The organism is Streptomyces sp. NPDC055103, from assembly GCF_053607625.1.
This window is the reverse complement of the sequence record NZ_JBSGTX010000056.1, coordinates 16,338-60,855: the sequence shown is the minus strand read 5'-3', so window position 1 is coordinate 60,855 and position 44,518 is coordinate 16,338. Positions and strand designations below refer to the sequence as shown.

The 44,518-nt window shown below is 73.2% G+C and carries 41 protein-coding genes; 25 read left to right on the top strand and 16 right to left on the bottom strand.

Annotated elements, in window-relative coordinates; all coding sequences use genetic code 11:
• Nucleotides 1-30 precede the first annotated feature (30 nt).
• Entirely contained in the window at nucleotides 31-1,011 is a 981-nt protein-coding gene (locus ACWFR1_RS29425; RefSeq protein WP_453556443.1) for a helix-turn-helix transcriptional regulator, read from the top strand.
• A gap of 98 nt (nucleotides 1,012-1,109) precedes the next feature.
• Here ACWFR1_RS29425 and ACWFR1_RS29420 read toward each other — a convergent pair whose 3' ends face one another.
• Entirely contained in the window at nucleotides 1,110-2,039 is a 930-nt protein-coding gene (locus ACWFR1_RS29420) for an SDR family oxidoreductase (RefSeq protein ID WP_453556426.1), read from the bottom strand.
• A 110-nt stretch (nucleotides 2,040-2,149) separates the two neighbouring features.
• Here ACWFR1_RS29420 and ACWFR1_RS29415 point away from each other — a divergent pair, with 110 nt between their 5' ends.
• Nucleotides 2,150-2,671: a DUF4240 domain-containing protein gene (locus tag ACWFR1_RS29415; protein ID WP_453556440.1), complete on the top strand. Its 522-nt coding sequence runs from the start codon at nucleotides 2,150-2,152 to the stop codon at nucleotides 2,669-2,671.
• Nucleotides 2,672-2,817: 146 nt separating this feature from the next.
• On the opposite strand, the gene ACWFR1_RS29410 is transcribed toward ACWFR1_RS29415, so the two are convergent.
• The gene (locus tag ACWFR1_RS29410) at nucleotides 2,818-3,612 is read right to left on the bottom strand and encodes an SDR family NAD(P)-dependent oxidoreductase (RefSeq protein WP_453556424.1); all 795 of its coding nucleotides are present in this window, start codon (nucleotides 3,610-3,612) and stop codon (nucleotides 2,818-2,820) included.
• Nucleotides 3,613-3,731: 119 nt separating this feature from the next.
• Here ACWFR1_RS29410 and ACWFR1_RS29405 point away from each other — a divergent pair, with 119 nt between their 5' ends.
• Complete coding sequence (locus ACWFR1_RS29405; protein WP_453556422.1) at nucleotides 3,732-4,370, top strand: TetR/AcrR family transcriptional regulator; 639 nt, start codon at nucleotides 3,732-3,734, stop codon at nucleotides 4,368-4,370.
• A gap of 6 nt (nucleotides 4,371-4,376) precedes the next feature.
• On the opposite strand, the gene ACWFR1_RS29400 is transcribed toward ACWFR1_RS29405, so the two are convergent.
• Entirely contained in the window at nucleotides 4,377-4,943 is a 567-nt protein-coding gene (locus ACWFR1_RS29400; RefSeq protein ID WP_453556419.1) for a GNAT family N-acetyltransferase, read from the bottom strand.
• Nucleotides 4,944-4,989: 46 nt separating this feature from the next.
• Here ACWFR1_RS29400 and ACWFR1_RS29395 point away from each other — a divergent pair, with 46 nt between their 5' ends.
• The 3 genes from ACWFR1_RS29395 (at nucleotide 4,990) to ACWFR1_RS29385 (ending at nucleotide 8,172) form a co-directional block, all read left to right on the top strand.
• Nucleotides 4,990-5,895: a TIGR01777 family oxidoreductase gene (locus ACWFR1_RS29395; RefSeq protein WP_453556416.1), complete on the top strand. Its 906-nt coding sequence runs from the start codon at nucleotides 4,990-4,992 to the stop codon at nucleotides 5,893-5,895.
• A 91-nt stretch (nucleotides 5,896-5,986) separates the two neighbouring features.
• A complete protein-coding gene (locus ACWFR1_RS29390; RefSeq protein WP_453556414.1) occupies nucleotides 5,987-6,589 on the top strand; it encodes a DUF6461 domain-containing protein in 603 nt (200 codons plus the stop codon).
• 221 nt (nucleotides 6,590-6,810) lie between these two features.
• Nucleotides 6,811-8,172 carry an FAD-dependent oxidoreductase gene (locus tag ACWFR1_RS29385; RefSeq protein WP_453556411.1) on the top strand — a complete coding sequence of 454 codons (1,362 nt, stop codon included), beginning with the start codon at nucleotides 6,811-6,813 and terminating at the stop codon, nucleotides 8,170-8,172.
• Between the two features lie 72 nt (nucleotides 8,173-8,244).
• Here ACWFR1_RS29385 and ACWFR1_RS29380 read toward each other — a convergent pair whose 3' ends face one another.
• A complete protein-coding gene (locus tag ACWFR1_RS29380; protein ID WP_453556408.1) occupies nucleotides 8,245-9,792 on the bottom strand; it encodes a regulator in 1,548 nt (515 codons plus the stop codon).
• Between the two features lie 335 nt (nucleotides 9,793-10,127).
• On the opposite strand from ACWFR1_RS29380, the gene lipB reads away from it, so the two are divergent.
• The 4 genes from lipB (at nucleotide 10,128) to ACWFR1_RS29360 (ending at nucleotide 13,213) form a co-directional block, all read left to right on the top strand.
• The gene (lipB, locus tag ACWFR1_RS29375) at nucleotides 10,128-10,943 is read left to right on the top strand and encodes a lipoyl(octanoyl) transferase LipB (RefSeq protein WP_453556405.1); all 816 of its coding nucleotides are present in this window, start codon (nucleotides 10,128-10,130) and stop codon (nucleotides 10,941-10,943) included.
• Nucleotides 10,944-11,058: 115 nt separating this feature from the next.
• Nucleotides 11,059-12,027, top strand: coding sequence for a lipoyl synthase (gene lipA / locus ACWFR1_RS29370; protein WP_406057782.1), 969 nt, complete (start codon nucleotides 11,059-11,061; stop codon nucleotides 12,025-12,027).
• Nucleotides 12,028-12,282: 255 nt separating this feature from the next.
• Nucleotides 12,283-12,498, top strand: coding sequence for an SCO2195 family GlnR-regulated protein (locus tag ACWFR1_RS29365; protein WP_453556402.1), 216 nt, complete (start codon nucleotides 12,283-12,285; stop codon nucleotides 12,496-12,498).
• Between the two features lie 10 nt (nucleotides 12,499-12,508).
• Nucleotides 12,509-13,213, top strand: coding sequence for a DUF4191 domain-containing protein (locus tag ACWFR1_RS29360; RefSeq protein ID WP_453556399.1), 705 nt, complete (start codon nucleotides 12,509-12,511; stop codon nucleotides 13,211-13,213).
• A 70-nt stretch (nucleotides 13,214-13,283) separates the two neighbouring features.
• On the opposite strand, the gene ACWFR1_RS29355 is transcribed toward ACWFR1_RS29360, so the two are convergent.
• Nucleotides 13,284-13,751: an RDD family protein gene (locus ACWFR1_RS29355; RefSeq protein ID WP_453556396.1), complete on the bottom strand. Its 468-nt coding sequence runs from the start codon at nucleotides 13,749-13,751 to the stop codon at nucleotides 13,284-13,286.
• A gap of 221 nt (nucleotides 13,752-13,972) precedes the next feature.
• Here ACWFR1_RS29355 and glnA point away from each other — a divergent pair, with 221 nt between their 5' ends.
• A complete protein-coding gene (gene glnA / locus ACWFR1_RS29350; protein WP_150270986.1) occupies nucleotides 13,973-15,397 on the top strand; it encodes a type I glutamate--ammonia ligase in 1,425 nt (474 codons plus the stop codon).
• An 85-nt stretch (nucleotides 15,398-15,482) separates the two neighbouring features.
• On the opposite strand, the gene ACWFR1_RS29345 is transcribed toward glnA, so the two are convergent.
• Nucleotides 15,483-15,758, bottom strand: a complete 276-nt coding sequence (locus tag ACWFR1_RS29345) for a hypothetical protein (protein WP_453556392.1) — start codon at nucleotides 15,756-15,758, stop codon at nucleotides 15,483-15,485.
• Nucleotides 15,759-15,907: 149 nt separating this feature from the next.
• Here ACWFR1_RS29345 and ACWFR1_RS29340 point away from each other — a divergent pair, with 149 nt between their 5' ends.
• Complete coding sequence (locus ACWFR1_RS29340; RefSeq protein ID WP_453556390.1) at nucleotides 15,908-16,267, top strand: arsenate reductase family protein; 360 nt, start codon at nucleotides 15,908-15,910, stop codon at nucleotides 16,265-16,267.
• Here ACWFR1_RS29340 and ACWFR1_RS29335 read toward each other — a convergent pair whose 3' ends face one another.
• A complete protein-coding gene (locus tag ACWFR1_RS29335; protein ID WP_453556387.1) occupies nucleotides 16,268-17,128 on the bottom strand; it encodes an alpha/beta fold hydrolase in 861 nt (286 codons plus the stop codon).
• A gap of 76 nt (nucleotides 17,129-17,204) precedes the next feature.
• Here ACWFR1_RS29335 and ACWFR1_RS29330 point away from each other — a divergent pair, with 76 nt between their 5' ends.
• On the top strand, nucleotides 17,205-17,648 hold the full coding sequence (locus ACWFR1_RS29330) for a MarR family transcriptional regulator (protein ID WP_453556437.1): 444 nt from the start codon (nucleotides 17,205-17,207) through the stop codon (nucleotides 17,646-17,648).
• Nucleotides 17,645-19,096 carry a MocR-like pyridoxine biosynthesis transcription factor PdxR gene (pdxR, locus tag ACWFR1_RS29325; protein WP_453556384.1) on the top strand — a complete coding sequence of 484 codons (1,452 nt, stop codon included), beginning with the start codon at nucleotides 17,645-17,647 and terminating at the stop codon, nucleotides 19,094-19,096. The genes ACWFR1_RS29330 and pdxR overlap by 4 nt, the downstream gene beginning before the upstream one ends.
• Here the strand turns inward: pdxR and ACWFR1_RS29320 are convergent.
• A complete protein-coding gene (locus ACWFR1_RS29320; protein ID WP_453556382.1) occupies nucleotides 19,072-19,992 on the bottom strand; it encodes a Gfo/Idh/MocA family protein in 921 nt (306 codons plus the stop codon). The genes pdxR and ACWFR1_RS29320 overlap by 25 nt on opposite strands.
• 73 nt (nucleotides 19,993-20,065) lie before the next feature.
• The gene (locus tag ACWFR1_RS29315) at nucleotides 20,066-20,311 is read right to left on the bottom strand and encodes a hypothetical protein (protein ID WP_453556379.1); all 246 of its coding nucleotides are present in this window, start codon (nucleotides 20,309-20,311) and stop codon (nucleotides 20,066-20,068) included.
• A gap of 225 nt (nucleotides 20,312-20,536) precedes the next feature.
• Between ACWFR1_RS29315 and ACWFR1_RS29310 the strand changes: the two genes are divergently transcribed.
• The 4 genes from ACWFR1_RS29310 to ACWFR1_RS29295 all read left to right on the top strand — a co-directional run bounded on the left by ACWFR1_RS29310 (nucleotide 20,537) and on the right by ACWFR1_RS29295 (nucleotide 25,255).
• A complete protein-coding gene (locus tag ACWFR1_RS29310; protein WP_453556376.1) occupies nucleotides 20,537-21,958 on the top strand; it encodes a hypothetical protein in 1,422 nt (473 codons plus the stop codon).
• The gene (locus tag ACWFR1_RS29305; protein WP_453556373.1) at nucleotides 21,955-23,127 is read left to right on the top strand and encodes an ARPP-2 domain-containing protein; all 1,173 of its coding nucleotides are present in this window, start codon (nucleotides 21,955-21,957) and stop codon (nucleotides 23,125-23,127) included. The genes ACWFR1_RS29310 and ACWFR1_RS29305 overlap by 4 nt, the downstream gene beginning before the upstream one ends.
• 137 nt (nucleotides 23,128-23,264) lie before the next feature.
• Complete coding sequence (gene glnII, locus ACWFR1_RS29300; RefSeq protein ID WP_453556370.1) at nucleotides 23,265-24,296, top strand: glutamine synthetase; 1,032 nt, start codon at nucleotides 23,265-23,267, stop codon at nucleotides 24,294-24,296.
• 380 nt (nucleotides 24,297-24,676) lie between these two features.
• Complete coding sequence (locus tag ACWFR1_RS29295; protein ID WP_453556367.1) at nucleotides 24,677-25,255, top strand: winged helix-turn-helix domain-containing protein; 579 nt, start codon at nucleotides 24,677-24,679, stop codon at nucleotides 25,253-25,255.
• Between the two features lie 12 nt (nucleotides 25,256-25,267).
• Here ACWFR1_RS29295 and ACWFR1_RS29290 read toward each other — a convergent pair whose 3' ends face one another.
• Together ACWFR1_RS29290 and ACWFR1_RS29285 are read right to left on the bottom strand one after the other, a co-directional pair.
• The gene (locus ACWFR1_RS29290) at nucleotides 25,268-26,719 is read right to left on the bottom strand and encodes a PepSY-associated TM helix domain-containing protein (RefSeq protein WP_453556365.1); all 1,452 of its coding nucleotides are present in this window, start codon (nucleotides 26,717-26,719) and stop codon (nucleotides 25,268-25,270) included.
• Between the two features lie 50 nt (nucleotides 26,720-26,769).
• Nucleotides 26,770-27,399: a hypothetical protein gene (locus ACWFR1_RS29285; protein WP_453556363.1), complete on the bottom strand. Its 630-nt coding sequence runs from the start codon at nucleotides 27,397-27,399 to the stop codon at nucleotides 26,770-26,772.
• A 250-nt stretch (nucleotides 27,400-27,649) separates the two neighbouring features.
• On the opposite strand from ACWFR1_RS29285, the gene ACWFR1_RS29280 reads away from it, so the two are divergent.
• From ACWFR1_RS29280 to ACWFR1_RS29260, 5 genes are all read left to right on the top strand, one after another.
• Nucleotides 27,650-28,654 (top strand): NAD-dependent epimerase/dehydratase family protein, encoded by a 1,005-nt coding sequence (locus ACWFR1_RS29280; protein WP_453556360.1) that lies wholly within the window; start codon nucleotides 27,650-27,652, stop codon nucleotides 28,652-28,654.
• Between the two features lie 107 nt (nucleotides 28,655-28,761).
• Entirely contained in the window at nucleotides 28,762-29,562 is an 801-nt protein-coding gene (locus ACWFR1_RS29275) for a tyrosine-protein phosphatase (protein ID WP_453556357.1), read from the top strand.
• Nucleotides 29,563-29,614: 52 nt separating this feature from the next.
• The gene (locus ACWFR1_RS29270) at nucleotides 29,615-31,963 is read left to right on the top strand and encodes a hypothetical protein (RefSeq protein ID WP_453556354.1); all 2,349 of its coding nucleotides are present in this window, start codon (nucleotides 29,615-29,617) and stop codon (nucleotides 31,961-31,963) included.
• 113 nt (nucleotides 31,964-32,076) lie between these two features.
• Nucleotides 32,077-32,961 (top strand): metal-dependent hydrolase, encoded by an 885-nt coding sequence (locus tag ACWFR1_RS29265; protein WP_453556351.1) that lies wholly within the window; start codon nucleotides 32,077-32,079, stop codon nucleotides 32,959-32,961.
• On the top strand, nucleotides 32,961-34,013 hold the full coding sequence (locus ACWFR1_RS29260; RefSeq protein ID WP_453556348.1) for a PDR/VanB family oxidoreductase: 1,053 nt from the start codon (nucleotides 32,961-32,963) through the stop codon (nucleotides 34,011-34,013). Before ACWFR1_RS29265 ends, ACWFR1_RS29260 begins: the two co-directional genes overlap by 1 nt.
• A 20-nt stretch (nucleotides 34,014-34,033) precedes the next feature.
• Here ACWFR1_RS29260 and ACWFR1_RS29255 read toward each other — a convergent pair whose 3' ends face one another.
• Nucleotides 34,034-34,465 (bottom strand): hypothetical protein, encoded by a 432-nt coding sequence (locus tag ACWFR1_RS29255; RefSeq protein ID WP_453556346.1) that lies wholly within the window; start codon nucleotides 34,463-34,465, stop codon nucleotides 34,034-34,036.
• A 37-nt stretch (nucleotides 34,466-34,502) separates the two neighbouring features.
• Between ACWFR1_RS29255 and ACWFR1_RS29250 the strand changes: the two genes are divergently transcribed.
• A complete protein-coding gene (locus ACWFR1_RS29250) occupies nucleotides 34,503-35,237 on the top strand; it encodes a TetR/AcrR family transcriptional regulator (RefSeq protein ID WP_453556344.1) in 735 nt (244 codons plus the stop codon).
• On the opposite strand, the gene ACWFR1_RS29245 is transcribed toward ACWFR1_RS29250, so the two are convergent.
• A complete protein-coding gene (locus ACWFR1_RS29245) occupies nucleotides 35,222-35,554 on the bottom strand; it encodes a 5-carboxymethyl-2-hydroxymuconate Delta-isomerase (protein ID WP_453556341.1) in 333 nt (110 codons plus the stop codon). The two genes, ACWFR1_RS29250 and ACWFR1_RS29245, sit on opposite strands and share 16 nt — an antisense overlap.
• Nucleotides 35,555-35,622: 68 nt before the next feature.
• Here ACWFR1_RS29245 and ACWFR1_RS29240 point away from each other — a divergent pair, with 68 nt between their 5' ends.
• Nucleotides 35,623-36,156 carry a GNAT family N-acetyltransferase gene (locus tag ACWFR1_RS29240; RefSeq protein ID WP_453556338.1) on the top strand — a complete coding sequence of 178 codons (534 nt, stop codon included), beginning with the start codon at nucleotides 35,623-35,625 and terminating at the stop codon, nucleotides 36,154-36,156.
• On the opposite strand, the gene pulA is transcribed toward ACWFR1_RS29240, so the two are convergent.
• From pulA to ACWFR1_RS29225, 3 genes are all read right to left on the bottom strand, one after another.
• Nucleotides 36,143-41,443 carry a pullulanase-type alpha-1,6-glucosidase gene (pulA, locus tag ACWFR1_RS29235; RefSeq protein WP_453556335.1) on the bottom strand — a complete coding sequence of 1,767 codons (5,301 nt, stop codon included), beginning with the start codon at nucleotides 41,441-41,443 and terminating at the stop codon, nucleotides 36,143-36,145. The genes ACWFR1_RS29240 and pulA overlap by 14 nt on opposite strands.
• A gap of 70 nt (nucleotides 41,444-41,513) precedes the next feature.
• On the bottom strand, nucleotides 41,514-43,232 hold the full coding sequence (locus ACWFR1_RS29230) for a carbohydrate-binding module family 20 domain-containing protein (protein WP_453556333.1): 1,719 nt from the start codon (nucleotides 43,230-43,232) through the stop codon (nucleotides 41,514-41,516).
• Between the two features lie 135 nt (nucleotides 43,233-43,367).
• Nucleotides 43,368-44,498, bottom strand: a complete 1,131-nt coding sequence (locus tag ACWFR1_RS29225) for a LacI family DNA-binding transcriptional regulator (protein WP_453556434.1) — start codon at nucleotides 44,496-44,498, stop codon at nucleotides 43,368-43,370.
• Nucleotides 44,499-44,518 lie beyond the last annotated feature (20 nt).

Here is a 44,518-nt window from a genome sequence, read left to right as displayed (position 1 = left end):
TTTTTTACCCGCGCGGGGCGGCCCCCCCCCCTGTTCCCACCCCGCGCCCCCCCCCGCCTCATCAAGTTGGTCCTGCTGCTCCAGTCCCGTCCGTCGATGACGGCGGCCGAGCTGGCCGCCGAGCTGGAGGTGTCGGAGCGGACCATCACCCGGGACGCGCTCGCCCTCTCCGAGGCGGGGGTCCCGGTGTACGCGGACCGGGGGCGGGCCGGCGGTTACCGGCTGGTCGGCGGCTACCGGACGCGGCTCACGGGGCTCGCGCGCGGCGAGGCGGAGGCGCTGTTCCTCTCCGGGCTGCCGGGCGCGCTGCGGGATCTGGGGCTCGCGGACGCGGCCTCGGCGGCCCGGCTGAAGGTGTCGGCGGCGCTGCTGCCCTCTCTGCGGGACGCCCCCGACGCGGTGGGCCGCCGCTTCCACCTGGACGCGCCCGGCTGGTACCAGGAGCCGGAGACCCCCGAGCTGCTCGCCCCGATCGCGGAGGCGGTCTGGGACGACCGCCGGCTCTCCGCCCGCTATCGGCGCGGGGACGGCGAGGAGGTGGAGCGGGAGCTGTGTCCGTACGGCCTCGTCCTGAAGGCCGGTGTCTGGTACGTGTGCGCGCGGGCGGACGCCTCCTTCCGTACGTACCGCGTGGACCGGTTCACGGCGGTGGCCGTGGGCGAGGAGCGGTTCGTCCGGGACGAGGACTTCGAGCTCGCGGCCTTCTGGGAGGAACGGGCGGCGGAGTTCGCCCGCTCCCTGCTGCGCGCGGAGGTCGTCCTGCGGCTCTCGGAGGCCGGCGCGCGGCGGCTGCCGTACGTCACGGACCGCGCGGCCGCCGAGGCGGCCCTCACGGCGGGCACGCGGGGTGCGGAGACCGGCCCGCTGACGGTGACGCTCCGGGTGGAGAGCGAGGAGGTCGCCTTCTCCCAGCTGCTCGGCCTGGGCGCGGAGGCGGAGGTCCTGGCCCCGGCCTCCCTCCGCACCCGCTTCGAGGAGGCGTCCCGCGCGCTCGCCGGGCTCTACCGGTAGGTCGATACCGGTAGGTCGATACCGGTAGTCGTCGATACCGGTAGTCGTCGTTACCGGTAGTCGTCGTTACCGGTAGTCGTCGTTACCGGTAGTCGTCGTTACCGGTAGTCGTTCACGTCCGGGTCGCCCGTCTCGTCCGCGAGCATGAAGCCCCAGGCGTCCGGCCGTGAGCCGTCCGCGTCCGTGAAGCCGTACTCCCTCGCCAACTGGCCGCTGGACAGCGACCGCCCGTTCCAGCGGCGCCGGTCGGGGTCGGCGGCGAGGGCGGCGACGGCCCTTCCCACGTACGCCGGGGACTCGGCGACGGCGAAGCCGGGGATCTTCTCGACGGCGTCGCGCCAGTTCTCCTCGGTGACGCCGAAGGCGGCGAGCATCTGCTCGGACCTGAGCCAGCCGGGGGTGAGGGCGACCGCCGTGCCGCCGTACTCCTCCAGCTCCCTGCCGAGGCCGAAGGCCATCCGGAGCGGGGCGTTCTTGGCGAGGTCGTAGAAGAGGTTCTCGCGGAACCGGGTGCCGTTGTACTCGGTGGTGCCGTCGGTGACCTCGACGACGAGCCCGCCGGGGTTCCGGATGAGCAGCGGCAGGGCCGTGTGCGAGGTGACGAGGTGCGTCCGCACCCCGAGTTCGAGCATCCTGAGGCCGCCGTCGAGGTCGTTCTCCCAGGTCTTCTTCCCGAAGACGAGGAGGTGCTCGCCGCCCCACACGTCGTTGACGAGGACGTCGAGCCGCCCCCGCTCCCGGTCGATCCGGTCGATCAGGGCCCGGACCTGGTCCTGCTCCAGATGGTCGGTCGGGACGGCGACCCCCTCGCCGCCGGCGGCCGTCACCAGTTCGGCGGTCTCCTCGATGGTCTCGGTGGCCCGGCCGACCTCGCTGACCTTCTCGCGGGTGGTACGCCCGGTGACGTACACCGTGGCTCCGGCGGCCCCCAGCTGGACGGCGATGCCCCGTCCGGCGCCCCGGGTGGCTCCCGCGACCAGGCAGACGCGTCCGTGCAGCGGCTTCTTCTCGTGTGTCTCCGTCGTCATGAGCACCAGACTGACAGGGAAGTACGACATCTTCTGTCTGGATTCATTTCCGGAATTCTTCGGGCATTCCGGGTGCGTCACGGTCGCCGAGACAGGATGCTGGTCCCGTGATGGACGAGACGGAGTTCTGGGAGATCATCGACAACACCCGCGAGGCCGCCGAGGGCGACCCCGAGGAACAGGCCGATCTGCTCGTGGAACGGCTGATCCGGCTCGATCCCGACTCCGTGCTCGACTACGCCCGCCATTTCGAGGCCCGCTACAACCGCGCGTACCTCTGGGACCTGTGGGGCGCGGCGGCCGTGCTCTTCGACGGTGCGGGTGACGAGACCTTCGACGCCTTCCGCTGCTGGCTCATCGGCCAGGGCCGGGAGATCTTCGAGGGGGCCGTGCACGACCCGGACGCGCTGGCGGAGCTGCTCGACGACTTCGACGCGGAGATCGACGGGGACGGCGAGGAGATCGGCTTCGCGGCGGACGAGGCGTACGAGCAGCTGACCGGCGCCGAGACCCCGGACCTGGGGATTCCGATGCCGGGCGGGGAGCCGCTGGGCGCGCCCTTCGACCTGGAGGACGACGACGTGCTCGCGGCCCGCTTCCCCCGGCTGTGGGAGCGCTTCGGGGCCGGGTAGGGCTTCGGGCCGCGAGGCGACGGAGGTACGGACCCGGGGGCCGTCCCGCCCCGGGTCCGTACCGGCTTCGCGGCCGGCCCGCCTGCCCTGCGGGAGCCTCTCGGCCGAGCCGGCGATGGCCGGCTTCATGGCGAGGCCCCCCGCGATCAGAAGTGCGTTCCGCCGTCGATGCGGACCTCGGTGCCGGTGATGAAGCGGCCGTCCTCGCTGGCGAGCATCGCGACGACGCCAGCGACGGTCTCGGGGCCGGCGAAGCCCTGGCCGAGGGCGGGGGCGAGCTTCATGAAGAGGGAGAAGTCGGCGTCCTCGGGGAGGCCGGGGCCGACGCTCTGGCGGCTGGCGCCGGTGCCGTCGGTCATGCCGGAGGAGATCGAGCCCGGCTGGACGGCGGTGAAGCGGATGCCCTGCTTGGCGTACTCGGCGGCGAGCGCGTGGGTCATGGACTGAATGCCGCCCTTGCTGGCCGCGTAGGCCGCCATGTAGGGGTGGGCGAACATCGCGGAGGTGGAGGAGAAGTTCACGACGGCGGCGCCGTTGCCCTCCAGGAGCACCGGTATCGACTCGCGGATCATGAGGAAGGTGCCGGTGAGGTTGATCCGGAGCACCTGCTCGAAGGAGTCGAGGCTCGTCTCGTGGGTGTGCGAGGAGCGCAGGATGCCGGCCGCGTTGACCAGGACGTCCAGGCCGCCGAGCGCCTCGACGGCGGCGGCGACGCCGGCCCGTACGGAGGCCTCGTCGGCGACGTTCACGACGACGGTGGTGAGCCGGTCGGCGGCGTCGCCCGCCTTGGCGACGGTGTCCTTGAGGCCGTCCTCGCTGATGTCGGCGGCGACGACCCGGCCGCCCTCGGCCAGCACGCGGAGCACGGTGGCCTGGCCGATGCCGGAGCCGCCGCCGGTGATGAGGGCGCGGCGTCCTTCGTAACGGGTCAGCTGGTTCATGGCGCAACCTCTCGAATGTCAAGCTTCCGTGGAACGCTGCCACCGTACGCCCAAGTGGCACGTTTTGCCATAGCTGCACGTCATGCACTTCGGGGGCTCCCGGGCGTACGCTTCGTACGGTGAGCACCAAGCCCCCCTCCCTGACGGAGCGCCGCAAGGCCGCGACCCAGCTGGACATCGCCCGCGCCGCCGCCGAGCTCTTCACCGAGCGCGGCCCCGACGGCACCACGGCCGAGGACATCGCCCAGCGGGCCGGGGTCGCCCTGCGCACCTTCTACCGGTACTTCCGCTCCAAGCAGGACGCCGTGGCACCGCTCCTCGCGGGCGGCGCCGACCGCTGGCGGGAGCAGCTCGCGGCGGCCGGTCCCGGGGCCGGGCTCCCCTCGGCCCTTGAGCGCTCGATCGCGGAGTCGCTGGCGGCGGAGGGCGAGGAGGCGGCCGAGGGGCTGCTCTGGACGCGCGGGCTCCTGCGGGCGTCCGCCGAGGACCCGGCGCTGCGCGCCGTCTGGTACCGGGTCAACCAGGAGTCCGAGGAGAGGCTGCGCGAGGTCCTCGCCGGGCTCGCGGGGCCGGAGGCCGACCCGCTGGAGATCCGGCTCGCCGCGGCGGCGGCCACGGACGCCATCCGGATCGCCCTGGAGGCCTGGGCGGAGTCGGACGCGCCGGTACGCGGCGAGGGCTCACCGGCCGCCCTCGCGGTCCGGTGCCTGCGCGAGCTGATGGGCGGGATGCGGCTCCTCGGGGAGACCCCCGCCTGAGGCGGCTCAGTCGACCAGCGAGCGGCCCATCAGGACGTCGTCCACGTACTCCCCGTCGATCAGGAGCTCCCCCGGCAGGACGCCCTCGACCGCGAAGCCCTCGGAGGCGTAGAGCGCGCGGGCCGGCGCGTTGTGTCCGAGGACCCGCAGGGTGATCCGGCGGGCGCCCTCCGCGCGGGCCCGCTCCGCGGCCGCCCGCAGCAGGGCCCGCGCCACGCCCCGGCCCCGGACGGACTCGGCGACCACGAGGCCCTGGATCTGACGGACATGGGCGGTGGCGGCCAGCGGGGTCGGCAGACCGAGCCGCACGTAGCCGACGACCCCGCCGCCGGTCCCGCCACCGGCCTCGCCACTGCTCTCGCCGCCGCCGTCGCCACCACCGCCGGCCACGTCTTCCACCACGGCCACGAGGTAGTCCTCGGGCAGGTGGCGGGCGTCGAAGAAGGGCTCGTACGGCTCCGTGGGAGCGGGCAGCACCGCGTGCAGGGGTGACCAGGCGGCCCGGTCGAGCGCGGCGAGGACGTCCTCGTCCCCGGGCACGGCCATACGTATGTACGTCTCCGGCACGTTCATGACGGCCACTGTGTCACGCACGGGACCGGGAGGGCAGGATGGGCCCATGCAGCCTTCCGTCACCCGCAAGCGCGTCGCCGTCACCGGCGCCTCCGGACTCATCGGCAAGGCCCTCGTCCGCTCCCTGCGCGCCGACGGCCACGACGTCCTCCGCCTCGTCAGGCGGCCCGCCGCGACCGCCGACGAGGTCGAGTGGGACCCGAAGCGGCTGTACGTGGACGCCGCGGGGCTCGTCGGGGTGGACGCCGTCGTGCATCTGGCGGGCGCCGGCGTCGGCGAGCGCCGCTGGACCGAGGCGTACAAGCGGGAGATCCGCGACAGCCGTGTCCTCGGCACGACGGCGATCGCCCAGGCCCTCGCCTCGCTCGCGGCACCGCCGGAGGTCCTGGTCTGCGGCACGGCGCTCGGCTGGTACGGGGACACCGGCAGCCGCGCGGTCGACGAGAGCGCGCCCGCCGGGACGGGATTCCTGCCCTCGGTGTGCGTGGAGTGGGAGGCGGCCGCGGCCCCCGCGGAGGAGGCGGGCATCCGCGTCGCCTACGCCCGCACCGGCCTGGTCGTGGCCCGCGAGGGCGGGGCGTGGGGGCGGCTCTTCCCGGTCTTCCGCGCCGGGATCGGCGGGCGGATGGGCGACGGCCGCCAGTACTGGAGCTTCATCTCGCTGCACGACGAGGTGGCGGCGCTGCGCCACATCGTCGACACCCCGTCCCTCTCCGGCCCGGTGAACCTGACGGCCCCCGAGCCCGTCACCAACCGCGAGGTGACCGCGGCGATGGGCCGCGTGCTGCGCCGCCCGACCCCCTTCCCGGTCCCGGCCGTCGCGCTCCGCGTGGCCCTCGGCGACTTCGCCGCCGACGTCCTGGGGAGCCAGCGCGTCCTGCCCGGCCGCCTGCTGGAGTCCGGCTTCGACTTCGCGTTCCCGACGATCGACGCGTCGATCCGCGCCGCCTGACTACCGCCCTTCCCTCCGGGTTGCGGATCAATTATCCGAAGGGGAAGTGCGCTTGACGCTCCCTCAGAACAAGCCGCCTCGCGATGTTTCCATGACAGGTCCGGTAGGAGATTTCTCCTGGGTCGCGGAACTGGAGGACGATGACGTCGTCCCCACCGTCTGCCTGGTGGAAGGTATCGACCCGGACGAGGTGATCCGGCGTATGGGCGGGGATCCGGCGGCGGCGAGGAACATGACGGTCCGCGAGACCGTCGACCTGGCCGCGGCCGGAGAGCGCGAATTCGTCGGCGTGGGACGCACGGCGGGATCGTCCTGCACGGCCGAGAGCATCGGACACGTCACGGCGGTGCCCGGTGTGGTGCGCGACCTGTCCCGGGGCGGCCGCGCGTTCAGTGTGAGGTTCGACGTGAACGGCGCCGACAGCGTGCACTACGCGGTCGACGGCGAGCTGGTGGTGTACGCGGAGCCGGACGGGGCGGTCGACGCCCTGCACCCCGGAGACCCGCGCTGGGACACCGCCTGGAACGAGGGGCTGCACGACGAGGAGGGCCGGTGGGGGCCGAACATCCTCGCCCTCGCGGAGCGGGTCATGGGAGCGCCCGTTCCTCCCTCTCTGTTCACCGAGGCCCTGCGCACGGTGGAACTTCCCTCCGCCGCCCGGTACGCGGGGACGTCCCACCGGGCCATCCCCTGAGCCGGAACCCCTGAGCCGGAACCCCCGGCCCACCGGCTCCTGCGCTCCCCCGTGCTGCGTGCACCCCGCCGCGCGCGGGCCGACTTCCGTGCGGGCACTGCCTAGGCTCGACGCCCACCGTTCGATGACCGCCGTTCGATACGAACGCGAACTCGGGCATTCCGGAGGGCTGTTGGGGGCATAAGGCCTCCCACCGGCGGCGCCGACCTGGGGAGGGGCACGTGCTCAGTACCGCAACCAGCACACAGCACAGGGACGTCGTGGAGACCGTCGACGTCGTCATCGTAGGAGCCGGGACCGCGGGGCTCGCGGCCGCGCACCGGCTGACCGGCGCCGGGCTCGCCGTCGCCGTCCTGGAGGCGGAGCCGACGGTCGGCGGCCGGCTGGCCACCGACCGCGTCGACGGCTTCCGGCTCGACCGGGTGGGCCCGATGCTCACCCTCTCGCCCGAGGAACTGCGGACCACGCCGGGCCTCGACGGTCTCGCCCTGCGCCCCTTCGCCCCCGGGGTGCTCGTGCACAGCGACGGGCGGTACGCGCGGTGGGCCGTCCCGCACCCTCGCCGGGCGGCGGGCCAGCGGGGCGGCGGGGTCCACCGGGGCGTGGGGGGAGCGTTCAGCGTGGCGCGCGCCCTCGCGAGCGCCCCCCGGAATCCGGCCGCCTCGCTCGACCAGGCCCGGCTCGGCGCGTCCCTCGTCCGGCTCGCCACGACCCCGACGCAGCGACTCCTCGCCCGGCCCGAGCGGACCACCCGCGAGGCCCTGGCCGCCCGGCTGCCCGCCCGGACCGTGCAGGGGGTGCTGCGGCCGCTGCTCGCCGCGCTCCTCGCCGATCCGGACCTCGGCATGTCGAGCCGCCAGGCGGACCTGGCGCTACGGGCCTTCGCCCGGAGCAGGCCGTCCGTCCCCGAGGGCGGTTCGGCGGCGCTCCCCGAGCGGCTCGCGGCCGCACTGCCGCCGGGCACGGTCCGCACGGGGGTCCGGGTCACGGACGTGTCGGTCTCCCGGATCACGACCGCCGAGCACGGGGTCATCGGCTGCCGGTCGGTACTCCTGGCCACGGGCGCGCGGACGGCGGCCGGGCTGCTCCCCGGCCTGCGGGTCCCCGGCTTCCACCCGGTCACGGTCCTGCACCACACGGCCCCGGTGGCGCCGACCGCGGATCCCGCCCTGCTCCTGGAGTCCGACCCGGGCGGGCCGGTGGCCCACACGGCGGTGATGAGCGCGGTCGACCCGACGCGGGCGCCGGACGGCAGGGTCCTCATCACGTCGACGGTCCTCGGCGTACCCCCGGACGACACGGAACGCCGCGTCCGCAAGCACCTGGCCACGTTGTACGGCACGTCGACGGACGACTGGGAACTCCTGGCCCTCCACCACACCCCGGAGGCGGTCCCCTCGATGCCGCCCCCGCACGACGCCCAGCGCTCGGTCCGCCTCCTGGCCGGTCTGTACGTGTGCGGCGACCACCGCGACACGAGCACGGTCCAGGGCGCCCTGACCTCGGCCCACCGCGCCACGACGGCCCTCCTGGGGGACCTGGGCGTCCACGCGCCGCTGTCGGAACCGGACGCGGCGGCCTGACGCCGGGCGGCGCCGCGACCCCGGCCGTGATCCGCCGGACGGGCCGGACCCGACGGGAATGGCCGGACGGCCCTAGCCGATGGCCGCCACCCGGTCGCGATACGTGCGGGCGGCCGCGGCGTCGCGGTACGGCTCCAGCCGGCGTTCGAAGTCGCGTACGTACTCGACGGCGCGCGCCGACCGCATCTCGGAGGCCTGCTGGGCGGCCTCCGCCCCGAGCGCGCAGGCCTGGTCGAGTTCGCCGAGGGCGAGGCGCGAGGTGGCGAGGACGACCCGGCAGAAGAGCCGGCTGCGGGCGAAGCCCGGCGCGCGCAGCTGGAGGGCGCGCTCGGCGTGCTGGGCGGCGGGCCGGTACTGCTGGAGGTCGCGGTGGCAGTGGCCGAGCTCGTCGGCGAGCTGGGCCTCGTCGAACATCCGGGCCCAGTAGGGCACCTCGTCGCCCGGCCGGGCCGCTTCGAGGGCCCGCTCGGCGCGGACCAGGGAGGCGCCGCACGCGCGGGCCTCGCCGAGGACGGCGTGCCCGCGGGCCTCGATCGCGTGCAGCATCGCCTGGACGACGGGGGGCGCGGCGGGCCCGACGCCCTGCTGGGCGACGCGGGCGAGCTGCACGGCCTCCCGCCCGTGGCCGAGGTAGACGGCCTGGCAGCTCATGGTGAGGAGGACGTACGAGCCGTAGGCCCGGTCGCCGGCGGCCTGGGCGAGGCGCAGCGCCTGGACGAAGTAGCGCTGGGCGAGGCCGTGGGCGGCGATGTCGTACGAGGTCCAGCCAGCGAGCCGGGTGAGGTCGGCGGCGGCGGCGAAGAGGCGGCGGCCGATGGACTCGCCGTAGGTGCCACGCAGCATCGGCTCGGTCTCGTGCTCCAGGTAGCGGACGAGGGCCTGGCGCGCGTGGCCGCCGCCGTAGGCGTGGTCGAGGGTGCGGAAGAGCTCGCCGACGGAGCGGAGGGCGGCGATGTCGCCGCTGGAGACGCGCTGCCCGGGCCCCCGGTCCGTGCCGCGCTGCCGGGGCACGGAGAAGCGGCCCTGCACGGGGACGCGCGGGTCGGGTGCCACGCGCGGGTCGTGCGGGACCCGGGGTTCGTGCGGGGAGCGGGGGTCCTGCGAGCGGGGGGCTCCGGCCGGTCCGCCGGGGGCCCGGGAGGACGGCGGGCCGGGGGCGAGCTCGCCGCGGGCCACCCGGTCGTCGGCGCGGCCGATGAGCCAGTCGCGGCTGGGGACGACGAGCCCCGCCGGGGTGAAGGCGATCTTGCGGAGCTCGGCGTGGCTGCCGGAGTCCTTGCGCCAGAGCCCGCTGACGATGTCCACGGCCTCCTCGGGGGTCGCCGCGAACTCCAGGCCCGCGTAGACCGGCGCGCAGGCGTCGAGACCGAGGTCCTGCGCGGAGAGCCGACGGCCGAGGCGCCGGGTGAAGACCTCGGCGATGAGGGCGGGGGTGGTGCCGCGCGGCTGCTGGCCGCGGAGCCAGCGGGTCACGGAGGTCTTGTCGTACCGCAGGTCGAGGCCGTGCTCCAGACCGAGCTGGTCCACCCGTCTGGCGAGGCCCGCATTGGAGAACCCGGCTTCGGCGATGAGCGCGGCGAGCTGGCGGTTCGGGATGCGCTGCGGTGGTCGTTCCGTCATCAGCTGTGCGGTCTCCTGCCTTCCGGGCCCAGGTGCAGCCCGTTCGGACCCTCATGGAACGGCGTGAATTTAGCGGTCCCCACGGCCTGTACCGCCACCTTCGCCCCACATTCATCCGATCGTGTGAGGATTGACGGCACCGCTGACGTAGGCGCCCTGGTCCACCCTGACGGAGGGGGCACCCCGGCAGAGCCCGTACGAACCGTCCCCGGCACCCCCGTACAGGTGTCCGCGTCGTCGCCGTACAGTGGCATGGGCGCGAATGACGCATGGTGCCTCGCCGGCCCGGGATGACCCCCGGAACCCGGCCGCGGCACCCAGGAGGAGGCATGGCCGTGAGTGAGCTGCGATTCGTCCGCCTTGGATTCGGCGCTGATGCCGTCGACTACCAGGTGGCCTGGGACAAGCAGCGCGAGGTGCACGCCGCACGGTTCGCCGACGAGATCGCCGACACCTGTCTGCTGCTGGAGCACCCGCCGGTCTACACCGCCGGCCGGCGCACGGCGGAGAGCGAGCGCCCGCTGGACGGGACGCCCGTCGTGGACGTGGACCGCGGCGGCAAGATCACCTGGCACGGCCCCGGCCAGCTGGTCGGCTACCCGATCCTGAAGCTGCCCCGCCCGGTGGACGTCGTCGCGCACGTGCGCCGCCTGGAGGACGCCCTGATCCGCACGGCCGCGGAGTTCGGCGTGGAGACGAGCCGCGTCGAGGGCCGTAGCGGCGTGTGGGTGCTGGGCGACCCGGTGGAGGAGCGGCCGTCGTTCGGCGGGCTCTCCCTCGACCTCGACCCCCGGCTCGCCGACGAGGAGTTCGACCCCCGCCTGAACGGCCCCGAGTACGCGCCGTCCAACGCCGGCCAGCGCCGCGAGGACCGCAAGCTCGCCGCCATCGGCATCCGGGTCGCCAAGGGCGTCACCATGCACGGCTTCTCTTTCAACGTGAACCCGGACAACGCGTGGTTCGACCGGATCATCCCGTGCGGCATCCGCGACGCGGGCGTGACCTCGCTCGCCAACGAACTGGGCCGGGACCTCACGATCGAGGAGGTGCTCCCGGTCGTGGAGCGCCATCTGCGGGAGGTCCTGGAGCAGGCGGAGCCGAAGCCCCGCGAGATCGAGCGCCCGGCTCCGGCGGAGCCCGCGTCCGTCTGACGGGAACGGCCCGCGGAATGCGGGGCTCTGGCCTGAGGTTGGCCAGACGGTAAGGCATGGGAAGCAACGGGCGTACCCTGGTGTGCGCCGAAGAATCGAAGCTACAGGAGCCGATGTGTCCGCAGTCGCACCCGACGGACGCAAGATGCTGCGCCTGGAGGTCCGGAACGCCCAGACCCCCATCGAGCGCAAGCCCGAGTGGATCAAGACCCGCGCGAAGATGGGTCCGGAGTACACGAAGATGCAGGGTCTCGTGAAGAGCGAGGGCCTGCACACGGTCTGCCAGGAGGCGGGCTGTCCCAACATCTTCGAGTGCTGGGAGGACCGCGAGGCGACCTTCCTCATCGGCGGCGACCAGTGCACCCGGCGCTGCGACTTCTGCCAGATCGACACGGGCAAGCCCGAGGCGCTCGACCGGGACGAGCCGCGCCGCGTGGGCGAGTCGGTCGTCACGATGGACCTGAACTACGCCACGATCACGGGCGTCGCGCGCGACGACCTGGAGGACGGCGGCGCCTGGCTGTACGCGGAGACCGTGCGCCAGATCCACCAGCAGACGGCGGAGCGCGCCGAGGGCCGGACGAAGGTCGAGCTGCTCGCCCCCGACTTCAACGCGGTGCCGGAGCTCCTGGCGGAGGTCTTCGCCTCCCGCCCCGAGGTCTTCGCGCACAACGTGGAGACGGTGCCGCGGATCTTCAAGCGGATCCGTCCGGGATTCCGTTACGAGCGCTCGCTCGACGTCATCACGCAGGCGCGTGACTACGGTCTGGTCACGAAGTCCAACCTGATCCTCGGCATGGGCGAGACCCGCGAGGAGGTCAGTGAGGCGCTCCAGCAGCTGCACGACGCGGGTTGCGAGCTCATCACGATCACGCAGTACCTGCGCCCCTCGGTGCGGCACCACCCCGTCGAGCGCTGGGTGAAGCCGCAGGAGTTCGTGGAACTCAAGGAGGAGGCCGACGAGATCGGCTTCTCCGGCGTGATGTCGGGCCCGCTGGTGCGGTCCTCGTACCGCGCGGGGCGCCTTTTCCAGCAGGCGATCGAGAAGCGCGGCGCGGTGGACAACGCCACTCAGGCTGTGTGAATCCGAGCACAAGAAGTTACCGGCCGGTAGCGGCCGGATCCGACGCGGCCCGTACGCCCCCGCAGCTCAGGGGGTGCGTACGGGCCGCGTCGCCGTATCCACCGTGCCGCACATGGCCGCATCAACGTTTCATCAGTGTTTGACCACCGGGTCACGTCCTGGTAACACCGATCTGTGAGCCTGCTTTCACTCACCGCCACCACCCGCTCGCTTTCCCCCACCTCGTCTCATCCGCAATCGAGAGAGGACCCCGACATGCCGGCCGCATCGACGCACGTCCGCGTCACCGCGATCCCGTCCGTCACCGACGCCCTGAAGGCCATGGAGGCCCTGCTGCTCGGCGCCGGGCAGCGCACCGCCCGGCGCAACGCCTGGACCTCCGTCCTGGAGGACCGCCGCCACGCCAAGGACCGGGTCGAGGCCCAGCATGTGATGGAGGCCGCGTCTGGCCACGCCTCGCGGGCCACGTAAACTTCTGGACATGGCGAGGAAGGCAAACACGGGCAGCGCTGACGCTGCGAACCAGGGGCGGCTCAAGCAGATCGCCCTCACGTACAAGATGACCCGAAAGGCCGACCCTAAGGTCGGACTTGTCGTCGCAGGCGTGGGCATCGTCGTACTCGGTGTCCTCCTCGCGATCGGCTTCCTGATCGGTCACCCGGTCTACCTGGGCATCCTGGGATTCGTCCTGGCGCTCCTGGCGGCGGCCATCGTGTTCGGGCGGCGCGCCGAGCGCGCGGCCTTCGCACAGATGGAGGGCCAGCCCGGCGCGGCGGCGGCGGTGCTGCAGAACGTCGGGCGCGGCTGGACGACGACCCCCGCGGTCGCGATGAACCGCAGCCAGGACGTCGTGCACCGCTCGGTCGGCCGGGCAGGCATCGTGCTGGTGGCGGAGGGCAACCCGAACCGGGTGAAGACTCTGCTGGCGGCCGAGAAGAAGCGGATGAGCCGCGTCGTGGTGGACGTGCCGGTGCACGACATCATCGTCGGCGACGGCGAGGGCCAGGTGCCCCTGAAGAAGGTCCGCACGACCATGCTCAAGCTGCCCCGCGTGCTCACCGGCCCGCAGGTCACCGCGGCCAACGACCGGCTGCGCGCGATGGGCGACCTCATGAGCAACATGCCGCTGCCGAAGGGTCCGATGCCGAAGGGCATGCGGATGCCTCGCGGCGGAAAGATGCGCTGACGCGCCCGGCCCCGTAGGCGAGAAGGGCCCCGGACCTCACGGTCCGGGGCCCTTCTCGTGCGCTCGGGGGTCAGATGCGGACCTGGACGGCGCCGGAGAGGCGGTCGTGGAGGCCGCGGCCGTCGCGGTCCCAGACGAGGGCCGGGATGGCGAGGCAGACGAGCAGGGAGCGGATGGCCGCGCGCGGGAGGCTCAGCCGCCCGCCGGCCGCCGAGACGACCCGGAGGCCGAAGAGGCGCTTGCCGGGCGTGGAGCCGACGGTGCCGACGGTCAGCACGCTCAGGACGAGCAGCAGGCCGAGGGCCCAGTTGCTGGTCGTCTGGTCATAGCTGTCGGTGATCAGGCCGTATGCGATCAGGAGACAGAGGGCCCAGTCGAGGGCGAGAGCGCCGAGCCGGCGGCCCGGGCGGGCGATCGAGCCGGGTCCCTCCTCGGGCAGTCCCAGCTGCTGACCCCGGTAGCCGAAGTCCACGCCTGCTTGCTCCGCCGCGGCACGGGGGCCGGAGAGCCACGATCCGAGTGCTTGCCTGTTGTCCACCCGACCACGGTACTGCGCCCGTTTTCGATCACTTCCGTCCGGGTCGGCCCAGGCACGCCGCAGCGCGCCGCACACCCGCTCCGGTTAACTTCGACGAAACAAATGGGTCATGCTTGAGAAATCCCGTCTGCCTATGGTCGGGTCCAGCGTGTGCCACCGCACTGGCCGCACGACCGAGTTGCAACCCCGCCCCTCCCCGGGCCGGGAGTAGGAGGAGTTGGATGTCCGAGAAGCACGGGTTCCAGAACGCCGACGAGGTCAACAAGTTCATCAAGGACAACGACGTCAAGATGGTCGACGTCCGGTTCTGCGACCTTCCGGGCGTGATGCAGCACTTCACGATCCCGGCGACGGCCTTCGACCCGGCGGAGGAGCTCGCCTTCGACGGCTCGTCGATCCGCGGCTTCCAGGCGATCCACGAGTCCGACATGGCGCTCCGCGCCGACCTGTCGACGGCCCGCGTGGACCCCTTCCGTCGCGACAAGACGCTCAACATCAACTTCTTCATCCACGACCCGATCACGGGCGAGCAGTACAGCCGTGACCCGCGCAACATCGCGAAGAAGGCCGAGGCGTACCTCGCCTCCACCGGCATCGCCGACACCGCCTACTTCGGCCCCGAGGCGGAGTTCTACGTCTTCGACTCGGTGCGCTTCGAGACCTCGGCGAACCAGGGCTTCTACCACATCGACTCCGAGGCCGGCGCCTGGAACACCGGTGCGGAGGAGAACAACCGCGGTTACAAGGTCCGCTACAAGGGCGGCTACTTCCCGGCCCCGCCGGTCGACCACTTCGCCGACCTGCGCTCCGAGATCTCCCTGGAGCTGGAGAACGTCGGCCTCCAGGTCGAGCGCCAGCACCACGAGGTCGGCACCGCCGGCCAGGCCGAGATCAACTACAAGTTCAACACGCTGCTCGCCGCGGCCGACGACCTGATGCTCTTCAAGTACATCGTGAAGAACGTCGCCTGGCGCAACGGCAAGACCGCGACCTTCATGCCGAAGCCGATCTTCGGCGACAACGGCTCGGGCATGCACGTCCACCAGTCGCTGTGGGCGAACGGCGACCCGCTGTTCTACGACGAGACCGGCTACGCGGGCCTCTCGGACACCGCCCGCTACTACATCGGCGGCATCCTCAAGCACGCCCCGTCGCTGCTCGCCTTCACCAACCCGACGGTGAACTCGTACCACCGCCTGGTCCCGGGCTTCGAGGCCCCGGTCAACATGGTGTACTCGCAGCGCAACCGCTCCGCCGCCATGCGCATCCCGATCACGGGCTCGAACCCGAAGGCCAAGCGCGTCGAGTTCCGCGCGCCGGACCCGTCCTCGAACCCGTACCTCGCCTTCTCGGCGCTGCTCCTCGCGGGCCTCGACGGCGTCAAGAACAAGATCGAGCCGGCGGAGCCGATCGACAAGGACCTGTACGAGCTCGCTCCCGAGGAGCACGCGAACGTCCAGCAGGTCCCGACCAACCTGGAGGCCGTCCTCCACGCCCTCGAGGACGACAACGAGTACCTGCAGGCCGGTGGCGTCTTCACGTCCGACCTGATCGAGACGTGGATCGACTACAAGCGCACCCACGAGATCGCCCCGATCCAGCTGCGCCCGCACCCGCACGAGTTCGAGCTCTACTTCGACCTCTAAGCCGGACACTCCGCACGAGTGAAGGCCGCCGCACCCGATTCCCGGGTGCGGCGGCCTTCGCCGTTCCTCGCGCTTGTCTCCGGGGTCAGCGGCCGTAGCGGATCAGGGCGCGGACCATGCGGCAGGTGGTGTCGGAGGGCGGGTGGATGCCGATGTCGGCGGCCGTCGTGCGTATCGTCGTGTTCGTGGCCTTCGACGGGACGTAGACGCCGGCGTCGAGGAGGGCGATCGCGAGCCGCATGGCCTTCAGGCGGCGGTTGTGCGTCACGTACCACTCGCGGGGGCGGCCCGCCGGGAGCGGCTTCCTCTGGAGGGGCTTCCAGGGTTCGAGGGACGGTGTCCGGATCACGGCGAGAGCCATGGGCTACCTCCTGGCGAACGATGGGGTGCGGGCCCTCCCCGGGACCCTCACCTTCACCCCTTATTTTAGTGGCCACCACTGACAATCGCCCCTGGCCAGGCAGGGTTTGGGGGGTGGTGGAGGGAGGCCTGGGGGGTACCGTGGGGGCCATGGAGATCTGGATCAATCCCGCCTGTTCCAAGTGCCGCAGCGCCCTCACCCTCCTCGACGCGGAGGGCGCCGAGTACACCGTGCGGCGCTACCTGGAGGACGTGCCCTCGCCCGAGGAGATCCGGCAGGTGCTCGACCGGCTCGGTCTCGAACCGTGGGACATCACGCGGACGCAGGAGGCCGTCGCCAAGGAGCTCGGGGTGAAGGAGTGGCCCCGGGACGCGGCGAACCGGGACCGCTGGGTCGAGGCGCTCGCCGGGCACCCGAAGCTGATCCAGCGGCCGATCATCACGGCGGAGGACGGCACGGCCGTCGTGGGCCGGTCGGAGGAGGCCGTGCGGGACGCCCTGTCCCGGTAGTCAGCACGCCAGGAACTCGGTGATCCTCTTCAGGGTCGGGGTTCCGAGCTCCGACGGGAGCGTGTGGTGCGTCGCCGCGGGGACGGTGTGCGTCTCGATGCCGGGGATTGTCGCCCTTGCCCGCGCCGCCCCCCGGGCCGGGTCGTGGGCGCGGCTGCCTTCGGCGAGGCAGAGGAGCACCGGGGGGCGGAGGGTCGCCAGCGCGGCCGGCTTCGGGCGGGGTCCCGTGACCGGGCGGTGCCTGGGGAGCGTCGCCGCCAGGGCGTCGAGACGCCGGACCGCCGGGTCGTGCTCCGCCCTGCCCGTCTCCCACGCCAGGAAGGCCTCCGTCCGCGCGGGCGTCGGGCGCAGCAGTGTCGGCAGGGCCCGGATCAGGTAACGGGACCCGAAGCCGACGAAGCAGCCGGTCGGGTCGAGCAGGACGAGTCGGTCGGTCCGGTCCGGGGCCGCGAGCGCGTACGTGAGCGCGATCCACCCCCCGTACGAGTGGCCGCAGAAGGCCGCCGAGGTGATCCCAAGGCCGTCGAGGAGGGCGTCGAGCCAGGACGTGAGGTCCGCGGCGGTACGGATCGGGCGGCCGCCCGCCCGGCTGCGGCCCGGTCCGCCGACGAGGTCGACGGCGTGGACCCGGTGCGTCGCACCGAGTGCGGCGGCCGTCGTGCGCCAGGAGGCCGCGGTGGCCCCGCCGCCGGGCAGGAGGAGGACGGGCGGGCCACCCTGGGCGCCGTGGCGGAGCACGTGCGTGGTGCCGTGGGGGGTGGGGACGCGCTCGGCGTTCGTGGGATGGGGCCACGTCGCGAGGAGCGCGTCGTAGGCCGTGTCGAAGTCGGTGTCGAAGTCGATGCCGTGGGCGCGGGACATGACGACAGGTCCTCTCGCTGGGCGATAATCTCGCTGAGCGAGATAATAGGAGGAAGCGGTGACCGAGTCACCCGAGATGCGGATCTTTCATCTGCTGCGCGAGGTCACCGTCGAATACGGCCTGCGGCAGGCCGAGTTCGCCGCCCGCAACGGCATGCACCCGACGGACGTCCGGGCCCTGATCTGGCTGCTCGACGCGGAGCGCGCCGGCACCGACGCGACCGCCGGCCGGCTCGGCGAGGGGCTCGGGCTCAACTCGGCCGGGACGACCGCCGTCGTCGACCGCCTCGAACGGCTCGGCCATGTGGCCCGGGTGCGGGACGTCCGCGACCGGCGGCGAGTGCTGCTGACGGTGGAGGAGCACGCGAAGGAGCTCGGCCGCGCCCACTTCGGGCCGCTCGTCGAAGGGACCGTGGCACTGCTCGGCGCCTTCGGCGAGAGCGAGACCGATGCGGTGCGGCGGTTCCTGACGGGCGTACGGGAGCTGCTGGACGACCGGAACGGGGAGGAGTCGCGGTGAGCGGGGAGTTCGCCGGGGCGCTCGGGGTCGATCTGCATCTGGAGCTCGGTGCGAGCGGCAGTCGGCGGGCCGTGCTCGCCGAGGCGCTGCGCGAGGCCGTCCGCGGTGGGCGTCTGGCGCCCGGGACCCGGCTGCCGCCCTACCGGTCGCTCGCCGCCGACCTGGGGATCGCCCGGAACACCGTCGCCGACGCCTACGCCGAGCTGGTCGCCGAGGGCTGGCTGGCCTCCCGGCAGGGCTCCGGGACCCGGGTGGCCGAGCGGGTCCTCGCGCCGGCCCCCGGACCGGCACGGCCCGCCGCGCCGGCGGCGCTCCCCTACGACCTCGTCCAGGGCAAGCCCGACCCCGGCGCCTTTCCGCGCGCGGCCTGGCTGGCGGCCGCCCGGCGGGCGCTGACCGCCGCGCCGCACGAGGCCTTCGGGATCGGGGACCCGCGCGGCCGGATCGAACTGCGCCAGGCCCTCGCCGCGTACCTCGCACGGGTCCGGGGCGTACGGACCACCCCGGACCGGATCGTGGTCTGCTCCGGCACCGCGCACGCCCTGCGGCTCCTCGCGCGTGTACCCCTGGCGACGCACACCCGCGAGAAGCCCGCCCGTCAGACGGCCGCCCGCAAGGCGCCTCCCCGGCCCTGGGCCGTCGAGGCCTACGGACTCCCCTACCACCAGGGGCTGCTGGGCGAGGCGGGCATCCACACGCTGCCGCTGGCCGTCGACGAGGACGGGGCGCGCGTCGCGGAGATCCCCCCGGAGGCGGGCACCGTCCTGCTCACCCCCGCCCACCAGTTCCCGACCGGCGGGCCGCTCCACCCCGAGCGCCGGGCCGGCGTCCTGGAGTGGGCGCGGCGCTCCGGGGGGCTGGTCGTGGAGGACGACTACGACGGCGAGTTCCGCTACGACCGCCGGCCGGTGGGCGCCGTCCAGAGCCTCGACCCCGACCGGACCGTCCTCCTCGGCTCCGTCAGCAAGAGCCTCTCCCCCGCGCTGCGGATCGGCTGGATGTGTCTGCCGGAGGCCCTCGTGGACGGGGTCGTCGAGGCGAAGGGGCTGCGCGAACCGCACACGTCGGCGACGGAGCAGCTCACGCTCGCGGAGTTCGTCGGCTCCGGCGCGTACGACCGGCACGTCCGGCGGATGCGCCAGCACCATCGCGTGCGCCGCGACCGGCTGGTCGCGGTGCTCGCGGAGCGCGTGCCGGGGGTACGGGTGACCGGGCTCGCCGCCGGGCTGCACGCCCTCGTGGAACTGCCCCGGGGCACGGAGCGGTCGGCCGTCGCCGCCGCCGCCGCGCACGGGGTCGCCGTGGAGGGCCTCGCGGAGTACCGGCACCCGGAGGCGCGGGGCGCGGCCCTGCCCGACGGCCTGGTCGTCGGCTACGCCACACCTCCGGACCGGCTGTACCCGGCCGCCCTGGACGTGCTGTGTCAGGCCTTGTCCGGCGCGCTCTGAGCGGCGAGCCGCTCCGCCTCCGTCAGGATCTCGGTCAGGCGGAGGCCGAAGCGGGCGTCGCACGGGTGGGGGGTGCCGGTGCGGGCCGTGGTGAGCAGGGCGTCCACGGCCGTGGCGTACGCTCCCGCCGCTCCGTCCCAGCGGGGCAGTTCGGCGCGGCCCGCGGTGCCGTGCAGGGAGAGCGCCGCCTCCGCCGCCTCCGGCGGGGCGCTGAGAGTCAGGGTGGCGGTGCTGCTCGCGCCCGAGCTGTGGCGCAGGACCAGGTGGTGGGTGTCCTCGGGGCCTCGCACGGCCGTGATCGCGGTGACGTCGCCGAGGACCGGCAGGTAGACGGAGAGGACGTGCGGGCCGACGTCCCACAGCCCGCCCTTCTCCCGCCGCCACGGCGAGGCCGCGTAGGCGCTGGCGGAGCCGGGGCCGTAGAGCGAGCCCAGCCAGTGCGCCTCGCCCAGGAACCAGCCGCCCACCGCCGCCTGCTCCTCGATCCAGCGGGCCGTCGGCTCCGCGAACCGCAGCGTGCAGAACACGACGGAGGCGAGCCCGGCCTTCTCGGCCGCCTCGGCGACCTCGCGGGCCGCCTCGACGGTCGTGGCGACCGGCTTGTCCAGCAGGACGTGGCAGCCGGCCCGCGCCGCCCGCACCGCCAACGGGGCCTGGACGTCAGGGGGAAGCGCGAACGCGACGGCGTCGCTCGCCGCGAGGAGGGCGTCCACGTCGTCGTACGCGCGCGTGCCGGACGCGGCGGCGAGCTCGGCCGCCGCCTCCGGGCGTCTGCCCCACACCCCGCTGAACTCGACGCCCGGGTGCCCCGCGAGCGCGGGCGCGTGCGTACGGGCGGCCCAGGGGCCGGTGCCGAGGAGTCCGATACGGGGCTTCGCGCCCGGGTGCTTCGCCATGTCCCCCAGTCTGCCGGTACCCACCGACATCCCATGAGCGGCCGCTCTCACCCGGAGTTCTCGCCCGGAACGCTCACTCGGAGCTCTCGCCCCGCTCAGCCGCCTCCAGGCGATCCAGGGCCGCCTTGGTGGGCTCCTTGCTGCGGATCAGCCTCCACGTCTCGACGCCGCACGCCACCACCGCCCCGACGCCGAAGAGGAACAGCGCCACGCGCCACGGCAGCCACAGCCGTCTGCCGACCCCCTGGGCCATCATGATCACGCCCAGCAGCAGGAGTCCGCCGGCCTTGCGCAGCCACAGTTCGATCCCGTCCCACATCGTCCGTCCCCCCGGTCGCCTCGGCCCGCCTCCCCGGGCGCGCGAAGGCCGAGCATACGAGAGGCGCGGTCCCATAAACCGGTGGCAGGCGTCGCCGCTCCTGGTGTTACGTTGCCCCAGCCGGCCGCGGGACTTCGGTGCGACTTCCGGAACCTGCCTCTGAAGCAACGTCTTCGCTGTTCGTGCCCCCATTCCCCGGCCGGCGCCCACGGAAAGGGGAGAGCCTTGTCCGAACTCGTCGCCGCCGAGGACGTGCTCCTCTTCGTCAACGCCGCCGTGACCGCGACCGGCCAGCGCGAGTTCCGTTCCTCCGCCGCCGCGCAGCGCTTCTCGCTGCGGTTCGTCCACGAGTACGTACGGGTCAACTACCGCCCTGTGTACGCCGCCGCGCTCGCCCTCGACATCAACCACCACAACGCCGCCCTGATCGTCGAGGAGCTGCTGCGCACGCCGCACGAGGCGGGCGGGCCCGAGGCGAAGCGGGTCGAGGGGCGGCTGATCGCCGCGCGGCTCGCGCTGCTGCCGCCGCAGCGCGTCTACCGGCTGTTCCGCGCGCTGCGCGCCGCCGGGGTCAACAACCGCCGCACGCGCGCGATCGTGCGCGCGTGGATCGCCGCCCGGCCCGATCCGGCGCTGGACGCCGTGAAGTACCGGCCCGGGGTGAAGGCCGCCCTCCGGCACGTCCACGGCCGGCCGGCCGACCCCGAGACGGGCGACTTCCTCTTCGCGCCGGGCCGCCGCGTCCGGTACGAGAGCGCCACGCTCGACGCGTACCGCCGCGCCCACTACGAGCAGGGCGTGCTGTACGAGCTGCCGTTCACGGTCGCCGAGGGCTTCGCCGCGCGGCACAAGGTGCCCCGCGCGGTGTTCCTGGAGCGGATCGCGCCCCGGATGACCCGGCTGGAGCGGCTCAGGGCGGACCGGGCGACGACGGCGGCCACCGGGGCGGGGGCCGATCTGTCCGTCATGCCGCTCACCCGGCTCGCGCTGTACGTCCTCGCGCTGCCCTTCGGGGAGCGGGTGGAGCGGCGGGCCGAGCTGACGCACGCGCTGCGCGCGGCCGCCCGGCGCGCGGCGGGGCCGTACGCGGGGAGCTGGGGGCGGGTCGCCGCCGTCCTCGACGACAGTTTCTCCTCCTCCGGTTCGTCGGTGAAGCGGCGCCGTCCGCTGGCCGTCGCGCTGGGCTGCCACTTCCTCCTGGAGGCCCTCGCGGCGCCGGGGGCGTACACCGCGCTGTGGACCTCGGGCGGTTCCGATCCGCTGCTCGTCCGGCCGTCCGGGCCGACCCCCCTCGGCCTGCGGATCCTGGACGCCCTGGAGACCGGTCCCGACCGGGTGGTGATCGTCTCGGACGGCTGGGACAACGCGCCGCCGGGGCTCGCGGGCGAGGTCCTGCGGGTGTGGCGGTCGCGGCTCGATCCGGGGCGCCGGACGAGCGTCGTCCACCTGAACCCCGTATACGACGCGGAGGGCTTCGACGTGCGCCGGCTGGCGCCGAGCGTGCCGACGGCCGGGATCCGGGACGCGGAGGACCTCGCGGCCCTGGTGGAGATCGCGCAGTTCGCGGAGGGACGGACGGGGTTCGCGGAGCTGGGGGCCTATCTGGACCGGCGCGTGGAGCTGTTCTTGAAGGAGGCCGGGGGATGACGAAGATCGATCTGACCGGACTCGACGTCCGGCCCGCGCAGGTGTGGGGCGGGGTGCGGATCGTGCCGTTGGTGCGGGCCGAGCCGGTGGCCGGGCTGCGGCTGCGCCGGGAGGTGTACGAGGGCTCGGGCCTCGGTGCCGTGGACCTCGGCGGCCGGACGACGTACACCTCGTACGTCCCGCACGGCTTCGTCGCCGACTGGTCGGCGCCCGGGGCGGCGGCGGGCACGGGAGCGGAGTCCGCCGTGTACGGGACCCTGCTCGGCGGCGAGGGCGCGCCGCCCTCGTGCGTGCCGGTGCGCCGCCTGCACCGGCTGGCGAAGCGGCGGCCCGCCGAGCGGCGGCTGCGCTTCCTGCCGCTCCACCTCGCCCTTGAGGGCTATCTCGCGCTGCACTTCGGCGGTCCTTCGGTGGTCTGGGACGACTGGTCCCGGAAGGCCCTGAGCCAGGGTCTCTCGCCGCGCGCCGAGGCGGCGTACGCGGGCTGGTCGGTGCCGGGGCTCGCGGAGGCCCTGCGGATCTTCGAGCTCCATCCGGGCCAGTGCGGTCTGCTGCTGTACGTGGCCGACGCGCCGGCCGCGGCCTTCGTGGTCCCGCACCCCGACGACTACCGCCTGCTGCACCCGACGCTCGTGGAGGACCTGTACGGGGAGCTGGTGCACCAGTACGCGTACTTCGGGGGGCCGGTGCCGGAGTTCACGGCGCGGATCCGGGACGGCGCCGGTGGCGTCCGTACCCTCGCGGACCTGCGGGCGGCGGCGCGGGAGCAGGAGCGGGCCTGGGCGGAGGCGCACGACGGGCTGATGGCGCGGGACCTCCTGGAGACCTCGTACGCCTTCGAGCGGGTGTACCGGACGGACGGCTTCGAGCTGCACCGGTTCCTGCCGCCGTTCCTGCGGGACGGGCGCGAGCAGCACATCGGGGAGCTGATCACCGACCACAAGGGGCGGGCGGCCTATCTGAAGACCTTCCGGCTCTCCGACAAGCAGATCCGGAAGGGCCACCTGCTGCGGATGCTCGCGGGCCACGACTGGCACCTGGAGCGGACGGCGGAGGCCCTCGGCACCTCGTACGAGGAGGTCGTGCGGCGGATCGGGGCGGCGGGGTTCGGCGGGCTGCTCGACGCGCACGTCGTCGCACGGCGGGCGCGGGTAAAAGAGGAAGCCTGAGTAACACGGGGTTCACAAACGGGCAACCGACGGGAAATCCCGTGTTGCGAAGCTGCGACCGGACACAGACACCGCAGCTTCTCGCAGCGCCGCGAGCCGCCGCGCACCCGCAGCAGCACGCCCTAAGGATGAGGCCCGTGACCTTCAAGGCTGAGTACATCTGGATCGACGGCACCGCGCCGACCGCGAAGCTTCGCTCGAAGACGAAGATAATCGTGGACGGTGGCGCCGCGCTCGACGAGCTGCCGATCTGGGGCTTCGACGGGTCCAGCACGAACCAGGCCAAGGGCCACGCCTCGGACCGTGTCCTCAAGCCGGTCTTCGTCTGCCCGGACCCGATCCGCGGTGGCGACGACATCCTGGTGCTGTGCGAGGTCCTCAACACGGACATGACGCCGCACGAGTCCAACACGCGTGCCGCGCTGGCCGAGGTCGCCGCGAAGTACGCCGCTCAGGAGCCGATCTTCGGCATCGAGCAGGAGTACACCTTCTTCGACGGCGAGCGTCCGCTCGGCTTCCCGGTCGGCGGCTTCCCGGCCCCGCAGGGCGGCTACTACTGCGGTGTCGGCGCCGACGAGATCTTCGGCCGTGACATCGTCGAGGCGCACCTGGAGAACTGCCTCACCGCCGGTCTCGGCATCTCCGGCATCAACGCCGAGGTCATGCCGGGGCAGTGGGAGTTCCAGGTCGGCCCGCTGGCTCCCCTCACGGTCTCGGACCAGCTGTGGGTGGCCCGCTGGCTGCTGTACCGCACGGCCGAGGACTTCAAGGTCTCCGCGACCCTGGACCCGAAGCCGGTGAAGGGCGACTGGAACGGCGCGGGCGCGCACACCAACTTCTCCACCAAGGCGATGCGCGAGGGCTACGACGCGATCATCACCGCCGCCGAGTCCCTCGGCGAGGGCTCGAAGCCGCTCGACCACGTCAAGAACTACGGCGCCGGCATCGACGACCGTCTGACGGGTCTGCACGAGACCGCCCCGTGGGACAAGTACTCCTACGGTGTCTCGGACCGCGGCGCCTCGGTCCGCATCCCGTGGCAGGTCGAGCAGGACCAGAAGGGCTACATCGAGGACCGCCGTCCGAACGCGAACGTGGACCCGTACGTGGTGACCCGCCTGCTGGTGGACACCTGCTGCGAGGCCCTGGCGAAGGTCGGCCAGGTCTGACCGTCCGGCCGCCGGACCGCCGCACGCGCTCTTCCGGAGAGGCGCCCACCGTTTCGTACGGTGGGCGCCTCTTCCGTCATGTGGGACGGATGACGCGGGGGTTCGGCCGGGGAAAGGCTCGTCGGGGGCATTCCCTTCTGGTTCAATAGGGATATGGCCACGATGAGGAACGACGCCGCGACAGGTCGCTACGACCTCGAGCCGTTCTGGCCATCCCGGCAGCACGACGACTTCGACCGGGTCTGTTGCCGCGCGAGGAACGCGTCGGCCCTCTGAAGCCCCGGATCGGCACGGTCCGATCCCGGCCTTCGGCCGACGCGCACGACGACTGACGTACGACGCCCGTCCGTTCGTTTCTCCGCGCGAAAGAGCTGACTCCCATGGCCCACACCCAGATCGCTCCCCTCACCGCCGTCCGCCCCGGCCGGCACCGATTCCGCGCCGTCGACCCCAACGAGGTCGTCGGTCTCCCGCCGCTCTCGCCGCTCGCCCAGCTCTCCCAGGTGGCGGACCTCCTGCCGCCCGGCGCCACACTGCTGCCCGCGCCGCAGCACGCGCTGCCGACGCTGCCGGGACGCCCGCCGATGGTCGGGTACCTCGTGCTCGTCCCGGCCGACCAGCAGCCGCAGCCGCCCGTGGCCGCCCCCGTCCCCGCGCCGCCCGCGGCGGCGGAGGAGCAGGGTCCGGTGGCCATCGACGCGGGCCGGCGGATCGCCGTCGTGGACGGCGAGGAACTCGACCTGACCTATCTGGAGTTCGAGCTCCTCGCCCATCTGGTGGCGCACCCCCACCGGGTGCACACCCGCGACCAGTTGGTCACGACGGTGTGGGGCTACGGACACGTCGGCGACGGCCGTACGGTCGACGTGCACGTGGCCCGGCTGCGGCGGAAGCTGGGCGCCGAGCACCGCCACACGATCCAGACCGTGCGGCGGGTCGGCTACAAGTACACGCCCTGATATCTGAGTTGATCAGGTACTACGTGTGGTCCTGGCGGACCGCGCCCTCACCTTCGCCGCCAGGGCGAGGGTGAGGTCCACCGCCAGGAACAGCAGCAGGCTGAGGCCGAGCAGGGGGACGAACCAGCCGACGAGCGCCGTGGCCGCCGCGAGCGGCAGCAGCATCGTCACCGGGACCTTGCGCCAGGCCCCGCGCGCCACCGGGCGGCCCGGGCGGCGCTGCCACCACATGCGGTAGCCCCAGAGGATCAGCAGGATCAGGGAGAGTGCGAGGGCCGCGAGCGCCAGCTGGTTGAACAGGCCGAGGAACACGCCGGTGTGCGCGTCGATGCCTATGCGGGTCAGCTTGGCGAGGAGGGGGTGGTCGGCGAAGGCGAGGCGGTCGAGGACCGTGCCGTCCGCCGGGTTCACGGCCACCGAGTCCAGCTCCAGCGGGAACTGCGTGTCGGTCTCCTTGACCACGTACCCCTTGCCGTCGGCGGGCAGGACGACCGAGACGCGCGGGCTGTCGATGCCGGCCGCGCGGGCCGCCTCGACCGCCTTGTCGATGCCGATGTCCGGGCCCTGGGCGGTGGTGCCGCCCGGCTGGTGCCCGGCGCCGTGGCCCTCGTGTTCCGAGCCGGCGCCGGCCGCGCCGGCGAGGGTCGCGGTGAGCGTGGGGGTCGCGCCGCCGAGACCGTCCTGTACGACGCCGATGTTCTCGCCCGCGTACCGTGACCAGGTCAGGCCCGTCGCGGAGAGCAGGACGAGGCCGGTGACGGCCCACAGGCCGACCGAGCCGTGCCAGGAGAGGGTGCGGCGGCGGGACTTCGGGCCGCCCTCGGGGACGAACAGCGCGCGGCGGTTCCTCCTGCGGCGGCCGAGCCAGAGCAGCAGACCGCCGAGGGCGATCACCCACAGCCAGCTGGCGGCCAGTTCGCTGTAGTTGCGGCCCAGTTCACCGAGGTGCAGATCGGCGTGGAGGCCGTCGATCCAGGTGCGCAGCGGGAGGGCGCCGGAGCTGCCGAAGCTGGGCAGCTGCCCGCGGACGTCCCCGGTGTACGGGTCGACGAAGACGGCGAGGGAGGTGCCCTCGGGGACGTCGGGGTCGGCCATCAGGACCCGGGTGGTGGCGTCCGGTTCGGCACCGGGCCAGACGGCGGTGACGGTGCCGTTCGGGTTGACCTTGCGGGCGATGTTCACCTGCTGCGAGAGCGGCAGGGCGGTGTCGCCGACGGGGACCTCCAGCTCGTGCGCGTAGATCACCTTCTCGGCCTGGAAGGAGAGCGCGTAGAGCAGACCGCTGGCGGCGGCCACGAGGAGGAACGGGGCGACGAGGACGCCCGCGTAGAAGTGGAGGCGCAGGACGAGGGGGCGCAGGGCGCTCCACGTCCCGGCCTTGGGGGCGGTGCGGGTTTCGGGTGTCTCCGTCTCCGACGGTGGTGCCTCGGCGGTTTCGGGGCGTGCGGGATCGTCGATGGTCATGAAGGGGCGTCCTTGGAGTCGGCGTGGACAACGGGAGGAGACCCCCGGTGTCAGACGTGTGCTCCGAGGGTCGTGGCGCGGGGTGCGGACGGCCGGGGCGGACCGCGCCGGGAGACGGTGTGCGCGAGGACGACGGTGTGGGGCCGGTGGGCGTGGCCGCGCGTCCGGCGGACCGGGCCGCGCGGGGCTTCGGGGACGCGGACGCGCGCGAACAGCAGCCGCAGCGGGGTGAACGCGTACGCCAGGGCGGCCTCGGCGAGCCGGAAGAACGCGGCCTCGCCGTGCGCGAGCCACAGGCCGCAGAGGAGTGCGGCGAGGAGGTGGACGGCGAGCATGCCCGTGCCGGAGTCCACGGCCATGGTCATCTCCATGGCAGCGTCCGGGCCCGATCCCGAGCCCGTGCCCGCGCTCATGGCGGCGGCGTGTGCGGCCGCCGTGTCCGTCATGGCGTGCGGATCCGTCGTGTGCGGGCCCGTCATGTCGGTCGCGCCGCTCGCGCCGTGCGCCGACGGATGAGAACCGGCCATCGAGAAGAGCAGGTGCAGCGCGCCCTGGAGGACGAGCATGGCGCCCGCGATCGTCGGCGTGCCCCGGCGGCGTCCGGCCGCGGCCCAGGCGGCGGCCGCGGTCGCGGCGAGGGCGCCGAGCAGGCCGGGCGTCGGGAGCTGGTGCGCAGACATGGACGAATGCCCCACAGCGGCCAAGGTCACGCAGACCACCGCGAAAAGTGCGGCTCGCAGGGCGCGCAGCGGCGACCGGGCATCCGTCATCGCCCGTCATGGTGCCATCCCGCCATCCGGCCGAACAGACCACCTCCCACGCCGCCGTCCCGCCCGGTGCGTTCCTCCCCGGCGGAATCCTCCGGGAGCGGAATCCTCCGGGAGCGGAATCCCCTGGCCTCGCCCGCCGCCGCCGGGCAGTCTTCCGATCATGAAATTGCTGATTCTCGGTGGTACGGAGTTCGTTGGTCGCGCGGTCGCCGAGGCGGCGCTCGGCCGTGGCTGGGAGGTGACGGTCTTCCACCGGGGCCGGCACACGCCCCCGGCCGGAGTCCTCTCCCTGCACGGCGACCGCACCACGGGCGCGGACGGTCTCGCGGCCCTCGCCACCGGTTCCTGGGACGCCGTCGTGGACACCTGGTCGGCCGCGCCCTCGGCGGTCCGGGACGCGGCGCGGCTGCTCGCCGGCCGGGTCGGGCGGTACGCGTACGTGTCGAGCCGCTCCGTCTACTCCTGGCCGCCGGCCGCCGGGCTCGGGGAGGACGGCCCGCTGGTGGAGGGTTCGCCGGACGCCGGGGACGTGCCGTACGCGGAGGCCAAGATGGGCGGCGAGCTCGCCGCGACCGCCGCCTTCGGGGCGGAGCGGACGCTGCACGTCCGCGCGGGCCTGATCATCGGCCCGTACGAGAACGTCGGCCGACTCCCCTGGTGGCTGCGCCGGATCGCCCGCGGCGGGACCGTCCTGGCGCCCGGGCCGCACACCCTCCCCCTCCAGTACGTCGACGCGCGCGACCTCGCCGAGTGGACGCTCGACGCGGTGGCGGCCGGGCTCTCGGGGCCGTACAACCTCGTCTCGCCGCCCGGGCACACGACCATGGGCGAGCTGCTCGACGCGTGCGTACGGGCGACCGGCGCGGACGCCGAGCTGCGGTGGGCGGAGCCGGAGGCGATCCTCGCGGCCGGGATCGAACCCTGGACGGAGCTGCCCGTGTGGCTGCCGCCGGGCGAGATGTACGACGCGCTGCACACCGCCGACGTCTCCCGCGCGGTCGCGGCCGGGCTGCGCTGCCGGCCAGCCGAGGAGACGGTCGCGGACACCTGGGCCTGGCTGGAATCGCTCGGCGGGGCGGCGCCGCAGCGCCCCGACCGTCCGGACAAGGGGCTCTCCCCCGAGCGGGAGGCGGACTTCCTGGCGACGTACGCGCGGGAGGTCTAGGGCCTGATCCGCGCGGGACGGCCTAGGCGGCAGCTGACGAACTGCTCTCTTGCGGGCGATCCACTACGGTCAGCAGGAAAGTGGACGAATCGGAGGAAACGACGCCCATGACCGCCATCCCCGCCACGTCCGTCGCCAATCTCCGCGACCTCGGCGGTCTGCCCCTCGGTGACGGGCGTGCCGTGCGGGCCGGTCTCGCCCTCCGCTCCGCGCAGCTCGACCGGCTCGATCCGGCCGAGCCGGTGGTGGCGGCCCTGGGCATCCGTACGGTCGTCGACCTCCGGACGGAGAGCGAGCGGGGCGACCGGCCGGACCGCCTGCCGGCCGGCGCGCGGCTGCTCGTCGCGGACGTGCTCGCCGACCATCTGGCGGTCAGCGGGCTGCCGCCCGCCGCGCGCCTCAAGACCCTGCTCACCGACCCGGCGCTCGCCGAGGAGCACCTCGGCGGGGGCCGGGTGCGGGCGGCCTTCGGCCGCACCTACCGGACCTTCGTGTCCGGTGACTCCGCCCGCGCCGCGTACCGCGCCCTGTTGACCGAGCTGGGCACGCCGGGCGCCGGGCCCCTGCTCTTCCACTGCTCGGCGGGCAAGGACCGGACGGGGTGGGCGGCGACGGTCGTCCTGTCGCTGCTCGGCGCGGACGAGGAGACGGTGCGGGCCGAGTACCTGTCGGTCAACACGGCGGTGCGGCAGGCGTTCGCGCCGATGATCGAGGGGTTCACGGCCCAGGGCGGGGACCCCGAGCTGGCGCTCGACCTGATCGGCGTCCTGCCGGAGTACCTGGAGGCGGGGCTCGACGAGGTGGCGGTCCGGCACGGCTCGATGGAGAAGTACGTACGGGAGGGGCTCGGGGTGCCGGACGAGGTGACGGACCTGATCCGCGAGCGGCTGACGGTCCACGCGGCCTGAGGTCCCGCCAGGGCCGGGGTGACCATCGGAAGAATCGCTCGTTCTGCTGAATGTGAGCACCCAGGATCTCGATCCCTCGCCCGTGGGCCCCGTCGACGTCGAGCAGGCCGAGGCCGCGCTCGTCGAGCGCTATCCGCGCCTCGTGCGCATCGCCTACCTCGTCCTGCCGCCGACGCTCGGCCGCAACCGCCGTGTCCTGACGGCGCACGCGCTGGTCCAGCGTTCGCTGCCGCGCCGCCGGGTGCCGGGTCCGGCGGTTCCGGGGCCCCGGCGCACCGAGGACGCGGTCGATCCCGGTTACGCGTACGTACGGGGCGAGGTGCTGCGGCAGGCGCTGGTCGCCGGGCTGCCGCTGCGGCGGCGGGCGCTGCCGCGGCGGGCCCAGTTCCCGCCGCTGCTGCCGCAGGTGTGGGGGCTCCGGGTCTTCCCGAGGGTGGGCGGCGCGGACGAACTCGCCCTGGACCAGCGCCTGTCCACCCTCTCGGGCCCCGGCCGGGCGGCGTACGTGCTCCGTGGCCTGGAGCGCCAGGGCGACCCGGAGGTGCTGCGGGTCCTGGCCGCGGCGGGCGTCGACGACCCGTCGGCGGCCCTCGCGGAGGCGGACGCGCTCGACGCGGCGGAGGAGTACGCCGAGCCGCCCGCGTCACCGGGCACCGGCACGGAGCGCGGGCGCCCTGGCGGGTCCGGTGGCTCCGGCGGGTCCGGGGGTGCCGGTACTGCCGGTGCCCCCGACGCGCCCGGCCTCCTCGGCGGGGACGGTCGGGCCGCGCGGGTCGGTGAACAGGCCGGGCCCGGCAGGGCCGGGAGCCCGGGCAGGGCGGGCGGGTCCGGCCGGATCGCGGGCGCCTGGGCAGGCGGCGAGGACGCCGGCCCCGGCCCCGAGAGGCCCGGCCCCGAAGGGGCCGAATCCGAGAGACCCGGCCCCGACGGCGGCAGCCCGGAGGCCGGACGGTCCGGGCCGCCCCGAGATCCCGGAGATCCCGGCGGCGACGCCCGGCGGTCCGGCCGATACGGCGAGGCCGGGCGCGGGGCGCGGGGCGGGCGGCTCAGTGGGGCCGCTCTGCTGGAGTCCGCCGAGTTCGATCCCTGCTCCCTGCAGGCCCGGCCCACCGATCTGTTGCGGCGCCGACAGCACGCCCGCGCCGCGCTCGTGGCCGCCGCCGCGCTCGTCGTGTGCGGGACGCTGCTCGGGCTGCCCGGGGACGGCTGGGGCAGAAACGGTGCTGCCGCCCCCTCGTACGCCCGTAACCCCGCCGCCGAGGCCGCGCTCGACCCGGGTGCCGTCAAGCGCGTGCCGTCCGCCGCCTGGCCCGGGTCGACCCGGCACGACTTCTCGGTGTGGCCGGCGCGCGGCGGTCTCACCGGCGACCGCGCGCTGCTGACGCGGGCGCTCGCCGTGTGGGCGCGGCCCGGGCTCTCCGTGCACTCCTCGGCGACGCCCGGGACGCCCGTCGGGCCGCCGATGGGGCCGCCGCAGCTGCTGTTCGCGGGGGTCGTGGACGGGTCCCGGGTGGTGCTCTTCCACGACGGGCTGCGGGCCGTGCGGTACGCGGAGCCGACGGCGGGCACGACGGCGGGCGCCGCGCTGGACTTCGCGCGGACGGACGCGGCCGACGCCGTCGGTTCGGCCGCGCTCGTCGTCTCGCGGGCCTCGGGCAACGTCCGCTATCTGACGGCCCCTTGGGTGCGGGAGACGGCCGTACGGGATCTGCTCGCGCCCGCGAAGGAGCCGTGGCCGCTGGCCCGGGACGCGCACGGGGTCACCGAGCCGGTGCCGAGCCCCGCGCAGGCGAAGGAGTGCGGGCGCTGGAACAGCCTCCAGGTGCGGGACGGTTCGGGCACGCGGCTCCTCACCGACCTGGGTGAGCTGGCGCCCGCCCGGCTCCTGTGGGGGCCGCCGGACGCGCCGGCGGACGTGACGGGGAAGGAGGCCCGCGAGGCGTGGGCGCGGACGGCGTGCGGGCTGACGGCCGTACGGGCGCACGGGGTGCGGTCGGTGAACGCCTGGCGGTTCGCGCGGCAGCCGCTGCCCGAGGGCGCCGGGAGCGGCACCTGGGTGTGCACGCGCGCGGAGACCTGGCGCGGGACGGGCAGCCGGGTCCTCGCCCAGTTCCTGGTCCCGTCGCCGAAGGCGCCGGCGGCGCTCGCGGCCCGCTCCGAGGGCTCGCCCGCGTGCGGCGTGCGGGATCCCCGGGTCCTCGCGGGCGTGTTGTGGCAGGCTCCGAGCGGCGGGTGGTACGTCCTGGCGGCGGGCAGCCCCGACTTCACGTCGCTGGAGACCTCGGGCGGGGTGAAGGGTCGCGCGACCGGTCCGCTCCTGGCCGTGAAGGCGAAGGCGGGGGCGCGGGCGGATCTGGACGGCACCGTGCGGGGCGGCACCCGGGTGGCCGCGTTGCGCTGAGGACGCGGGAGCGCCCGGCCCTGATCCGCCGGACAGGTCCTGGGCGCCCGTACCGCCAAAAAGGCGGTGCGCAAGCCTGTTGCCATCGCCTTACCCCTCAGTACATTGACATCATGTCTAATACGCAGCCTGCACCGGTGGCGTCGGAACACGTCGAGCTCAAGGCCCGCAAGGTCTCCTTCGACTGGGCGGAGACCCCGCTCCACTGGGTTCCCGGCGACCCCTTCACCACGCACACGATCAACGTGCTGCACCTGCTGCTCCCGGCGGGCGAGCGGTGGTTCGTGCACGTCTACAAGCAGGCGTTGCCGTACATCACCGACGACAGGCTGCGCGAGGACGTCATCGGCTTCATCGGCCAGGAGGCCATCCACTCCCAGGCCCACGACGACGTCCTCCCCCACCTGCGGGCGCTGGGCCTCGACCCGACCCCGTACACCGCACAGGTCGACTGGTTCTTCGAGAAGCTCCTCGGGGACCGGACCCTGCCGCCGGGCCGGCCGCGCCGCTGGTGGCTGATGGAGCGGGTCGCGATGATCGCCGCCATCGAGCACTACACCGCCTTCCTCGGCAACTGGGTCCTCAACGCCGACGAGCTCGACCGGCGCGGCGCCGACCCCGTCATGCTCGACCTGCTGCGCTGGCACGGGGCGGAGGAGGTCGAGCACCGCTCGGTCGCCTTCGAGCTCTTCATGCACCTCGACGGCGGCTACCGGCGCCGCGCCCGCACCTGGGCGCTCGCCTTCTCCGCGCTCGTCTTCCTCTGGCAGCGGGGCGCCCGCTTCTTCATGGAGAACGACCCGAGCCTGCTCGACGGCAAGGCCTCCTTCGGCCAGTTCTACCGCAAGGGCCGGCAGGGCGTGCTGCCCTCCACCCCGGACATGCTGCGCTCGATACCCCGCTACCTCAGCCGCGCCTACCACCCCTCCCAGGAGGGCGACACCGCGCAGGCGCTGGCCTATCTCGCCTCCTCCCCGGGCGCCGGCGGAGGCCACTGATGCCCCGCCTGACCACCGTCGCCCTCGTCGCCGGTGCCGCGCTGATCGTCCGGCGCGCCGTGCGCCGCCGGATGTCCACGGCCCCGCTGTGGCCGATGCCCGCCCTCGACGTGCCCGTGTCCGGCTACGGCCGGGGCAGCACCGTCCCCCGCCGGGTCCTCGTGACCGGGCGCGCCACCCCCGCCGAGGGCGTCGTCGAACTGCGCCTGGAGGGCGCCGGGTTGCCCGCGTGGCAGCCGGGCGCCCATGTCGACCTCGTCCTGCCGTCCGGGCTCGTGCGGCAGTACTCGCTCTGCGGCGACCCGGCCGACTCCGGTACGTACACGGTCGCGACGCGCCTGATCGAGGACGGGCGGGGCGGTTCGCGCGAGGTGCACGAGCAGCTCCACGTGGGCACGGAGGTCGAGATCCGCGGCCCCCGCAACCGCTTCCCGCTCGTCGACGCCCCCGCGTACGTCTTCGTCGCCGGCGGCATCGGCATCACCCCGGTCCTGCCGATGGTGCGCGCCGCCGAGGCGGCGGGGGCGGACTGGCGGCTCGTGTACTGCGGGCGGAGCCGGGCCACGATGCCGTACCTGGAGGAGCTCCACGAGGTGGGCGGCGACCGCCTCACGGTCGTCGCCGAGGACGAGTCCGGCTTTCCCGAGCTTGACTTCCTCGCGCACGTGCCCGTCGAGACGGCCGTCTACTGCTGCGGGCCCGACGGGCTGATGGACGCGGTGGCCGCGTCGATGCCGGAGGGCCGGGCGCCGCGCCTGGAGCGCTTCTCCGCCGCCGCGCCGATCGGCGGCACCGCCTTCGAGGTCGAACTGCGCCGCTCCGGCCGTACGGTGACGGTGGCGGCCGACCAGTCGGTGCTGGCCGCCGTCCGCGAGGAGCTGCCCGGGATCACGTACTCCTGCCGGCAGGGCTTCTGCGGGACCTGCCAACAGCGGGTCCTGGAAGGGAAGATCGACCATCGGGACGAGCTCCTCACCGACGCGGAGCGCGCCGACTCGATGCTGATCTGCGTCTCGCGGTGCGCGGGGAAGCGGCTCGTCCTGGACCTGTAGGCCTCAGACCGACCGGGTCGTCACGGCAGGATCAGCCAGTCGAAGGCGAGGGCGGCCAGCAGGCCGCCCACCAGGAGCCAGGTGGCCAGCCGGGTACGGCCGTTGCGGGAGAGCTCGATCACGACGCCGCAGAGGATCATCGCGAGGCCGTACACGCCGACGACCAGGACGGACGTACGGCTCGCGAGGCGGATGACGAGGACCACGGCCATCGCCACGAGCAGGACGGACGCGGCGGCGACGCGGAGCCGCCGTGCCTGCTTGGGGGTGAGACCACCCGTCGCGGACCCCTCGTCGATGTCGTCGGACTCGTCGAGGTCGTCCGACTCGTCGAGGTCGTCGAGGTCGTCGAGGTCGTCGGACTCGTCGGGCTCGTCGGTTTCGGGGGCCTCAGGTGCCTCCGCGGCCTCCGGGGCCTCGACTGTCGGGGTGTCCTGGTCGGAAGCGCTCATGAAGCAGGAGCGTATCGGACCCCGTTAGGCTGTTCGTATGACGACCGGGGTACGCCGCAGGATGGGCGTCGAGGAGCGCAAGCAGCAGCTGATCGGGGTGGCTCTCGAACTCTTCAGCCACCGCTCTCCCGACGAGGTGTCCATCGACGAGATCGCCGCGGCCGCGGGGATCTCGCGACCGCTGGTCTACCACTACTTCCCCGGCAAGCAGAGCCTCTACGAGGCGGCGCTGCGGCGGGCGGCCGACGAGTTGGCGGCCCGGTTCGTGGAGCCGCCGCAGGGCCCGCTGGGGGCGCGGCTGCTGCGGGTGATGGGCCGGTTCTTCGACTTCGTGGACGAGCACGGGCCGGGTTTCGCCGCGCTGATGCGCGGCGGTCCCGCGGTGGGGTCCTCGACGACGAACGCGATGATCGACGAGGTGCGGCAGGCCGCGTACGAGCAGATCCTCGCCCATCTCAGGGTCGACAGGCCCTCGGCCCGGCTCGAACTGGTCGTCCGCTCCTGGGTGTCGCTCGCCGAGTCGACGGCCCTGCTCTGGCTGGACGGCCGCCGGATCCCGCGCGCGGAGCTGGAGTTGCAGCTCGTGCACGACTTCGCGGCGCTGGCCGCGGTGAGCGCCGCGTACGACGCCGAGATGGCGGAGATCCTGGTCGGCATCCTCGCCGACGAGCCGGCCGACGGCCCCTTCGGGGACCTGGTGGCCCGGCTCGCCGCGCTCGTGCCGGCGGTCGTCGCACCGGCGGCCGCCGTGCCCGATCAGCGCTTGCGGTAGGACGACTCGAGGTCGCGGATCTCGACGGAGAGCCGGACGTTCTCGGTCGCCTTGACGTATCTCGGCAGCAGGGCGAGGACGGCCTTGGAGAGCCGCGCCTTGGCGTCGTCCGTGCGGCCGTACAGCAGGGCGATCTCGACGTGGACGATGACGTCCTCGGTCGAGCCGTCGCCGACGACGGTCTCCTCGACCTCGCGGAAGCGGGTCTTGCAGGCGTCGAGCGTGGCGTTCACGGACTCGACGACGAGCGGGTGCAGGGCGAGCGCGAAGCCGCGCCGGTCGAGGGGCGCGGAGTAGTCCACGGTGATCTGCGGCATGGGGGTCACTCCCGGAAGAGGGGGATACGGATGTCGGATGCTTTGGCCACACCTTTACGGTGATCGCCATGACGACACAAGTGACCTTCCGGCAGGCGGACGACCGGGATCCGGCCCTTCTGGTGGGGCTGTTCGACGGGGCGGCCGACTGGATGGCACGGAACGGGATCGACCAGTGGAAACCGGGCGGGAAGAGCGCCGAGCACTTCCGGGGGCGGATCGCCGCCGGTGAGGTGTGGCTGGCCCTCGGCCGGGACCGGGCGGTCGGCGCGTACGAGCTGTGGTGGGAGGACGAGCAGGCCTGGGGCGCGCAGCCGCCGGTCGCCGGGTACGTCCACCGGCTGATGACGGACCGGGCGTCGGCGCCCGCGGGGACCGGCCGGGCGCTGCTCGCCCACGCCGAGGGGCGGATCGTGGCCGGCGGGCGGGCGGTCGCCCGTCTCGACTGCGTATCGAGCAACCCGCGGCTCCGTACGTACTACGAAGCCGCGGGTTACCGGGTCGTCGGCGAGGAGCCGGGGAAGCTCGCCGCCGACGGCACGCGCTACGGGGTCACGCTGATGGAGCGCTCGCTGGTGGAGCGGTCGATCACCGCGCCGTGAAGACCGCCACCGTCCTGGCGGGGACCGTGAAGGTGCCCGAACCGGCCTCGTAGGAGGCGGACTTCACGACCGCGTCAGAGCCGTTCGCCTGGACCGGGTGGAGGGCGTAGCCCTTGCCCGCCAGGCCGGCGGCCTGCTGTGTCTGTTCCCGCGGGGTCGCGTTGAGGACGACGACCAGGTCACCGAGGCGCATGGTGACGACGCCGGGAGTCTCGTCGCGGCCCGAGAGCGGGAAGGACAGGGCGGACTGGACCTGGTCCGCCGTGGCCAGCGAGAACACCGGCTCGGTCGTACGGATCTTCTGGAGGTCGCGGTAGGCCGCCGAGGCGCCGTCGATCTGCTCGCAGCCGACCGTGAGCGCCGGGTTCACGAGCAGCGGCTTCCCGTAGGACCACTTGGCCTTGTTGTCGGCCGCCGGGGGCAGGCCGCGGCCGAAGCCGTTGCCGTCGCGGCAGTCCCAGTGGATCGCGTTGAACCAGTCGCCGCTGTCGTAGGAGTTGCGGTCGAGGGACTTGGAGCGCAGCAGGTCCGAGCCGGCCTGGGAGAGCGCCGGGCCCTGCGAGAGGGTGGCCGTCGCCATGGCGAGGACCTGCATGCGGGCCCGGTCCGTGGCCGACGTGCCCGCCGGGAGCTTGAAGGCGAGCGCGTCGTACAGGGTCTCGTTGTCGTGGGCGTCGGCGTAGGCGAGGGCGTCGCCGGGGGCGGCGGCGTAGCCGGCCGGGGCGCCGTTGTAGTCGACCTGGCTGCCCTTGACCGTACGGCCCGAGGTGTCGGTGAAGGTGAAGTCGGCGAGGTTGCCGGTCAGGCCGACCTTGATCAGGTCCTGGTAGTGGAGCAGTCGGGCCTTCTGTTCGGCGGGAGTGCCGTTGGCCGTCGAGGAGTTGGGGTCGGTGAAGAGTCCGGAGGCGAAGCCCTGGACGCCCGGGTCCTCGTCGAAGGGGCCGCCGCCGCGCACGGCGTCGCGGGCGCGGTCGGAGAAGGTGGCGACGCCGGTGCCGGCCATGTTCTTCTGGGTGGCCTGGACGAAGCGGGAGTCGTCGGCGATCTCGCCGAAGTTCCAGCCCTCGCCGTAGAGGACGATCGCCTTGCCGTCGACGCCGTCGCGCGCGACGGTCAGCTCGTCCAGGGCCTTCCGTACGGCCAGGATGTTGGCCTTCGGGTGGTGGCCCATGAGGTCGAAGCGGAAGCCGTCGACCTTGTAGTCCTTGGCCCAGGTGACGACCGAGTCGACGACGAGCTTGCCCATCATGGCGTTCTCGGGCGCGGTGTTGGCGCAGCAGGTGGAGGTGGCGACGGTGCCGTCGGCCTGGAGGCGCTGGTAGTAGCCGGGGACGATCTTGTCGAGGACGGACTTGTCGGACTGTCCGGCGGCGACGGTGTGGTTGTAGACGACGTCCATGACGGTGCGCAGGCCGTTGCCGTTGAGGGCCTGGACCATCTGCCGGAACTCGACCGTGCGGCGGGTGCCTTCGGGGTCGGTGGCGTAGGAGCCCTCGGGGACGGTGTAGTGCAGGGGGTCGTAGCCCCAGTTGTAGGCGTCCTTGGCCGCGGCGGCGGTGACGCAGGCCTGCTGCTCCTCGGAGTCGGGGGCGTAGACCTTCAGGTCGCAGGCGGGTGCGGTCTGCCCGGACTTCTTCTCGGGGATGGTGCCGATGTCGAAGGCCGGGAGGAGGTGGACGTAGGAGGTGCCGGAGTCGGCGAGCGCCTTGAGGTGCTGCGAGCCCTTGCTGTCCTTGTCCGTGAAGGCGAGGTAGGTGCCCCGGTGGTCGGCCTTCGCCGTCGGGTCCGCGACCGAGAAGTCGCGGATGTGGAGCTCCTGGATCTGGGCGTCCCGCAGCGGTACGGCGGCGGGCTTCTTCAGGGTTCCCCAGCCCTGCGGCTTCAGGGCCGCGTCGGAGAGGTCGACGGCGAGGCTGTGGGCCGAGTCGGTGGTGAGGGCGGTGGAGTAGGGGTCGGTGACCTGGTTGACCACGACCTTCTGGACGGTCGGGGCCCAGACCTTCACCGCGTAGCGGTACGGCTTGCCCGTCCAGGACTTCGGGCCGGTGACGGACCAGACGCCGGAGCTGTCGTCGCGCCGCATGGGCACGGTCCGGCCGTCGAGTTCGAGGGCGACGGACCGGGCGGTGGGGGCCCAGAGGGAAAGGGTGGTGCGGCCGTTGCGGAAGACCGGACCGAGGGCGGCCCCTGTGGCCTTCTTCGCGTACAGGTCGTCGAGGACGCCGGCGGTCTGGACGCCGGTGGCGGCGAGCAGGGCGCCGTTGGCCGCCCGCTGGGTGGCGATGAGCTGGCCGCGCAGGGAGGCGCGGGTCCGGTCGGCGTCACGCGGGTCGACGGTGAAGGCCGGGTAGTCCTTGAGGTGCGGGTACTTCGCCTTCTGGGCGTCGGTCAGCGCCGCCTGGTTCAGCCGGAGCCACTGGCCCTCGCTGCTGAGGGCGCCGTCGGTGACGGTGATCCCGCCGTCCTTCGCGTACACCAGCTGCTGGCTGGTGGCGTCGGTGGTCTTCACCTTCCAGACGACGGTGTTCCGGTCGATCCACTGGGCCTCGGCCTTGGTGAGGTCGAGGTTCGGGGCGCCGCCGACGGTCGGGAGCAGGTACTTCTGCTGTCCGGCGAGCGTCCAGATCTCGTGGCCGTAGGTGGCGAGGTCGAGGGACTGGTCGGTGGGCAGGTCCTTCTCGTCGCCCTTGTGGAGGATGTACGAGAGGGAGGTCGCGCCCTGGGCGAGCGGCACCTCGTAGACGGCGCCGTACGCGTCGGTGCGGACCGGCAGGAGGGGCTTGGACCAGTCGGTGGGCTGGGCGGCGCCGGTCCAGGTGTGGAGGCCCCAGCCGTCGTAGTTCCCGTCCGCGCGCTGGTAGTGGATGACGGCCTTGGTCTTGTCCTGCGGGGCGGGGGCCGGGTTCGTGTCGGACTGGCCTTCGGCGCCCTGCGTGATCCAGACCTCGCCGGTGCGGCCGAGGGTGATGCTCCGCTGGGGGCCGTCGGCGGCGCCGTCCTTCTCGACGGTGTAGGCGACGGTGGACGCGCCTTCGGGGACCTTGACCCAGGCGAAGGCGCCGTGGGCGTCGCGGCCGGTGAACGCGGCCTCCTGGCCGGCGGCCTTCAGGGTCCAGCCGTCGTAGTTCCCGTCCGGGCGCTGGTAGTGCACGACGGCGTGGGTGCGCTCGACGGCGACCGGCTTCTCGGGTGCGGGGACCTGTCCGGCGGTGGTGGTGGCGGTGGCGCTCGCGGTGCGGCCGGAGCTGTCGACGGCGACGGCCTTGTAGCGCAGGGCGGTGCCGGCGGCGGCGGTCACGTGCTGGGTGACCTTGTAGGGGGCGTGGTCGGCGGTGCCGAGGACCTGCCAGGGGCCGTTGCCGGTCTGGGCGGCGAAGACGACGCGGTTGAGGCCGCCGCCGGTGACGTCGGCGCTGAGCTCGACGGTGCCGGTGGCGCCGACGGCCGGGGCGTCCAGGGACAGGGTGGGGCCGGTGGCCGGGGCCGGGAGGGGCTTGTCGGCCTTGAGGACCAGGGAGGAGAGGGCCGGGACGGTGACGGTGACCTTGCCACCCGCCGCGACGTACGCGCCCTGACCCCCGTACAGGGCGCGGAAGTCCGCCGAGTCGACCGGGATGGTGACGGTCTTCTCGGTGGTGGCACTGTTGGTGGCGACGAGGTACTCGGTCCGCGTCCTCGCGTCCGTACGGGAGAAGGCGTAGACGGAGCCCTCGGCGAGCCGCTCCTGCTGGACGCCGTCGCGGAGGGCGGGGTGCGCCTTCGTGAGGCGCGACAGTTCGGCGACGGACGTGTAGACGGGGTGCTTCGTGTCGTACGCGTCGGTGGCGTGGGTGCGGTCGGTGCCGAGCTGGTCGTCGTCGAGGTAGTCGGCGGCCTGGGCGGCGAAGAGGGGCTGGCGGGCGTCCTTGTCACCGCCGGCGCCGGTGAAGCCCTGCTCGTCGCCGGAGTAGATCACCGGGTTGCCGCGGGACAGGAACATGAGCTCGTTGGCGAGCTCGGCCCGGCGGACGAGTTCGGCGTCGGAGGCGTTCGGGTTGTCCTGCTTGAGGAAGGTGCCGATGCGGCCCATGTCGTGGTTGCCGAGGAAGGTCACCTGCTCGTAGGCGTTGGCCTTGTCGGTGGTGTACCGGTAGTCCTCGGCGAAGACCTTCGCGAGGCGGTCGGCGCCGGCCCCTTGGGAGGCGAAGGCGCGGGCCGCGTCCTGGAAGGGGAAGTCGAGGGTGGCGTCGAGCCGGCCCCGGGTGACGTAGGGGGCGGTGACGGTGGTGTCGGCGGAGTAGACCTCGCCGAACATGAAGAAGTCCTCGCGGCCCCGCTCCTTGGCGTACGCGTCGAGGGCGGTGGCCCACTGCGTCCAGAAGTCCAGGTCGACGTGCTTGACCGTGTCGATGCGGAAGCCGTCGATCTTGAAGTCGCGGACCCACGTCTCGTAGATCCTCTTCATGCCCTCGACGACCTCGGGGCGCTCGGTCCACAGGTCGTCGAGGCCGACGAAGTCGCCGTACTCGGCGGACTCGCCGGCCCAGGTGGAGTCGCCCCGGTTGTGGTACATCGTGGGGTCGTTGAGCCAGGCCGGGACCTTGGTGCCGGCCTTCTCGGCGGAGGCGACGGGCGTGTACGGGAAGGAGTCCGCGTCCACCTTCCCGATCGCGGCCCGGTCGTCGAAGGGGCGGCCGTCCTTGTCGAGGTACGGGTAGGCGCCCTTGGGGCGGTAGCCGTACTTCTTCTCGGCGTAGTCGACGGTGTCGGCGGTGTGGTTGGTGATGACGTCGAAGAAGACCTTCATGCCCTTGGCGTGGGCGGCGGCGATCAGCTTCTCCAGGTCCTCGTTGGTCCCGAAGTGCGGATCGACCTGGGTGAAGTCGGTGATCCAGTAGCCGTGGTAGCCGGCGCTCGCGTCCTTGCCCTCGCCCTGCACGGGCCGGTTCTTGAAGATCGGCGCCATCCAGATGGCGGTGGTCCCGAGGCCCTTGATGTAGTCGAGCCGCTGGGTCAGGCCCTTGAGGTCGCCGCCCTGGTAGAAGCCCTTGTCGGCCGGGTCGAAACCGGTCTGCGTACGGCTGCCGGTGAGGCCGCCGCGGTCGTTCGAGGTGTCGCCGTTGGCGAACCGGTCCGGCAGCACGAAGTAGAACTGCTCGCGGGTGAGGTCCTGGCGGGCGGGCTGGGCCGCGAGCGTCCGGTCGGAGGGCGGCGCGGGGGGCCTGGGCGCGGCGGCCGCGGGGACCGCGGGCACGAGGGCCGCGCAGAGGGCGGCGGCCAGCGCGACCGCTGTTCTCTTGGGTGTCACGGGGGTGCTCCCTGGAGGTACGGGAAGGGGGGCCGCCCCGTTGGGGGCGGCCCTGCGGAGAGGGGGAGGCTCAGTTGCGGAAGGTGTCGTTCAGGACGATCTGGCCCGAGGCGGGGACGGTCGCGGTGCGGTTGGCACCGGACTCCCACGTGACGTTCCCCGCGGCGTCCTTGCGGATGTACTTGTACTCGAAGGCCGTGCCGGCGGGGAGGCCGACGGCGAGCTTCCAGTCGGGGTACGTGGCCGGGTCGAGCTTCAGGGCGGCGGCGGTGGACCAGTTGCCGAGCTCGGCGCGGTTACCGGTGACGTAGATGTTCTGGCCGACCACGGTGGTGGCGGTGACGTTGAACGAGGCGCCGGCGGTGGCGGGCGGGGTCGTCGGCGGCGGCGTGGTGGGGGTGGTGCCGCCGCAGCCGGTGGCGTCGACGTGCAGGGCCAGGGCCGTGTTCGCGGCGAGGGTGGCCGTGAACTGGCCGGACGAGTTCACCGTCACGGGCGTGTTCGACTGGACGTCGCAGTAGGTGCCGCCGGGGAGGGCGGTCTGGTAGGTGCGGGTGAGCGCGGAGGACTCGTGGTTGATGGCCACGTACGCCTTGGAGCCGCGACCGAACGCGATGGCGTTGTTGCCGTTGTCCCACCAGTTCGTGACGGCCTGGCCGCGCGCGGTGTTGCGGAAGGCCACCATGGAGGAGATCTCGCGCCAGGCGTGCTGGCACTTCCAGCCGTCGGCGTAACAGGCGTTGACCTGACCGCCGTTGGGCGGGCCCGCGTCCTTGTCGGTCCACTCGTATCCGGAGTGGACGTCCGGAGAGCCGTAGGGCCAGGCGAGCGCGAAGACGGAGGCGAGGGTGTAGTTCGCGCCGTCCTTGTAGGAGAGGGTGTCTCCGCCGCGCTCGGTGTCGTGGTTGTCGACGAAGACGCCGGACTGGCCGGAGGGCATGTAGCCCCAGGCCTCGCCGAAGTTCTTGAGGTAGGCGAGCTTCTCGCTCTGCACGATGCGCTTGAGGTCGCGGGCGTAGCGGAACTCCTGGACGTCTCCGCTGCCGAGGTACTCGCTCGGGGAGACGGCTTCGCCGGCGCCGTGGATGGCCTCCAGCTTCCAGTACACGTTCGGGTTCGTCAGCCGGGACTTGATGTTGGCGAGGTCGGCGGCCGGCATGTGCTTGGCGGCGTCGATCCGGAAGCCGTCGACGCCCAGCGAGAGGAGGTCGTTCAGGTAGCCCGCTATCTTGCCGCGGACGTACTCCTCGCCCGTGTCGAGGTCGGGGAGCTGGACGAGTTCGCAGTTCTGGACGTTGCCGCGGTCCCCGTAGTTGGTGATCGAGGAGCGGCAGTCGTCCATGTCGGAGCCGGACCAGAGACCCGGGTAGTCGTACTTGGAGAACGGGGTCCCGCCCGTTCCCGTGCCGGAGCCGTTCGCCATGTGGTTGATGACGGAGTCGGCCACGACCTTGACGCCCGCCGCGTGACAGGCGTCGATCATGTTCTTGAAGGCGGTGCGGTCGCCGAGACGTCCGGCGATCTTGTAGCTGACCGGCTGGTACGAGGTCCACCACTGGCCGCCCTGGAGGTGTTCCTGGGGCGGGGAGACCTGCACGTATCCGTATCCGGCGGGGCCCAGGCGATCGGTGCACTCACGGGCGACCGAGGCGAAGTTCCATTCGAACATCACCGCGGTGACGTCCTTCTCGCCGGGCGGGGTGGCCTGCGCCGGGGTGTTTCCCGTGACGGCCACAGCGGCGGCTCCCGCCACGAGGGCGAGTGCAGCGGCCACGGTTCTTCTGGCCATGCTTCCTCCTGTGCGACGTCGGTGTCGCAGTCGGTGTAGCAAGAAGTTGCCGAAAACTTCAGCAACTGTTTTCAGCCGTGACCGTACGAGTGCCCCGGCGCCCGGTCAACCCTCCGGACACCTCAACGCAAGTTGTTACGAAAGGACTTGCGGAACCACCTGCGAAAAGGCCGCCGGGGCCTTGGCCGGCGGCTGCGCGGTGGAGCCGCGGACGACCAGTTCCGGCTGGAAGACGAACTCCGTGCGCTGCACCGGATTGCCTTCGATCTCCTCCAGGAGCGCGCCGACGGCGGCCGTCGCCATGGCCTGGACCGGCTGGCGCACGGTGGACAGCGGCGGGCTGGTGAAGGCGATCAGGGGCGAGTCGTCGAAGCCCACGACGGAGACGTCCCTTGGCACGTCGAGACCGCGGGCGCGGACGGCGCGGATCACGCCGAGCGCCATCAGGTCGGAGGCGCAGACGATGCCCGTGCACCCCTCGCGGAGCAGGATGTCGGCGGCGGCGTGGCCGCCCTCGACGCCGAAGAGCGTGGGTCTGATGAACCGTTCCGCGTCCGCGCGTTCGACGCCGAGGAGTTCGTACAGCTCGGCGGCGAAGCCCTCGGCCTTGCGGCGCGAGGGGACGTAGCGGGTGGGGCCGATGGCGAGCCCGATCCGCTCGTGGCCCAGCTCGACGAGGTGGCGTACGGCCATGCGGGCCGCGGCCCGGTCGTCGGGGGAGACGAAGTTGGCGTCGATGTTCTCGTTGTAGCCGTTGATGAGGACGTACGGCACGCCGCGGGCGGTCAGCCGGGCGTAGCGGGCCGGGTCGGCGGAGGCGTCCGCGTGCAGGCCGGAGAGGAAGACGATGCCTGCCACCCCGCGCTCCACGAGCTGCTCGACGAGCTCGTCCTCGGTGGCACCGCCGGGCATCTGGGTACAGAGCACCGGGGTGTAGCCGTGCCCGGCGAGGACCTGCTCGACGACCTGCGCGAACGCCGGGAAGATCGGGTTGGTCAGCTCGGGCACGACGAGCCCGACGAGGCCCGCGCTGCGGCGTTTGAGGCGTACGGGACGCTCGTAACCGAGCACGTCGAGGGCCGCGAGCACCTTGTGCCGGGTCGCGCCGGCCACCCCCGCCTTGCCGTTGAGGACCCGGCTGACGGTGGCCTCGCTGACCCCGGACTGGGCCGCGATGTCCGCGAGCCGCGGGGGGCCGGTTGCGGGGGCCCCCGGCCGGGGGGTGGTGACACCCCCCCCCCCACGGGGGGGGGGGGGGGGCCCCAGGCCACGGCGGGGACGATCCG

Coding starts and splice junctions, on each gene's coding strand:
- ACWFR1_RS29420 (WP_453556426.1), bottom strand. CDS start 2,039: ATGACGACGGAGACACACGAGAAGAAGCCGCTGCACGGACGCGTCTGC.
- ACWFR1_RS29415 (WP_453556440.1), top strand. CDS start 2,150: ATGGACGAGACGGAGTTCTGGGAGATCATCGACAACACCCGCGAGGCC.
- ACWFR1_RS29410 (WP_453556424.1), bottom strand. CDS start 3,612: ATGAACCAGCTGACCCGTTACGAAGGACGCCGCGCCCTCATCACCGGC.
- ACWFR1_RS29400 (WP_453556419.1), bottom strand. CDS start 4,943: ATGAACGTGCCGGAGACGTACATACGTATGGCCGTGCCCGGGGACGAG.
- ACWFR1_RS29395 (WP_453556416.1), top strand. CDS start 4,990: ATGCAGCCTTCCGTCACCCGCAAGCGCGTCGCCGTCACCGGCGCCTCC.
- ACWFR1_RS29390 (WP_453556414.1), top strand. CDS start 5,987: ATGACAGGTCCGGTAGGAGATTTCTCCTGGGTCGCGGAACTGGAGGAC.
- ACWFR1_RS29380 (WP_453556408.1), bottom strand. CDS start 9,792: ATGACGGAACGACCACCGCAGCGCATCCCGAACCGCCAGCTCGCCGCG.
- ACWFR1_RS29365 (WP_453556402.1), top strand. CDS start 12,283: ATGCCGGCCGCATCGACGCACGTCCGCGTCACCGCGATCCCGTCCGTC.
- ACWFR1_RS29360 (WP_453556399.1), top strand. CDS start 12,509: ATGGCGAGGAAGGCAAACACGGGCAGCGCTGACGCTGCGAACCAGGGG.
- glnA (WP_150270986.1), top strand. CDS start 13,973: ATGTCCGAGAAGCACGGGTTCCAGAACGCCGACGAGGTCAACAAGTTC.
- ACWFR1_RS29345 (WP_453556392.1), bottom strand. CDS start 15,758: ATGGCTCTCGCCGTGATCCGGACACCGTCCCTCGAACCCTGGAAGCCC.
- ACWFR1_RS29340 (WP_453556390.1), top strand. CDS start 15,908: ATGGAGATCTGGATCAATCCCGCCTGTTCCAAGTGCCGCAGCGCCCTC.
- ACWFR1_RS29335 (WP_453556387.1), bottom strand. CDS start 17,128: ATGTCCCGCGCCCACGGCATCGACTTCGACACCGACTTCGACACGGCC.
- ACWFR1_RS29330 (WP_453556437.1), top strand. CDS start 17,205: ATGCGGATCTTTCATCTGCTGCGCGAGGTCACCGTCGAATACGGCCTG.
- ACWFR1_RS29320 (WP_453556382.1), bottom strand. CDS start 19,992: ATGGCGAAGCACCCGGGCGCGAAGCCCCGTATCGGACTCCTCGGCACC.
- ACWFR1_RS29315 (WP_453556379.1), bottom strand. CDS start 20,311: ATGTGGGACGGGATCGAACTGTGGCTGCGCAAGGCCGGCGGACTCCTG.
- ACWFR1_RS29305 (WP_453556373.1), top strand. CDS start 21,955: ATGACGAAGATCGATCTGACCGGACTCGACGTCCGGCCCGCGCAGGTG.
- ACWFR1_RS29295 (WP_453556367.1), top strand. CDS start 24,677: ATGGCCCACACCCAGATCGCTCCCCTCACCGCCGTCCGCCCCGGCCGG.
- ACWFR1_RS29290 (WP_453556365.1), bottom strand. CDS start 26,719: ATGACCATCGACGATCCCGCACGCCCCGAAACCGCCGAGGCACCACCG.
- ACWFR1_RS29285 (WP_453556363.1), bottom strand. CDS start 27,399: ATGTCTGCGCACCAGCTCCCGACGCCCGGCCTGCTCGGCGCCCTCGCC.
- ACWFR1_RS29280 (WP_453556360.1), top strand. CDS start 27,650: ATGAAATTGCTGATTCTCGGTGGTACGGAGTTCGTTGGTCGCGCGGTC.
- ACWFR1_RS29275 (WP_453556357.1), top strand. CDS start 28,762: ATGACCGCCATCCCCGCCACGTCCGTCGCCAATCTCCGCGACCTCGGC.
- ACWFR1_RS29265 (WP_453556351.1), top strand. CDS start 32,077: ATGTCTAATACGCAGCCTGCACCGGTGGCGTCGGAACACGTCGAGCTC.
- ACWFR1_RS29260 (WP_453556348.1), top strand. CDS start 32,961: ATGCCCCGCCTGACCACCGTCGCCCTCGTCGCCGGTGCCGCGCTGATC.
- ACWFR1_RS29255 (WP_453556346.1), bottom strand. CDS start 34,465: ATGAGCGCTTCCGACCAGGACACCCCGACAGTCGAGGCCCCGGAGGCC.
- ACWFR1_RS29250 (WP_453556344.1), top strand. CDS start 34,503: ATGACGACCGGGGTACGCCGCAGGATGGGCGTCGAGGAGCGCAAGCAG.
- ACWFR1_RS29245 (WP_453556341.1), bottom strand. CDS start 35,554: ATGCCGCAGATCACCGTGGACTACTCCGCGCCCCTCGACCGGCGCGGC.
- ACWFR1_RS29240 (WP_453556338.1), top strand. CDS start 35,623: ATGACGACACAAGTGACCTTCCGGCAGGCGGACGACCGGGATCCGGCC.
- ACWFR1_RS29230 (WP_453556333.1), bottom strand. CDS start 43,232: ATGGCCAGAAGAACCGTGGCCGCTGCACTCGCCCTCGTGGCGGGAGCC.